Genomic DNA, 55463 nt, shown 5'->3' with positions numbered 1-55463 from the left:
GAAAGCTTCCATCCGGGCAAGGAGGGATTGGGCACACTTTGCGAAGAAACACGCGCGGAAATCCTGGAGCTGTTCCCGGGGATGAGTGCTGAAACGCTGGCTGCCGCAAGGACAACTGCCCGCACGACCTTGAAAAGCTACGAAGCTGCCTTGCTGCGCGCCTCCATCGTGCGCGGTCGCACGTCGCAGGGGGCTGCGTAATGTTGGTAAAAGGAGCACGTATCCGGCGCGATGGCTATGGCCGTAGCACACCCGTTGAGGAGCTTCTGGTCGGTGACCAGATCTTCGACCCTTTGATCGACCGTAACGTCGAGATCGTCGACATCCTGTCGCGCACGATCCGTTTCGCCGAGAAGGGCCATTCTTTGCGCGCCGCCTTTTGGCCGCTGCGTTTCGGGCCCTTTGCCCTGGGGCCGCAAATGCCTCAAGAGGTTGTCCATGTTTCTCCGGGGCAGACGATTTTCTCAGTGGTGAGAGAAAATGGTCTGACAGTTTTGGAACAGTTCAGCGCCTCGGAACTCGCCCGGCAATCGTCGAGTATTCAAACCTGCGTCATGCATGAGGTCGAGTACATCGCGATCTTTACGGAGCTCCCGCAGATCATGAGCGCCAACGGATTGCTGCTGCAGTCCTATTCCTACGCCGCCTTGTACTCGGGTGGCCCGCAGTGTGGCCTGCTCAATCAAGACGACGATCGCTGTTCTTGGGATGCGGTATGACGGAACGAGCAGAGCCCGGTGCGCTGTATCGCTCAAGCGCAATGGTTGGTGAGGTCACTATGTCTGGTGATCTTCCAGGGCCAGAGCACTGGTTCTGGAATGTGCCGATCTTTTTCCCACCCAGAGAGGAGTCAACCGAGGCTGCGGCAAGCCCCGACGCTGCACTCGGTCCCTCCGATCCCGTCAGCCTCGATGAGGCTGAAAGGGGAAATGACAACGTGAAAGGACCAATTCAAGCGGCAGCAATTTACGCCCGACCGCAAGGCGAACGCCAAAGCGGCAAGATCTGATTTCCAAAGTCGGGGCCCATTAGCCCTGCGTCACGAGTGCCCTAGCAGGGCTTCGCCCTGTTTCGAAGCAGCCAGATTGAAAGCCCCAAGTGGGCAGTAACTTGGAGAATATATGCACACCCAACGCCTTATCCCGGCCCTGGGCAAGACTGTTCTTACGTCGGTTTCGCCCATTGCCCTTACTTCCGCCTTTTGCATGATCACCCCCGCAGCCGCCTTTGCGGCCTGCGACGTCACCGTGAATGGTGACACCAGCCAGACTGTTGCCTGTACCCCGGCGAACGATCCGGCAGAAGCCGCGCTCTCGACCACGGCCTTCGGTGACACCGTGACAGTGACCGATGTGATCGCCGGCAAAGTGACGCTCGGCGACGGCGCCGACACGATCACGATCGATGGCACCGGTATCGTCGGCTATGGCACAGCCGTCCACGGCAAAGGCCTTGATACGGGCGACGGCAATGACACGATCTATGTGAACGACGACGGTCAGATTGTCGGCGAGCTTTTCGCAGGCGACGGCAATGACGAGATTTACGTCACGGGCGGCTCGACCGGCCGGATCCGCCTCGATGCGGGCGACGATTACCTTGAGATCTCGGGTGGCACAGTCTTGGCCGTTGGTCATTCCGCCGCCAAGAGCAACACCGGGTCGAATACGATCGTCATGTCCGACGGCGTGGTTACGGGCAGTTTGATGTCCGGCCTTGGTGCAGACACTATCACTCTGACCGGAGGCACGATCGGCTATGTCGGCGGGAATAGCGACGCCGACGTGATCACCCTGGACGGTGCCGATGTGCTTGAATACCTGCGAGGTGGCTGGAACAATGAGGGTGTCCCGGACGGCGACGACACGATCTATCTTTATTCGGGCAGCGTCGGCGCGTCGGTCCTTGGCGATGCGGGGTCTGACCTGATCATCCTTGATGGCGCCGATATCGGCGAAGCGATCATCGGTGGCGGCGACACGGACGCGGCGGACCCGGATGGTGACGACGACATTCGCTGGCTCTCGGGCAACCTCGGCACCAACGTGGCCCATGGTGTGCTGGCCGGTGGCGCCGGTTCCGATAGCTTCCTGATCACCGCCGGCGAATACGACGGATCGCAGGTCGTGACCGGTGGCCTGTACTCTTGGAATGATGACGAGGTCGTGGCGGAGGAATCCGGCGAGGAGTTTTTCGATGTGCTCACCTTCGACGGGATCGTCGGTGTCACCACTCAGGCCGAATACCTCGCCTTTCTGGAAAGCATTACCTTCGAGAACTCCACGATGGTGATCGAAGGGGACGAACTGGAAGTCCTTTCGGACGGTGCGGGCAACGGTGTTCACCTGGTGAACTCGCAGCTGACCTTCGGTGATGGCCTGTCGGTGCTGGGCAATGTCGCCAGCGACGCGGCAAGCGAACTGGCGCTGGCCGGCAGCGCCTCGATCAGCGGCGACTACCTCAACGACGGTGAGACCACGCTGGTCACCGGCACGGCCGGGGATACGCTGGAGGTCGACGGCACCTATTCCGGCTCGGGCAGGCTGTCGTTTGAGATCGACGCCGAGACCGGCGCGGCCGACATGCTGGAGGTTGGCTCGCTCGGCGCCACCTCGAACGCGATCACGCTCGATGTTCTGGGGGCCACCGATGGCGTCACCGAGGACAGCACCTGGACGCTGGTTTCCGTTGCCGACGGTTCGGGCGCGGACGATGCCTTCTATCTGGCTGACGGCCCGCTCGAGATGGGCGCGTTTTACTATGACGTCGAGCATCTGGGCGAAAACTATATGCTGGCTTCGACCGGTGCGTTCACCGAATCCGTCGCCGCCTACGAAGCCTATTCGCAGATCCTGAGTGGCATGTTGCGCATGGATGCGCTGCGCAACCGGACCGGTGGCACGCATGGTATCGGCGAGGGCGCGCTGACACTTGAGACGCCGGTCTACGTCTGGGCGCAGGTCGCCGGGGGCACCACCCATTCGGACGGGCGCGACACCACCTCGGGCGTCGCCTACGACCTTGACCGCTGGGCGTTGCAAGCCGGTGTCGAACGCCTGCTTTTCGACAGCGAAGACATGGCCATCGTGGCCGGTCTGAACGTCGAGGTCGCCAACGGCTCGGCCAAGACCAGCGCCAGCTCGGGTGACGGGTCGATCGACGTCGATGCAAAGATCCTCGCCGGGACTCTGACCTGGTACGGGCTGAGCGGCACCTATGTGGACGCGCAGGCCAAGCTGGCCTTCTATGACGCCACCATCGGCACCGAAGACGGGATCGTATCGAACTCGGGCAAGGGCCACGGCCTGTCGCTGGAAGTCGGCCACCGCTTCGACCTTGGCCAGGGCTATGCCCTGACCCCGCAGGCGCAGCTGCAATACACCAAGGTTGCCTTCGACGACTTCACCGATTCCAACGGGATCGACGTGGCGCTGCGGGATGGCACCCGGTCCGACTTGCGTCTGGGCCTGATGCTGGAACGCAATGCGGTCCGGCAGGCGGACACCGCCCTTGAGAGCTCTACCAATGCCTATGGCATCGTGAACCTCTATCGCGGCTTCGGCGATGGCACCACGGTCACCGCGTCGCAGGCCACGCTGGCCTCGGATACAAACGGCTGGACCGGCGAAATCGGTCTTGGCGGCAAATACCACTGGGCCGGCGGCAAATACGCTGTCTTCGGTGAAGTCACCGCCGCCACTGGCCTCGACAACTTCGGCGACAGCCATGCCATCAATGGCGAGCTCGGATTCCGGATGACCTGGTAAGCCAGCAGAAAAGACAGATGCGAAGGGCCGGGCGAAAGCTCGGCCCTTTTGTTCTGGTGCGTGTGAAGACAGCGCTGGTCGTTGAGAACTGTTGAGCCGCGTGGACTGGGCCGCGAACTCTCTCGCGTTTGCCAGGCCCCTGGTTCATGAGCGGCCCCCTGAAATTCTGACACTGGCATAAGCGACGATCTGCAATCTGCTCATCTTCGCCGAGACGCAGGTCAAAGTTGTCGGCACGCAAACAGCGCGCAGCTGATTTCAAGGCGAAGATGGCGCTGTTGCGCCAGTGCTTCCAACGCTTGTACGGGGCCAAGTGGGGCCCATACTCTTTCGGCGCATCATGCCAGCGCGGACCACGGCGATTGATAAAGATTCTGCTTTGCCGTCACCGCCCCTTGCGCGAATGCCCCGGAAGGGCTGCCATCGAACCTTTGCTGCGCCTGGCAGCAAGGACTGCTGTGTGGGATTTCCTGCCGTTCGAATTAGGAGGCTCAATGTCCGCTTCGAAATCGACGCTGCTTCTGATCGACAGCTAATTGATCGCAGGTGATGCCGTCAGAGACCTGAGTAGGACGGCCTACGCCGGTCCATCCAGGCAGACAATCCCTCGTGGATATCCTGCGTCGCTGCCATCCGTCCGAACTGCTCACTCTCGATTTCAAGCCCTTCCGTGATTGTCGCATTCAAGCCCCGCGTCACTGCCGTGATTATCCGCGCCGCTGCAACCGGCGAATGCCGCAATATGCGTTCTGCAAGGTTGAAGGCAGCAGGCATGAGATCGTCGTGAGGGACAACTTTGTTCACGAGGCCCAGTTCATAGGCGCGTTCCGGACTGAACACATCCCCTGTCAACAGGAGCTCCAAGGCGCGCTTGCGCCCCGCAAGTCGCGGCAAACGCTGGGTGCCGCCGAAGGTCGGTGGGATGCCGATGTTGATCTCGGGCTTCGAAAAGGTCGCCATGTTAGACGCCACGGCGAGATGAACCGCCTCGGTGATTTCACATCCGCCACCAAAGGCAAGGCCATTCACTGCAGCGATGATGGGTTTGGTAAAAGATTCCAATCGCCGCGTCATGCGCTGACCTCTGCGCACGAACTCCTTGACGGCGATGTCTGGACCGGCCTTCACGCTCTGGGCGAACTCATGGATGTCGCCCCCGGCCGAGAACGCACGGTCGCCCGCACCTGTCAGCACGACTGCTCGAAGGCTGTTGTCGTCCTCGATTTCATCCAAGCGTTCCATCAGCCGATCGTTCGTCGCGTAGTTCAGCGCGTTGAGTTTCTCGGGCCGGTTGAGGATGAGAACGGCAATCGGGCCTTCTCTTTTCATCAAAACTGTTTCTGTCATTTTTGCACTCCGCCGCTTTGTTGACAGGAGCCTGCTTGCATAGCATTTTGTTGTACATTGACTAGGTAGTATACATGGCGAAGCAGTCCCCACAATCTACTCGTGACAGGCTTCTCGATGCCGCCAACAGGCTCTTTTATGGCGAAGGCATCCGAGCGGTCAGCGTTGACGCCATTGCCGAGAAAGCAGGGCTTACGAAGCGGACGCTCTACTATCACTTCAAGAGCAAGGATGATCTGATCGAGGCCTACCTTGTCTCACGCGACCAACCGAATCTGGCTGCGTTTCAACGCTGGTTCGAAGAAGCTGAAGGGACCGTCGCGGACAAGACTTTTGCGATCTTCTACCGAGTTGCTGATAGTGCCCGGCATCCTGAATGGAAGGGCTGTGGCTTCCTGCGAACGGTGGCAGAGCTGGCAAATATGCCCGGGCATCCAGCCGTGGCAGTCGGCGCTGCCCACAAGAAGAAATTCGAGAGATGGCTATCAGACCAGTTTGCAGAGGCTGGAATTGGAGAAGCTGGGGCTGTCGCCAGACATACGGCTTTACTTATGGACGGTGCTTTTTCTGCGATGTTGACGCATCGAGATCCAGCCTATGCTGAAGCGGCGGGGGAAGCTGCGCACCAGCTAGTCGCCGAACGTCTCAGAAACCTCGGTTCCGGTCATTAGTCGCGTCGCAGAAGAGTGGTAAGTACGGCTCGAAGCCGACCTTAGCCGCACCTCGCGTTGATTTCGCCATGGGCTGGCTGTGGGCACTCGCCAACGTCACCCGGCGGGTATCTGAAAATCAGGGCAAAATGCTCCTCACCGGTGGGCGAATGGGACCATTCGTGCGCGCCTGATTGGAGAAGAAAGTCCACCCGAAGCGATGAGCTTGGACACTCGACAGCTGATGAGAGCGGGTGCGTCAGCTAACGGCAGGCTGTAGCGCCGACCGCGCTACCTGATAGCGCGGTCGGCAGGTGTTACATGGTGCTGGGCAACCAGAGTACCAGGGCTGGGAAGGCGATCAGCAGCACCAGACGCAACAGGTCGGTGAAGATGAAGGGGATCACGCCCCGGAAGATCGTCGTCAGCTTCACGTCCCGGGCAATCGTATTGATGACAAAGACGTTGATGCCGACGGGGGGCGAGATCATCCCCAGTTCCGCCACCATGACCACGATGATCCCGAACCAGATCGGATCGAAGCCGAGCGAGATCACCACCGGGTAGACGATGGGCACCAGCAGCAGGATCATCGCCATGGTGTCCAGGATGCAGCCTGCCAGGATGAAGGCCAGCAGGATCAGCCCCAGGGTGCCATAGGCCGAGAAATCGAGGCCCACGAGCCAGTCGGTCAGCTTTTGCGGCGCGCGGGTAATGGCCAGGAAATAGCCGAAGAGCACGGCACCGATTAGCACGGTGTAGACCGAGACCGAGGTGCGAAGCGCCTCGATCAGGCTGTCGAGGATGGTGCGGAAGCTGAGACGGCCCCGGACAACGCCGATAGCGAGCGTGACGAAGGCGCCGACGGCAGCGGCCTCGGTCGGCGTGGCGATGCCGGTGTAGATCACACCGATGACGGCGATGAAAAGTAGCGTCACCGCCCAGATCGGGGCCAGGGCGGCCAGCGCCTCGCGCCAGTCGAAGGGGGTGCCGGCGGGCAGGCCGCGGCGGTGCATTGTCAGGATCGTGCCCATGTAGAGCAGGACCGCCAGCAGGCCCGGGATGACGCCCGCGATGAACAGCTGGCCCACGTCATTCTCGGTGATGTAGGCATAAATCACCAGGATCACCGAGGGCGGGATCATAGAGCCGAGCGTGCCGCCGGCGGCGATCACGCCTGTGGCCACGTCCTCGCGGTAGCCATGACGACGCATCTCGGGCAGGGCGACCTTGGTCATTGTCGCCGCCGTGGCGACCGAGCTGCCGCAAATCGCCGAGAAGCCGCCGCAGGCCGCCACGGTCGAAAGCGCCAGGCCGCCCCGGAACTGGCCGAACCAGGCGTTGGCGGCGCGGAACATCTCGCGGCTCATCCCTGAGTTGGTGGCCAGGATCCCCATCAGGATGAAGAAGGGCACCAGGGTCAGGTTGAAGTCGGTCACGGTGCGGACGGGCGCGCTGGCCAGAAGGTTCAGCGCGGGCCCGAGTCCGCGGATCATCGCGAAGCCACCGAGCCCCACAAGGCCCAGGGCAACACCGATGGGCACGCGGACCAGCAGCAGGGCGAAGAGGGCGACAAAGCCGCCGATGGCGGTCAGGTCAGCGAGAGTCATTGGCCACGTCCTCGATCTCCTGCGCGTCGGCAGAGGTCAGGTGATCGCGTCCGCTGACAATCCGCCAGAGCTTGATCGCGATGGTGAAGAGGCTTGCCAACATGCCCAGCCAGATCAGCCCATAGAAGGGCCAGACGGGCAGCCGCAGGTCATAGGTTAGCTGGTTCGACCGCATCGCCGACAAGGTGGACCCGTAGACCTTCCAGACCAGCAGCCCGGCGAAGAGCAGCAGCACGGCCCAGGCGAAGCTGTTGATCATCCGGCGCAGGCGCGGGCCGGTGGCATCGACCAGCAGGTCCACCTGGATGTGGCCGCCGCGAAAGCCGACCACGGCGAAGCCCCAGAAAAGGCAGGCGCCGACCAGCAGGCGGGCGATGTCGAAACTGTCGGGGATGGGCGCCGAGAAGGCATAGCGACTGAGGGTCGAGGCGACGACCAGCAGCATGACCGCCCCCAGCAGGAGGGCCGCCACGACCTCGATCCCGCGAATGAACAGATTGATGGCGCGCAAGGCGACCTCCGGTTCGTCGAGAGGAAGGGGAAGGGCCCCGACCCGCCACAGGGCGAGCCGGGGCAGGGGGTCACTGTCCGAAGGCGCCGCCGACCTCGGTCAGGCCATCCACCAGCTCTTGCAGGGCGGCCTGCGGATCTTCCAGCCCGGCGGCTGTGGCATCCTCGGTCCAGGCGGCCCGGATCGTGCCGGACAGCGCCATCCAGTCGGCCATCTGCGCGTCGTCAGGCGTGTAGAAGGTATGGCCCTCGCGCCCTTCGAAATCGGCCCGGCTGCCTGCCTCGACCTCGGCCCAGCCGGTGGCGATCTTCTGCGACCACTCGGGGGTGCAATGGTCGTCGATCACCGCGCGGTTCTCATCCGACAGCCCCTGGTAGACGCCCTTGTTGATCGCATAGACGAAGGCCACCGAGTAAAGCGGCACGTCAAGGTGATGGGTAACCACGTCGTCCACGCCAAACAGGATCAGCGAGTTCCAGGGCGACGCGGTGATGTCGACGGCACCGGAGGACAGGATTTCACGCATCTCGGGCACCGGGACCTGCACGGTGCTACCGCCGGCGGTCGCGATCATCTTGGCGATGGTGGCCTGGGGTGGGCGCACGTTCTTGCCCTCAAGGTCCGACGGTGCCACCAGCGGGCCGGCGGTGCCGTGCAGCATCCCCGGGTCGTGCAGGTGCACCAGGCAGACCTTCACGTCGGGCATCTCCTGCTCGGCATAGTCCATGTACCATTCGTGCAACGCCTTGCTGGCCGTGGTCGCGTTGGACACCAGGAAGGGCAGTTCCGCCGCCGCGATGACGGGGAAGCGGCCCGCCTGGTAACCGGGGTTGATGAAGGTGATATCGGCGATCCCGTCGCGCGCCATATCGTAGTGGTCGGGCGCGGCGCCCAGCTGTTGCGCGGGGTAGATGTCGATGCCGATCCGGCCTTCCGAGGCCTCGGAAATCGACTCGATCCAGGGCTCGAACCCGGTCGATTGCAGCGAGTGCACCGGCGGCAGCCAGTGCGAGAAGGCCAGCGAGACCTCCTGCGCCGAGGCGCCGAGCGGGGCGGTCAGGGCCGTGGTCGCGACCGCGGCGAGCAAAGTCTTCTTCATGTAGTCCTCCCTAAAGTATGCGCCGCGTCGGGGCGGCACCTGTCATCCGGCCCGCGTCTCCTCCACGCGGATCGGTATCTTTCGTCAGAGCTTGCGCAGGTTCTCCACGATCTGGGCCAGCCCCTCGATCATGATCCGGATCTGCTCGGGGCTGAGCCCTGCGGTCATGTAGCGTTCCATCTGCATCGCAGAGTCGTTAAGCTCGGCGACGACCTGGCCGCCCTTTTCCGTCAGGAAGACGGCCTTGGCGCGGCGGTCCCCCTCGACGTCGCGGCGTTCCACGATCCCCTCGTTTTCCATGCGGTCGAGAATCGGCACCAGGCTGGACCGTTGCAGGCCCACGGCCTCTGCCAGGCGGTGCTGCGGGGCTCCGGGGTTGTTCTTGATGATCGACAGCAGGCCAAGGAACCGCGCGGCGCCCCCGTAGCCCGGCTGTTTCTTCTCGAACTGCCGATAGGACAGGATCTGCGCCATGCGGATCTGGAAGTTGAGAGAATGCTGAAGGTCCTCCCCCAGGGGCAGCAGCCCGTCAGGGCCTTCCGTGGCAGGGCCTGCGGCCCGGGTGTCGAGGTTGTCGCTCATGGTCTGCTTGATTGTTCGATGTCAGATTGATTGATGTCGAACTATTCGATAGCATCCCTTTTGCGACCTGTCCAGCGACCTGACCGCTGGGGGAGGCGGGGCGCGGAGGAGGAGACAGACAATGACGACCGAGATGCAAAGCTACGCCTGGTGGCGCCCCGATGACAGCGGGCCGGAGATTCTGGACGTGACCCTGGGGGACATGCTGGACTGTCAGGCGGCGACCTTTGGCGCACGTCCGGCAGTGACCATCGACGAGGAGGCCGGGGCTGGCGGCGCCACATGGACCTATGCGCAGCTGCGCGAGGCTGTCGACGAGGTGGCGCGCGGCCTGATGGCCCAGGGAATCGCCCGCGGCGATCATGTGGCGGTCATGGCGCAGAACTGTGCCGAGTGGATCTTGCTGGAATATGCCCTGGCCAAGGTGGGGGCGGTGCTGGTCACCGTGAACCCGGCGCTGCTGCGCGATGAACTGGCCTATGTGCTGGGCCAGAGCCGCGCCAGGGCGCTGATCTTTGCGCCCTCCCACCGGTCGAACGATATTGCGGCGTCGCTGCTGGAGCTGATGCCCGACCTTGCGGCGCTTGACGATGGCCATAGGCAGGAGGGCGCGGCGCTGCCCGCACTGGAGCTGCTGATCGGCCTTGGCGCGGCCCCCGGCTTTGCCATGTCCTTTGATCGGATGCGCTCTGGCGGCGGAGCGGTGACGCCCGCCGATCTGTCGGCCCGCCAGGCGGAGGTGCAGAGCCGTGACGTCTGCCAGATCCAGTACACATCCGGCACCACCGGCAAGCCGAAGGGCGCGATGCTGACCCACCGATCCACCGTCAACAATGCCCGGCTGGTCGCCGATCGCGGCGGCTTCGGCCCGGCAGATGTCCTCCTCTCGCCCATGCCGCTGTTCCATACTGCGGGCTGCGTGTGCAACGTGATGACCATGCTGGTCGCGGGTGGCCACCTGGTGACCATGGACAGCTTCGAGGCGGGGCGGATGCTGGAGCTTTGGGATGCCCATGCGCCGACGGTGATAAACGCCGTGCCTACGATGATGACCCGGATGCTGGAACATCCCGACCTCGCCCGTTATCGCATCCGCACCCTGCGCAAGGCCTTCACCGGCGGCACCAATATCCCGCCCAGTCTGATGCGGCGCATGAAAGAGCAGACGGGCGGCGATCCCCTGATCCTGATGGGGATGACCGAATGCAGCCCGGTCATCACCCTGACCAGCCCCGATGACAGTTTCGAGGAACAGCTTGCGACCGCCGGCACGCCCCTGCCGCGCACCGAGATCCGTATCATCCACCCGGAAACCGGCGAGGTCTGCGCCTGGGGCCAAAGCGGGGAACTCTGCATTCGCGGCTACAACACCATGGCGGGGTACTTCGACATGCCCGAGAAGACCGCCGAGACGATTGACGCCGAGGGCTGGCTGCATTCGGGCGATCTTGCCGAGCTGGCGCCCACCGGGCACCTGAAGATCGTCGGTCGCCTGAAGGACATGATCATCCGGGGCGGCGAGAACGTCTATCCGGTCGAAATCGAGGAGTGTCTCTTGGACCATGAAACCGTAAGCCAGGCCCAGGTGGTCGGCGTGCCCGACGCGGATCTGGGCGAGGAAATCTGTGCCTTCGTCATGCCTGCTCCGGGGGCTGAATTGGATGCGCAGGCCTTGCAGGCGTTTTGCCGAAGCCATATGGCGCGCCACAAGATGCCGAAGTACATCCAGGCAATGGATACCCTACCGCTGACCGCCAACGGCAAGGTGCAGAAATTCGCCCTGCGCGAAGAGGCCGCGCGCCTGGTCGCCTCGGGCGCGCTGACCCCGGTGCGCCGATGACACTGCCTTTTCTTTATGAGCGCGACGGCCATGTCGCCACGCTGACCTTCAACCGTCCCGAGCGGCGCAATGCCATCAGCCCCGAGGTCGCCTGCCGCCTGGCCGACGCCATGGGCGAGGTCGCCGAGGATGACGAGATCCGCGTCGTCATCCTGACCGGCGCGGGCGACAAGGCCTTCTGCTCGGGCGGCGACCTGGCGCTGTCGCTGCCGCTGCTGTCGGGGGCGCGGGCGCCCGAGACGGAGTGGGACCGCCGCTTCCTCACCGATGAGACGGTCCATGCGCGGACCGCGCTGCGCGGTTTCGAGATGACGAAGCCGATTGTAGCGGCGGTGAATGGCCCCTGCATGGCGGGGGGCATGGAGATCCTGCTGGCTACGGATATCCGCCTGGCGGTGCCCGCTGCCCGCTTCGCCCTGCCGGAGGCGGCGCGCGGTGTCATCCCCTTTGCCGGGGCGCTGGCCCGGTTGCCACGCCAGATCCCCTATGCGGCGGCGATGGAAATGATGGTCGCCAATGTGCCAATGGATGCGGAAACCGCCCTGCGGCACGGGCTGATCAATCGCATCGTTCCGCCCGAGGCGCTGATGCAGGCCGCGCGCGAGATGGCGGACCGGATCGCGGCCAGCGCGCCGGTCTCTGTGCAGCAGATCAAGAAGACCGTGACCGAGGCCATGGGGCGCCCCCTGGATGAGGGCTATGCGCTGGAGGACCGGGCCAAGGCCATCGTGATGGAGACCGAGGACGCCCGCGAAGGACCGCGCGCCTTCATGGAAAAACGCGCACCGCGCTACAGGGGGTATTGAGATGGTCGGGGATACGGTGGATCTGGCGGGGCAGGTGGCCCTGGTGACCGGGGCGGGTCGCGGCATCGGCCGGGCCATCGCGCTGGACCTGGCCCGGGCCGGCGCCGCGGTGGTGGTCAATGACCTCGACGCCGCTCCGGCGGAGGCGGTCCGGGACGAGATCCTGTCCGGGGGCGGTCAGGCCGTGGCGGTTGCCGCCGAGATCGGGGCCGAGGGCACCGCCGAGACCTGCATCGAGACCGCGCTGGCGGCTTTCGGTCGGTTCGACATTCTTTGCGCCAATGCCGGCGTGCTGCGTGACAGCGTGTTGTGGAAGACCGAGGACGAGGCTTTTGATCTGGTGTTGCGGACCCACCTCCGCGGAAGCTTCCAATGCGGACGCGCCGCGGCCCGGCACTTCCGTCAGACCGGCGGCGGGGGCGCGATCATCGTTGTCGGCTCGCCTGCCGGGCAACTGGGGAACTTCGGCCAGTCCGCCTATTCGGCCGCCAAGGCCGGGATCGTCGGCATGGCGCGCACCTGGGCGGTCGAGTTGCAGCGCGCCCGCGTCGCGGTCAACGCGATCATCCCGACAGCGCTGACCCGAATGACCGAAACCATGCCGTCGCTGGCCGGCTATGTTGAGGCGCTGAACCGTGGAGAGGCCTTGCCGGATCATCTGCGCGCCGAGCAGGGCATCGGGACGCCCGAGGATATCGCCCCGCTGGTAAGCTTCCTGGCGTCGCCGGTTGGGCGCGACATCACCGGGCAGTGCTTGGGGATCGGCGGCGACCGCCTGTCGATTTGGTCCCACCCGCGAGAGCTGAGCGCGGTGACCCGCTCTGGCGGCTGGACGGCGGCGAGCATCGCACAGGTCTGGGCGGAGCTATCCAAGGATCGCTTGCAGTCCTTCGGTGTTGAGGTGCCGGGGTGATCGTGGGGAGCCAGTAAAGCCTCATGCGCCGTCCTCTTGTCCCGACCCTGATGCCCCCTTGCCGCGTAACAGCCATCGTTTCCACGGGATCAGCGACGCCGCCAGCAGGATCACCGCCGCCGAAAGCAGCGCGGCGCTTCCCGGGCGCGTCACGAAGACGGCAGGGTCGCCACGAGACAGCAGCATCGCTCGGCGAAAGAACTCTTCCATCATCGGCCCCAGGACAAAGCCGATCAGCAGCGGTGCCGGTTCGAACCTGAAAAGGCGCAACACGTAGCCGATAAGACCAAAGACCAATGTCGCCCAGACATCCATCAGAGAGTTCGAGATCGAATAGACGCCCACGCATATCAGCACGATGACGGTGGGATAGAGGAAATAATGCGGCACGCGCAGCAGCCGCACCCAGATCCCGATCAACGGGATGTTGAGGATAAGCAGGAAGATATTGCCGAAGACGAAACTGACAACGAGCCCCCAGAACAGCTCGGGGTGTTCCGCGATCAGGCGCGGCCCCGGCGTGATGCCGTGGATCATCAGCGCGCCCAGCATCAGCGCCATGGTTGTCGAGCCCGGAATGCCCAGAGTCAGCGTCGGGATGAAGGCGGTCTGCGCGGCGGCATTGTTGGCCGCCTCCGGGACCACCACACCTTCAATCGCACCTTTGCCGAATTGATCGCGGTTGCGGTTCACCCGCTTTTCCAGCGCGTAGCCGACAAAGCTGGCCACGGTCTGTCCGGTCCCCGGAAGCGTTCCGAAGAAACTGCCGATGGCAGAGCCGCGCAGCGCCGGCATCGCGCTGCGCCGCCATTCGGCCAATGTGGGGAACATGCTGCCAGCCAGTCCTGCGCCCGCGTAGCTTTGCGTCGTGCCGCGCAGCGACACCATGACCTCGGATATGCCGAAAAGCCCCATGGCGACCACGACCAGCGACACCCCGTCACGCAGTTGCGGAATGCCGCCGGTGAATCGTGTCTCACCTGAATTCACATCGACGCCGATGGTGCCCAAAAGAATGCCGAGACAGACCATCATCAACCCACGCACAGCGCCGGATGAGCTGACGATGGAGGCCGCGACCAGCCCCAGCACCATGACCGAGAAATACTCGGCCGGCTGGAAGAGCAACGCGAATTCCGCCAGTCTGGGCGACAGCAGCACCATCACCACGACGCCGAAAAGGGCACCGACCATCGAAGCCATGGCCGTTGCAAACAGGGCCACTCCCGCGCGGCCCTGCTGCGCCATAGGGTAGCCATCGAGGCAGGTCACAGAGGCCGAAGGCGTGCCTGGGATGTTCAGCAGGATCGACGCAATCGACCCGCCATATTCCGCGCCGTAATAGACCCCGGCCAGCATCACCAGCGCGGTCTCTGGAGGCAGGTAGAACGACACCGGAAGCAGCATCGCGACAGCTGCCAGCGGTCCCACCCCGGGCAGCACGCCGATGAAGGTGCCAAGAAAGACGCCGACGAAGCAATACATCAGGTTCTGCACGGTGGCCGCCGTGGCCAGCCCCAGCATCAAGTTGTCTAGCAATTCCATCTCAGAGCCCCCGGATCGCGATGAAGGGAATGCCAAGACCTTCTACGAAGATCAGCCAAACTCCCGCGGAAACGCCGATGGCCAATGCGATCCTCAGCGGCCAACGAAACCCCTTGATGACTGATCCCGTCACCAGCACGGCCGCAGCGGTTGCGGGCAACACGCCGGTCAGCGGCGTGAAAAAGGCAAAGGCCGCGACGCCGCCGAACACGCCCAGCACGGCCATCGGGTCCGCGTGGTCCACCGCCTTTGGCGCACGCAAATTCTGCAAAAGACCAATCAGCGCCAGCAGGCATAGAAGCCCACCCACCAGAAGCGGGAACGCTCCGGGCCCCATGCGCCGGAATGATCCCAGATCCAGTGACGTCACAGACCCGATGGCAAAAAACAGCCCCGCCCCCAGCAGGATCAACGGGCCAAGATGGCTGGTCAGTCGTCGCATAGTGCCGCATCCGGTTGGAATTCGGGGCCGTCATAACTGTCGGGCACCGTGATGCGCCCGGCGCGGATGGCCTCGGCCACCTCGGCGACTGCGGCGACCGCGGCCTCGGGCACATCGCTGCCCATCCGCAACGAAACGGCATCCCCATCCGCCAGACCGAACTCGACGATCTGCTCGGGCAAGCGGCCCGCGACCATATCTGCGACGGCCTGTTCAACCCCGATGTCGATCCGCGCCATGGCAGAGGCGACGAAGACCTCTGGCGCGCGCGCGACCCAGTCCAGGGCATTGCCGATCTGGCGGGCACCTCCGGCGCGGCAGGCCTCGATCGCCCCGCGCCGCGCATCGTTGAGCATGGTGAAGATCACATCCGCCCCCGCCGCGATCTCGGCCTCGGCCCAGGCTCGGGTCACGCTGCTGTCGTCCTGGGTGCCGCAGAAGCCTGTCAGAACGGTGACATCCGGCGCGGCATGGGCCACACCCGCCACAAAAGCCGCGCGCCCCTTCAGTCCCGGCCGGACGCGATGCCCCGACAGGTGGCCAACCGTGCCTGTCCGTGTCAGATGTGCCGCCAACACTCCGGCGAGAAAGGCCGAGTCCTCTTGCCGCACATCATAGCTGGCCAGGTTCGGCCCGGTCTTCTGGCCTTGAACAATGGCGAACCGCTTATCCGGAAAGGCCGCGGCAATTTCCGGTGTGGTGATGTTCCCCTGGCCACCGATGAAGACAAGGCCGTCGACCGTCGGGACAACCTCGTTCAGACGGTAGCGGATCTCATCCTGATCGTAGCGCACGCCAGACACGAGCGTGATCTCCACGCCATCTGCCTGCCCGGCGCGCGTCGCCCCGGCGAGGGCGCTGGCGTTGAAGCCCGCGTCCTCGACCTCGCCGACGAAAAAGACGGCGATCTTCATCGTTGCGCTCATTGCGTCGCAGCCTCGACCAGCGGGGTCCAGCTGGACAGCTGCGCCGCCACGTAATCTGCGAATTCAGCGCTGGATTTCGGTTCGCGGATCAGGCCCCAGTTGTCGAATTGCGCCATGACCTCCGCGCTTTCCATGGCTTCGACCAGGGCCGCGTCGAGCTTCGCCTTGATCTCATCCGGCACGCCTGCCGGTGCGCTGACGCCCAGCCAGTTCTCGGCCACGATGTCATAGCCGGCCTCGGTAAAGGTCGGCACGTCCGGCAGGGATGCGATGCGTTCGCGCGCCGAGACCGCCAACGGAACCGCGGTTCCTTCTTCGACGGCGGGCAGGTTTTGCGGAACCGCGTCAAAGATCATCGGTACAACGCCTCCCCGGAAATCCAGCCGCATCGGGCCGGAGCCCTTGTAGGGGATGTGGAACAGCTCGACCCCGGTTTCCTTCTGGAACTGCTCGGCGATGATATGCCCCCAGGAGCCAACGCCGGAACTGCCGTATTCGTATTTGCCGGGGTCAGCCTTGGCCATCTCGATCAAGCCGGAAAGGTCCTCGGCGCCGACGGTCGGCGCGGCGAAAAGACCCAGATGCACCGTGCCGATATAGGTAATGTGGTCGAAATCCGCGATCGGATCATAGGGCGTGTCCGGAAAACGGATCGGCGCCACGTTGAACGGCGTCAGGTTTGACAGCATCAAGGTATAGCCGTCCGCGTCGGCCTGCTGAAGCGCCGAGGCCGCGACTGTGCCCGCCGCGCCGGGTTTGTTCTCGACGACGAATTGCTGGCCGAGACTGGCGGAGAGCTTTTCGGACAAGAGCCGCGCCACGAGGTCGGACGATCCGCCCGGAGGGAAGGACACGATGATCCGGACCGGGCGTTCGGGCCAGTCGGTCTGCGCGGCTGCAGGCAGCGCGCCGACAGCGAGGGTGGCAAGGGCGGTGGTCAAAAGCGTTCTGCGAAGCATCGGAAGGGTCCTCTCTGTTATGAAAACAGCGTTTCACGCCGCAGGGATTGCGCCAACACAAGAAACCCAAATTTCCTAAGGCGGGGTGCTGGAAACCAGATTTCCGTCTAATTGGCGGGCAAATGATGCCGCCACCGCCTGATATTTGCCCGGCGATGAGTCATATTCTGCGAGTAAGGTAAGAGGAAACAGCGCCACATCGACGTGCCGCCGCCCACTTTGGCTTGCCATCGCGCTCGACATGGATCAGCGTAGCGATATGGAACCACAGTTTCACGAACCGCGCCCTGCTTCCTTCCTCGGGCGAATCCGCGATGCCATGCCGGACCTGCACCGAGCCGAGCGCAAGCTGGGCGCGTTCCTGCTCGACTTCCCGGGCGATCTTGCCTCCTATGACGCGCAGGAGCTGGCACGCCTCAGCGGTGTGTCGAAGGCGACGGTTTCGCGCTTTGTCCGCCGGATCGGGTTCGAGAACTACGAAACCGCCCGCCGCGCCGCGCGCGACGAGCGGCAGACCGGCTCGCGGCACTTCATCGCCCATGCCGAAACTGGCAGCCCGACCAATGCGCTGACCGAAAGCCTGAAAGAAGAGATGGCGAATATTGTCTGGACGCTTGATCGCATTGCCCCCGAGGAGCTGGACACGCTCGCCGATGCGATCTTGACCGCCCGTCGGGTCTGGCTGGTGGGATACCGGATCAGCCGGGTTTTCGCCGACTACCTGTATTGGCAGTTGCTCAAGGTGGTCCCCGCAGCGACAGCGATTCCACAGGCGGGCGAAAGCCTTGGCGAATACACCGCCGAGATCAGCCCGTCCGACCTGGTCATCCTTGTCGCCCTGCGTCGCCGGGCCGCGAACACTGGGCCCCTGATCGCCGAACTCGACAGGATAGGCGTACCGCTTGCCCTGATCACGGATGACGGCAGCGGCCGAGATGATCGCGCCGACTGGCATTTCCGATGCCGCATCGAAACCTCAAGCCCGCAATTCAACCACGCCGCCGTCGTCAATGTCTGCCATCGGATCGTCACGCAAACGACCCTGAAGGCCGGCAGAGACGCCCAACGACGTCTGCGGCTGATCGATGAAGCCAATGAGCGTCTCGGCGAAGTCTGACGTTATGCGCAATCAAGACCTGGGCAAGTCATGGAGGCGGCTTGGCGCCCTGGGAATCCTTTGGCGCAAGTGATTTCACTCGAGGGGCAGGGCAGGGTTTCAGGCCACTCCGCTTAGCCGCGTGTAACCAGCAATCGCTCTCATTTGCGCCATGCTGCCGTTCGTGCTCGGCGCAGCGGACGACCGCTCTCAGCCCTTCCGTAACATTTGTGCGGGCTACAGCATAACGCCAAGTGTCGACTGCTTCCAAGACGTCTTGAAAGACAGAGGGATAACCGAAACGGGCTGGGCAAGCCTATCCGTTGCAGGAGCAACGCGGGTCTTAACGGGAACATATGGCGAAACTCCACGCAAAATGTGTCCTCCGAAGGCAGAGGCCATAGGTTCGAAGCCTGTCGGGTGCGCCAGTTTTCTGATATTTATTCCGTTTTTCAGCACCTTGCAGACTGGTTTCTCCGGACCTCCCAATCCGTTTTCCTGAGTGCTTCTTCTTGGCGCCGCGCCTGTTCTGCACGATCCCTGCCAGGCTCTCTTGACCCTTTCAGGCGCCGATTTCATCCGGGGGCCAGCGGCGTTCGGTGAGGAAGAGCGCGGGCCGCGAGCCGGTCTTCCCAAGATGCCAGCGTCCTGTGCTGCAATGGCTAGAAGCTGTGACAGAGCCTTCATCAAGCGCCCTCTGTCGTGTCGGGACGGGATGAAGAGCAGTTGATCATGCGCGACTTGAGGGAACAGGCGCCGCTCGGAGGCCAGGCTCAGCACGGCTTGCGCCGCGCCGAGGCGCAGCGCGACCACACTGTCCTTCAGGGGATTTGCGGCCAGCGTGCCCTTGGCGACAGCGTGGGGGCGACCCTGCGGGTATTCTTCTGCAAGACCGTCCGGGGGATCCCCAGGCCAGAGCTTCGGCCATCGCGGCGTCCGCGACGACGACGCTTTGCCCCTCCGCCGTGGGCGGAGGGCCTGAGGGGGCGTCCGGTGCCCCGGGGGTTGGTCCCTACACCGCAAGTGGCGGTTCAGTCGACGTCCAGCGTGTCGGGCAGAGTCTCTGCATTGCGCTCGACGTGAAAGTCGACGCGGTGCAGGACACCGGTGAAGTTGCGCTGCACCTCGCGGTCCGGGTCGACCGGGGGCAGGTTGTCCTGGCCCAGCGTCAGCCCCGTCAGCGACGGGCGCAGGAGGGTGCGCGGAATGGCGGCGCGGCCTGCGGGTTGCCCGCCGATGAACAGCTCGGCCTCGCCGGCGAGTGGCCCCGTCCGGGTGAAGACCATGCTCAGCTGGCTGCGTCCGGTGGGCATCGCGATGGTCGAGGTCAGGCGTGTCACCTCCAGCCCGGCATAATTGTAGATATAGATCAGCCGATTGCCGGTGATTTCCAGCATGTAGCCGCCGCCGTAGTTGCCGAAGGCCAGAAGCGTGCCGTCTTCCGTGCCCAGGGGCCGCTCCAGGTCGATGTCGATGCGGTGCGAGGCATCGGCCAGGACGGGGGCGGTCTCGGCGGGGATGGTGGCAATGGGGGGGTAATAGGTCGAGCTGGCCCGCCATCTGGGGGCCCCGGGGCGCGGCGGCGGGGCGAAGAGGGCGTCGCTGTCGTCGAGCGGCAGAACGCCGTAGCGACCGGCCTCGGCCCACCAACGCTGTTTCATCTCGGCCAGCTTCTCGGGCTCGGACCCGGCAAGGTCGTTCAGCTCGGAGAAATCCTCGTCAAGGTGATAAAGCTCCCAGGCCTCGGCGGTGAAGTCATCGCCGGTCTTGTGCTTGGTCACCGCCTTCCAGCCCTGGTGCCAGACCGAACGGTGGCCGTACATCTCGAAATACTGGGTTTCCTTCTGGGTCGGCGCATCGGGCTCGTCGAAGGCATAGGCAAAGCTTTTGCCGTGGATCGGCATCTGGGCCACGCCCTTGATGCTGTCGGGCGCGCTGACGCCGCATAGGTCCAGGATCGTGGGGGTGATGTCGGTCACATGGGTGAACTGGTGGCGCATCCCGCCCGCGTCGGCGATGCCCTTTGGCCAGCTGACGATCATCGGGTCGCGGACGCCGCCGCCATGGGTGAAGGACTTGAACAGTTTCAGCGGCGTGTTCGAGGCCTGGGCCCAGCCCCAGGGATAGTTGGTGGCGCTGCGCGGCCCGCCGATCAGGTCGATGTCGCGGGTTCCGTCCTCGTAGGTTTCGGGGATCTGGTTGAACCAGCGGATCACGTTGGTGGTCCCCGGCGGGTCGCAATCCACCGAGGCGCCGTTGTCGGAGATCAGGACGATGATCGTGTTGTCGCGCTGCCCGGTCCGTTCGAGAAAATCGAGCACGCGGCCAAAGCTGTGATCGGCGTGATCCAGAAGCGCGGCATAGGCCTCTTGCAGGCGCTCGGCCACGGCTTTCTGTTCGGGGCTCAGGCTGTCCCAGGCCTCGACCCCGGGGTTCGAGGGCGGCAGGTCGGCGTTGTCGGGGACAAGGCCCATGGCCTTCTGCCGGGCAAGCCGCTTGATGCGTTCCTCGTCCCAGCCGTCCGAGAACCGGCCCCGGTACTTGTCCAGCCAGGCCTGCGGGGCCTGATGCGGAAAATGCCCCGCGCCGTAGCACAGGTAGAGGAAGAAGGGCTTGTCCGGCCAGATCGAGACCTGATCCGACAACATGCGCACCGCCTTGTCGGCCAGATCGTCCGACAGGTGATAGCCGTCCTCGGGCGCGGCAGGGGGATCGACGCGGTGATTGTCCTCGAAAAGCTCGGGGTAATACTGATCGGTAGAGCCGTTCATGAAGCCATAGAACCGGTCGAACCCGCGCCCCAGGGGCCATTGGTCGAAGGGACCGGCGGCATTGGCGCGCTCGGTCGGCGCAAGGTGCCATTTGCCGACCGCGAAGGTGGCGTAGCCGTCCGATTGCAGCATTTCGGCGAGCGTCCCCGCCCGGTGGTCGATCGCCCCCCGCCCAGACGGCCAGCCCATGTCGGTATTCGAGAGGTAGCGCATCCCGACGGAATGGTGATTGCGCCCGGTCAGCAGGCAGGCGCGTGTCGGGGAACACAGCGTCGTCGTGTGGAAGTTCGAAAACCGCAGCCCGCCCTGGGCGAGGCTGTCGAAATTCGGCGTGTCGATGCCAGAGCCGAAGCATCCGAGATCGGAATAGCCGACGTCGTCGAGCACCACATAGATCACGTTGGGGGCGCCCGGAGCGGCGGTCGGGAACCCGGCGTAGGTCCGCTCGGACTCGTGATGCGTCAGGCCGAGGTGAGGGGAATGGGTCATGGGTTTGGCCTTCGGATCAATAGGCGGTGATGGACCGCAGGTAACGTTTCAGAAGCGTGCGCCCAAGCAGCCGCCACGCCCGGTCGGTGCCGAAGCCCAGAAGGCCCAGCACGACAATGGCGGAGAACATCCAGTCGACCTGGAAATAAAGGCGCGAGGTCCAGATGATGTAGCCAAGCCCGCTGTCAGCGGCGAGCATCTCGGCCGCCACGATCACCAGGAAGGACGAGGCCAGCGCCAGGCGCATACCCACGTATATAGAGGGCAGCGAGGCCGGGATCACGCAGCGCCAGAACACCTGTGTCGCCGAGGCGCCTAGGCATTTCGCGGCATTGATCTTGTCGGTCGAGATCGAGGCCACGCCGCTGGCCGTGTTCACCGTCACGATGAACCCTGTCGCATAGGCGATCAGCAGGATCTTCGACATTTCGCCCACGCCGAACCAGACGATGAACAGGGTGACCAGGGCAATGGCGGGCACGAAGCGGAAGAAGTGGATGAAGGGGTCGACCATGGCGCGGGTCGCCTTGGACGAGCCCACCAGAAGGCCGATGGGAACGGCCACCGCGCTGCCCAGGATCCAGCCGCCAAGGATACGCATCATCGAAATCAGGATCGAGGATATCAGGGTGCCGTTCAACAACAGCTCCCAGGTGGCGGCGAGGGTCGCCAGGGGCGAGGGCAGGAAGGTATCGTCGATGAACCACATCGAGGTGATCTGCCACAGCACCAGGACGATGCAGACGCTAAGCGCCGACAAGAGGAAATCGGATTTCATAGTTCGTCCCATTGGGTAGAGGATTCCCGTTCGATATCGGCTTCGATGGCGCGTACGGCATCTGCAAACCGCACGTCGAGGTCATCGCGGGGATAGGGCAGGTCGATGTCGTAGCTGCGGGTGATGTTGGCGCGGGGGCCCCGGCTCATCACCGCGACGCGCTGGCCCAGGATCACCGCCTCGCGGATGTCGTGGGTGACATAGACCATGGTGCGGCCGGTCTTCTGCCAGATCGAGATCAGTTCCTTTTGCAGAACCCGCCGGGTCAGCGCGTCGAGCGCGGCGAAGGGTTCGTCAAAGAGGACAAGATCGGGCTCGGCGGCAAGGGTGCGGGCGATCTGCACCCGCTGCTTCATGCCACCGGACAATTCGTGCGGGAACTTGTGCTCGTGCCCTTTCAGGCCGACAAGCGCGATGTACTCGGCGGCGATCCGGGCGCATTCGGATTTGGATTTCCGGGCCACGGAGGGGCCGAAGCCCACGTTCTGTTCCACCGTCAGCCATTCGAACAGCGGGTCGTCGATGGATTGAAAGACCATCCCGCGCCGCCGGTTCGGGCCCGAGATCGTTTCGCCATGGGCGGTCACCCGGCCCTCGGTCTGGGTTTCGGTGCCCGCGACGATCTTCAGCAGGGTGGACTTGCCCGACCCGCTGGGACCGACAAGAACGAAGAACTCACCCTCGGAGATGTCCAGCGACAGGTCCGCCAGGATCAGCTCGCTGCCTGCGGCCTGACCGGGATAGGCCATGCCCACCCGGTCAAAGCTGACGGCAGGGGAGGTCGGGGCGGCCAAGGGGCCGCCCGTGTCTTTGGTGTCCGTCACGCACTCATTCCCCAAGCTGGACGGCGTCAGGCGACACCTGCATGAGGTAGTCGGGCACGACGACGGTATCGAAGGAGATATCCGCGTTCATGGTATCGGCGGCAAAGGCCGAGATCGCCTCGAACCCCGTGCGTTCATACTCGGTCAGCGCCAGCTTGAAGGTGTTGTATCCCAAGAGCCTAAGCACCGCGTCTTCCGGCGCGCGGGTGTGCGACGCGATGATCGCGGCGGCCTCTTCCGGGTTCTCGGTGATATAGGCGCTGGCCGCGTCCATCGCTTCGAGCACCGCAACCACCGCCTCGGGGTTCTCTTCGACGAAACTTGTAAGGCCGGTGATATAGGCGCTGGAACTGAGGCCTGCGGCGCTGTCGTCGACCAGCACATAATGCTCGCCATCCTCGATCGACTTGTCGGTGCCGTCTGCCCAGACGAACGACGCGTCGATGCGGCCCGATTTCAGCGAGGCGACCAGCTCGACCAGGCTGGTAAAGCCGACCAGTTCGACATCGTCCTGGCTCAGGCCGTTGGCTTCGAGGTACTTGACGGTCACCAGGTGTTCCAGCGTGCCGGTGGCGATCCCGATCTTCTTGCCCGCAAGGTCGGCGGCGGATTTGATCTCGTCGGCGACCACCAGCTTGTGCCAGCCGGGATTGGCGCGGAAGATGCCCGCCAGAACCGTCAGCCGGCCATTGGTGGCGCGGGTCACGGTCGGGAAGTCCAGGCCCACGGCCAGATCGGCCCGCCCGACGATCATCGAGTCGATCGCCTCGACCCCGGTTGCAAAGGTGGTGATCTGGGCGTCGATCCCCTGGTCTTCGAAAAAGCCCATGTCCTGGGCGACCCAGATCTGCGAGCCGGTGGTGTAGGGGTCGACCCCGAAGCGGACGGTGGTCATGTCATCGGCCAGGGCCGATTGGCCAAGCGAGGCCAGTAGCATGGCGGAGGCCGCCACGCCCGAGAGACGTTCGAATCTCATTTGGGTGTTCCTATTCCTGTTGGAGGGTTGGACGCTCTACGGCGCCTTGACGAAATCGAGGGGTGAAAGCGGGGTGACGCTGCGCGCCACGACCATGGCGGGGGACATCCAGCCGGTTGAACACAGCGCCACCGAGCCATCGCCCGACCGGATCGTGGCGAGGTTCTTGAGGATGGCGGTGCCGCTGTCGACCTGGAGGATCTCCGCGATATCCGGGTGGGCCAGTTCGGCCGAATTCAGGGTTTCGAGGGTGGCCCCTTCGGTCTGGATGTGATCCTGAAGCGGCGGAAGCACGTTGTTGACCTTGTCCGTCGTGAAGGCCTCCATCGGGACGTCGGGCAGGATGTAGTGATCTATCAGCACGCAAGGCTTGCCATTGGCAAGGAAGAGCCAGCGCAAATAGCCAAGCGGCCTGGGCGCGTCCCATTCAAAGCGTTTGATCAGCGTGTCGTCCGGCGTCACGCGGCCACGATCCAACTCGGTCAGGCCGGGGGTCATGCCCGCCGCTTCAATCATCCGCCAGAAGCCGAAGGTGACACCGGGCGAGTTGTAGATCGGCGGTTCCGCGACAAAGGTGCCGACGCCGTGCTTTCGATTGATCACCGACTTGGCGATCAGGTCCGAATAGGCTTCGCGCATCGAATTGCGGCTGAAGCCCAGGATGCGGCTCATCTCCATCTCTGCGGGCAGCTTGTCGCCCGGGGCCAGCCCCTGTTCGGAGATGTAGGATAGGATGTGTTCTGCAACGGTGCTTGCCACGCTCTGCCTCCGGTTTTCTTGCGCCGCACCTTGAGAGGTAGGACGTCCTACCACCTTGTTTCGGAAATATGTCTCTGGCAAGGTAAATTGCCAGCCAGCGAGCAAGGAGCCGCGGAAATGTCCTGTTGCAGTCCAAAATCTTCGCGTTCGCAGGCACCATCGCCACTGGCACAGACCTTTGCCGCGGCGGCGACAGCCGCAAGCGGGGGCGATGGGATGGTGACGATCCCGGGGGGAGGCTACGTGATCGGCTACGAGGGCCCCGAGGCCAATGTCGGCGACGACGAAGGGCCCGTGCGAAGGATCTCTCTGCCCGAGTTCCAGATATCGAAGACGACCGTCACCAATGCGGACTTCGCGCGTTTCGTCGCCGCGACCGGCTATGTCACCGACGCCGAGGCGCTCGGATGGTCTTTCGTCTTTGCACCACAGATGCATCCAGAGGCCAGGGTCTTCGAAGGCGCGGATGCGACCGCGCCGGAATGGTGGCTGCCCGTGGCGGGCGCCTCCTGGCAGCGCCCCGACGGGCCGGGCAGCACCCTGCTGTCGCGCGCCGATCACCCGGTCGTCCATGTCTCGCATCGCGACGCCGAAGCCTTCGCGGCCTATCACGGCAAACGCCTGCCGACCGAAGCAGAGTGGGAAGTGGCGGCGCGTGGCGGGTTGGACCGGGCGATCTATGCCTGGGGCAACGCCCTGCATCCGAATGGCATTCATATGTGCAACATCTGGCAAGGCCGCTTCCCCGACAGCAACACCGGCGAGGACGGCTGGCTTGCGACGGCCCCCGCCGAGAGCTTTCCCGCCAACGGCTATGGTTTGTTCAACATGCTGGGGAACGTCTGGGAATGGACGGCCTCGCCCTGGCGGGACGACCCTGCGATCCGGTCCATGCGCGGTGGCTCGTATCTGTGCCACGCAAGTTATTGCAACCGCTACAGGGTCTCTGCGCGCACGTCGAACCACGTGACGGCCACGTCCAGCCACCTGGGATTCCGTCTCGCAGGCTAGGCTTCGGTGGTCTTCATGCATTGGTGCGCGATAGGCATCGCGCCAAGGGGGTGCCGCATCCGGACCCATCCCCAGGCAATCCGCCGCGAAAGGGGCTCTCCGCCCCTTGGGGCAGGGCTGGTTTCGCTTGTCCTTGCGGAGATGTCGCAGAAGGGGGGCGTGTTCGGGCGCTCTCGTCGCAGGCCTGGACGTTGTCCCGGGGAAACACCTGCGCCCGGGTAGGCGGCTGTTCTGACCGTCGCATGTGAGCCGGAGCGCCTGCGCCCTCGTCGTCCACGCTTGCACCATTCGCTGCTTCGGTCCAGTCTGTTGTGGAAAACGAAAGGGTGGGGCCGGATGAACATCAAGGGGTTGCGTCTTTTCCGGCTGGTCGTCGCCACCGGATCGCTGGCGGAAGCGGCAGAGAAGGTGAACCTGTCCTCCTCCGCTGCCAGCCGCCTGCTGTCGCAGCTGGAGGAACAGTTGTCGCTCACGCTGTTCTCGCGCTCGCGGCGCAATCTGTCGCTGACCGAGGAAGGGGCGCTGTTCTACCAGCAGATTTCCAACACCCTGGACGGGATCGACGAGATCCCGCTGATTGCCCGCGACCTGCGCGACCGCAGCCGCAACTGGCTGTCGGTGGTCACCGCCGCGCCGCTGGCCAACGGGCTGGTGGTGCCCACCATCGCCGAGATCCGCAAGCTGAACCCCGATATCCGCTGTACCCTGCACGTCGAAACCCGCTTCGAGATCGAAAGCAAGGTGGCCGCGCGGGGCTACAACATCGGCCTGATCTCGCTGCCGATGGAGAACCGGATCATCCCGGTGGACGCCATGCCGGTGCTGCGCTCACGGCTGTCCGTGCTGATGCCAGCGGATCACCCGCTCGCAGCCCAGCGGGAGGTCAGTCTGAAAGCCCTGTCGGAGGTGCCGCTGGTCACGCTGGCCGTGGGCCAACGCTGGCGCGACCGGCTGGATGAGGCCATGGGCGAGGCGGGCCTGCGCGCGCGCGTCGCCTTCGAGACCGGCTCGACCCTGGTGACGGTCGAGATGGTGCGCCACGGGCTGGGCCTGACGCTGATCGACCAGCTGACCCTGCCGGCCTCGGCCCGCGACGGCCTTGTGCTGCGCCCGCTGGAGGGGGATCACTGGATCACCTATGCCAGCCTGCACGCCAAGGGCCCCCGGGCCGAGCTGTGCGAGGTCTTCCTCGACGCGCTCAGCGCCCATGTGGAGGCCCGCCGCGCCGAGGATCCCCAGTTCGCCGAGATGGTCTACCTGATCTGAGCGCGCAGCCTTGCGGCGTGATCCCGGGCCAGCTCTGCCGCCTCCAGGGCGATGCGTTGGCTGTCGCCGCAATAGCTCGCCGGGTCCAGCGCTGCGGTGACCTCGTCCGCCGAGAGCAGCGCTGCGATCTCGGCATCTGCCAGTAGGGTTTCGGCCAGCGTTCCCCCGGGGGCGGGGTGGTCCAGCGCATGGTGGATCAGGTCATGGGCGCGGGCGCGCCCGGTGCGGGGGGCCAGCAGCATCATCAGGTTTTCCGTGGCGATGGCCCCGCCGGTCAACGCGGCGTTCTGCGCCATGCGCGGGACGTTGACGGCGATCCGGCCCATCAACCCCTCGAACCGCTCGCACATCTCCCAGGCCAGGGGAATGGCGCGATCCATGATGGAACTCAGCAGCTGGTTGGTGGCGCTGTCGCCCTCGTGGCTGGAGCGCCCGGTTTCCATCGCAGGCGCCGCCAGGCCGCGCAGTTCCGCCGCATCGGCCAGCACCCGGACGACATATTTCGGGTTCACCTTGTGCGGCATGGTCGAAGACCCGACGGTGCCCGCATCCAGTCTTTCGGAAATCTCGCCGATCTCTTCGGTCATCAGCAGGTATAGCTCGGAAGCGATACGTTCCAGCGACATGGCCAGCAGGGACAGCTGCACGATGTAGTCGGCGAAGATGTCGTTGATCGTGCGGCCCGGCACCAGCAGCGGCGCCAGCCCGAAGCGGGCGGCGAGGCGGGTGTTCAGCTCTTTCCCCTCGGGGCCGAAGGCGTGCATGGCACCGACCGCGCCGCCGAAGGGCAGGACGAACTGCCGCCGCCCGCCGCCGTCCAGCCGGTCGAGGGCGCGGGTCAACTCCTCGATCCAGCCCGCCACCTTGAAGCCGAAGGTGATCGGCAGGGCGTGCATTCGGTTGGTGCGCCCAGGCATGAGAGTCTCGGCATGGGTTTCGGCCATCTGGCCCAACTGGCCAAGCGCCCCCGCCAACGCCCGGCGGATCGCCTGGTCGGCCTCGCGGATCAGCAGGATCCGGCCCGTTTGCATCACGTTCTGGGTGGTCGCGCCCCAGTGGACATAGGCGCCGGCCTCGCCTGCGGCCTGGGCCAGCAGGCGGGTCAGCGACAGGATCGGCGCATGGGTGACGGCGATGTCGGCCTCCAGCGCCGCGATGCCGATCCGGTCCAGCCGGGCGGCCGCGCGGATGCCCTGGGCGGCCGTGTCCGGGATGATCCCCATATCCGCCTGGACCTCGGCCAGGGCCGCCTCGACGTCCAGCCAGGATTGCCACAGGGTTTCCCGGGCAAAAAGGGTCCGGGGGGTCAGTTCAGGGGTGTTCAGCTTCATCGGGCCACCTGCCTGTCTTCAGCGGTTTCACCGAACCGCGGCGCCGCGGCCAGAAGCCGGGCGGTGTAATCGTTGGTGGGATTGGACAGGACGGCCTCGGCGGTGCCTTCCTCGACGATCCGGCCCCGGTACATGACCGCGATCCGGTCGGCCACCTCGTGCACCACGGCCATGTCATGGGTCACCAGCAGGCAGGTCAGCCCCATGTCGCGGCGCAACTCGTCCAGCAGATCCAGGATCTGCGCCTGCACCGAGACATCCAGCGCCGAGGTCGGTTCGTCGCAGATCAGCGCCTGGGGCCGTGTGACCAGCGCGCGCGCGATGGCCACCCGCTGGCGCTGGCCGCCGGACAGCTGCGAGGGATAGGCGTGCAGCAGCCGGGCGGGCAGGCGGACGCGTTCCATCGCCTCTTCCACGGCGGCCAGGCGCGAGGCCCGGTCGCCCTCGTCGCGCAGCACCAGCGGGCGGGCGATGATCTCGGCCAGGCGGCGGCGCGGGTTGAGCGAGGTATAGGGATCTTGGAAGACCGGCTGCACGAAGGCGGCGCGGTCCGTGGGCGCCAGCTCGGCCACCGGGCGGTCCAGCATCCGCACCTCGCCCGCGTCGGGCTGGTCGAGGCCCAGCAGGATCCGCGCCAGGGTCGACTTGCCGGAACCGCTTTCGCCGATCAGCGCCAAGGTTTCCCCGCGTTTCACCGACAGGCTGACCCCGTCCAGGGCCAGGGTCTCGCGTTTCGGCCCGAAAAGCCCCTTGCGCGAGGTGAAGCGGCGGGTGACGTCGCGGGCGGCGATAACCTCATCCGTCGCCGGGCGGGCCTCGGCGTGGCGCGGCGGTCCGTCCAGGCGTGGGATCGCGGCCAGCAGGGCCTTGGTGTAGTCGTGCCGGGGCTGGAACAGCACGTCCTGCGCCTGGCCCTGTTCGACCAGCTCGCCCATGTACATGACCGCCACGCGGTCGGTGCGCTGCGCCACCACCGCCAGGTCATGCGAGATCAGGATCAGCCCCATCTGGCGTTCGCGCCGCAGGTCGTCCAGCAGGTCGAGGATCTGCGCCTGAACGGTCACGTCCAGCGCCGTGGTCGGCTCATCCGCGATCAGCAGGTCCGGGTCCAGCATCAGGGTCATGGCGATCATCACCCGCTGGCGTTGCCCGCCAGACAGCTGGTGCGGGTACTGCGCCATGCGGTCCTGCGGATCGGGGATGCCGACGCGGTCCAGCAGGACCACGGCCTTCTGCCGGGCCTCGGGGACCGAAAGCAGGCCACGTGCCACCGCCGCCTCGGTCATCTGGCGGCCGATGGTGTAGACCGGGTTGAGCGAGGTCATCGGTTCCTGAAAGATCATGCCGATCTTGGGGCCGGGGATGGCGGCGGCAAAGGTCGCGTCCTCCAGGCTGGGCAGATCCTGACCGTCAAAGGCCATGCGCGCGGCGGTACAGCTGGCGCTGCGCGGCAGCAGTCGCATCAGCGCCAGCGCCGTCATGGATTTGCCCGAGCCGCTTTCGCCGACGATGCCCAGGGCTTCGCCGCGCGCGAGGGTCAGCGAGACGTCGCGGACCACATGCAGGGGCCCATTGGGCAGCGTCAGGGTGATGTCGAGGTTCTGGATATCGAGAAGCGTCATTCGTTGCGGCCCTCCGGCGAGGTGATGTCGCGTAGCCCGTCGCCCATCAGGTTGGCGCCGATGACCAGCAGGAACAGGCAGATACCGGGCAGGATCACCAGCCAGGGACGATAGAACATGGCCTGTTTGCCCTCGGCGATCATCAGGCCCCAGGACGGCGTCGGAGGCTGGATGCCGACGCCGAGGAAGGACAGAGAGCTTTCGGCGAGGATCGCGATGCCCAGTTCGAAGGTGAAGATCACGATGATCTGGCTCAGCAGATTGGGCAGGATCTCGTGCCAGATGATCTGCCGAGAGGTCGCGCCCGAGGCGGCGGCGGCGGCGACGAAATCCTGGGACCGGATGCGCTGTGTCGCGGCGCGGGTGACCACCAGGTAATAGGTCCAGTGCAGCACCCCGACGATGCCGATCACGACCCAGATCGAGGGGCCGATGATGAAGACCAGCGCCATGGCCAGCAGGAGGCCGGGCAGGGCCAGCTGGGCGGTCAGAAGGAAGCTGATGCCGTGGTCGATCCAGCCGCCGAAATAGCCCGCCAGCACGCCCAGGGTCACGCCGATCAGCATCCCCACGGTGGCGGCGCCAAGGCCGATGGTGATCGACACGCGGGTGCCGTAGATCAAACGCGACAGGTAATCGCGGCCGTTCTGATCGGTGCCCAGGATGTAATCCCAGCTGCCGCCCTCGGACCAGACGGGGGGCCGCATCCGGGCCGACAGGGTTTGCGCGAAGGGATCATGGGGCGCCAGCAGCGGGGCGAAGATGGCGATCAGCACGATCAGCAGGATCAGCCCGGCGCCCAGCAGAAAGCCGCGATGGCCGAACATGCGCTGGCGGAACATCTGGGCGGGGGTCATGGCGCGGTCGGTGGCGACGGGGGCCAGGGGTGTGTCGGTGGTACTCATCCGATCCGGATCCTCGGGTCCAGGGCCGCGTTCAGGATATCGGCCAGAAGGTTCATGGCGACAAAGACGATGGCGAAGACGAAGATCAGCATCTGCACGGTGGGGATATCCGCGCCCAGGATGCTTTCCAGCGCCAGCCGTCCCAGGCCGTTGATGGCAAAGATGCTTTCGGTGATGACGGAGCCGCCGAACTTCTGCCCCAGCTGGACCGCCAGGACCGAGATCACCGGCAGGATGGCGTTGCGCAGGGCATGGCGGCGCAGCAGTTGCCAGCCGCGAAACCCCTTGGAGCGTGCGGTGCGGATATAATCGGCGCCCATCACCTCGATCAGCCCGGTCCGGGTCAGGCGCATGACCGCCGGGACGGAGGAGGCGCCCAGGACGAAGGCCGGCAGGACGAAGTGGCGCCAGCTGTCATCGCCCGAGACCGGGAAGATCGGCATCATCACCGCGAAGAGGATGATCATGATCAGCCCCAGCCAGAAATTCGGCACCGCCTGGGCCGAGACCGCGACCCCAAGGGCCAGGCGGTCGATCCAGGAATTGGGGTTCAGGGCGGCCAGTGCGCCCAGGGGAATGGCAATCAGGATGGTCACGGCCAGGGCCGAGAAGGCCAGGGTGATGGTCTCGTCCGCGCGGTCGGCGACCAGCGAGGCCACAGGCTTGTGCCAGTAATAGCTTTCGCCGAAATCGCCCTGGACCACGCCGCCCAGCCAGTCGGCATAGCGCACGGCCAGCGGCCGGTCGAGGCCGTAGCGGGCGCGGATCGTCTCGACCACCTCGGGGGTGGCGTCCTCTCCGGCGATGGCCTGGGCCGGGTCGGCGGCGACGTTCAGCAGCAGGAAGGCGGCCAGGGAAACGGTGAAGGCCACAAGCAGGGCCAGCAGGCCGCGCAGGGCGATGTATCGCAGCATCAGGATGTCCTCGGGTGAGGGGCGGGGGCCGGGAAGGCCCCCACCGTCAGGTCATTTCCAGCTCGAGTTCTGCAACCGGGGCAGCCCGTCGGGGTCCAGCGGGAAGTCGAGATCGGGCGAGACCAGGTAGTTGGCCGCGTAGGAGAAGAGCGGCGCCCAATAGGCCTGATCGGCGATATGCCCGATGGCCTCGGAGTAGATCTCCTTGCGCTTCTCCTGATCGGCGGTCTGTTCTGCCGACAGGACAAGATCGGCCAGATCCTGGTCGCCGGACATGTTGCGATCCGACTCGGCATCAAAGTGGATCCGGGCGATGGCGGCGGTATCCGCTGTGCCGCCAGAGCCCCAGGTGCCGAAATAGGCCGGGATCTCGCGCGCGGCGCGGGCCTGGTTGAGGCTTTCCAGCTTCACGTAGCGCAGGTCCACGTCGATGCCCACGGCGGTCAGGTCGGAGGCCACGGCCTCTGCCACCGGCTTGTCGCGATAGGCCCACAGCTCCAGCGGGAAACCATCGGCGAAGCCCGCCTCGGCCAGCAGGGCCTTGGCCTTCTCGGGGTCGTAGTCATAGGCCGTGACGGACTGGTCGCAGCCGAACTGCGCCGGGTGGCAGGCGGTGTGGATCGCCTCGGCCGAGCCGCCGATCAGGTATTGCGCCATCTCAGCGGTGTTCAGCGCGTGGTTGATCGCCTGACGCACACGGACATCGGTCAGCGCCCCTTCGGGATCGGTATAGCCGTTGGCATCCAGCACCAGGAAGCCGACGCGCAGGTCGGGACCGGACAGATGGGTGGCCATGGGTGTGGCGCCCAGGCTTTCCGCCAGGTCCAGCGGCACCTTGAACATCCAGTCGATACCACCCGACATCAGCTCTGCCTGTTGGGTGCCGATATCGGGGATGTTGCGCACCACGATGCTCTCGATCGCGGGGGCCGCGCCGAAGAAGCCGTCATAACGTTCCAGCACAAGCTCGGTCCCCGGTTCGAAGCTGGTGACCCTGTAGGGGCCGGTGCCGATCAGGGCGCTGGCCATGGCGTCGCGGTCGATCTCGGCGCCGCTGCCATAGGTGCCGTCCTTGCGGATCATGATCCGGTTGGCCATGTCGCGCAGCACCAGCGGATAGACCGACTTCAGGTGGAAGCGGACCGAGGTGGGGCTGAGGACCTCGGCGGTGTCCAGCCAGCGGTCGACCACGCCGGTTGCGTTGGACTCGCTTTCGGGGTTGGCGATCCAGTTGTAGCTATAGGCCACATCGGCCGCCGTTAGCGGGGTGCCGTCGTGGAAGGTCACGTCATCGCGCAGGGTCACGTCCAGCGTCGCATCGTCGACCCAAGTATAGCCGGTGGCGATGGCGGGTTTGAATTCCTGCGTTTCCGGATCCAGGTCGAACAGCGTCGCATCGGTCAGCTGCGCCAGGATGATGTATTCGCGTTTGGTGGTGTAGTTGTAGTCGAGGTTCAGGATTTCCTCGGCCATGGCGACGCGCAGGGTGTCGTCGTCGGGGCCGGCAAGGGCGGGGGCGCCGGCTGCGCACACGGCCAGCACGCCCGCGGCACGCAGGGCGCGCCAGAGCTTAGTGTTCATGATGTTCCTCCCTATCAATGCCGAAAGCTTAGCAGAGGGGGATACGTCCGGAAATTTCAAAGATAGGGCCAACTGTTGTGTTTTTCGCAACTGATGGGCGGGCCGGGGCCCAGGGCCTTCGGGCGCGGCAAGGGGCGCCGGTGTCGCGTGTTTCCGGGTCCCGTCCACTGTGTCGGCCCTCGGGAGGATGCTGCCGTCGGGGGGAGATCCCTTGGCGCATCGGAATGCCTCCGGGGGCCGCCCCCCTGGACGTGTTTTCCGTCTTCGTCTGCCGCCGAACCGCCAATGTCGGTTGCACCTTTGCCCGTTGCGGCGTTTCATCGGGCGAGGGGGAGGGTCCGGCATGTTCGCACTCATCATCATTTTGGCCCTGTCCACGGCGGGCCTTCTGGCGGCGCTGCTGGTGCCGGGGCTTTCGGATTGGCTGTTGCTGGCCGGGCCCTGCACGCTGGCCAGCCTTTTCCTGCTCCTGCGGCAGCTTCTGCGCGGCGACGGGGCGCCCGGGGCGTGGCGGCGGGGCGGGGTCATCCTGGATGGGTCCAACATCATGCATTGGAAAGGGCAGGGGCCGGACCTCGGCCCCGTGCAAGAGGCGGTGCGGCTGTTGCGGGACCGGGGCCAGGTGCCGCTTGTCGTCTTCGATGCCAATGCCGGATACAAGCTCTGTGGTCGCTACCAGGGCAGCGGCGCCCTGGCCAAGCGTCTCGGGATGCGGCCCGGCCAGGTGCGGGTGGTGCCGAAGGGCACTCCGGCGGATGAGGTCATCCTGCAATTGGCGCGGCAACGGGGCGCCCGGGTGGTCACCAACGACCGGTTCCGTGATTGGGTCGATCGCCACCCCGAGGTCGCCGAAGAGGGGTATCTTCTGCGCGGCGGCTATCGGGCGGGGCGGCTTTGGCTGGATCCGCGCGGACCGGCCGGGGCGGAGGGCGGCCGTCTCAGGGCCTGACCCGTGTGTCCGTCGACGGCGCGGCTACCGCAGATCGGCCGCCAGCAGTTCGACGAAACGTTGCGCCGGGGGCGACAGGCTGCGGCCCCGGCGGCTGATCACCGCCATGGTGCGGGTGATCACCGGATCGACCAGCGGCACCACCACCACCTCGGGATTGCGGATCGCCTGGGCCAGCCGGGCCGGGAAGGCCGCCATGCCCATGCCGCTGGCCACCATCCATTCGGCGGAATAGAGAAAGCCGATCTCGCTGACCACATTGGGGTTGCCCCCGGCGGCGCGGATCGTCGCCTCGACCTGCTCGCGCACCCCGTAGTTGCGCCGCGCCAGGATCAGCGGCTCGCCATCCAGCGCGCGCCAGGCCACCTGGGGCCGCCGCGCCAGCGGATGGGTGCGGTGGCAGACCAGGTGGACCGGATCGTGGTGCAGCACGCGATAGTCGAAATCGGCCCGGTCGCCCGGCGGAATGCCGATGCCGAAATCCACCTTCTCGTCCCGGATCAGGCTGAAGAACTGGTCGGGGGCGCAGTCGTTCATGTCCAGCTGGATCCGGGGGTGGGCCGCGAGGAAGCGTTCGACCGTGCGCGGCAGCAGGGCAATGCCGGTGGCGGGCGTGGCCGCGATGCGCACCACCCCGCGTTCCAGCTCTTTCAGGTCGGTCATCACCGCGTCGATCGAGGCCACGTCGGCAAGAATGCGGTTCACGATGCCGATGATCTGCTCGACCGCCTCGGTCGGAGTCACCCGCCGCGTGGTGCGGTCGAAAAGGCGCGTGCCCAGGGTCGCTTCGGCCTGGCCCAGCAGGACGCTGGCCGCCGACTGGCTGACCGCCAGGGCCTCGGCGGCGGCCGAGATCTGGCCCGCGTCATAGATCGCCCGGATCGCCTGCAACTGGCGAAGGGTCAGGTGGGAAATGGTCATTCATAAGGTTCCTACATGAATATCACGTAAACATTCATCAAAAGGGACAATCTATCAATGCTAACCTGACCTCCCGGCGGAAGAGGAGCTGCCGGCAAGGGAGGATATCATGATCGCACGTTTCATGGCTGCCGCTTGCGCGGTGGCCGCTACCATTGGCGTGGCCGCACCGGCCCAGGCCCAGGGACGCATCACGCTGGGCACCAACCCGCAGGGGACGCTGTATTACACCATCGGCGGGGGCATCGCCGCCGCGCTGCAAGACAGCCTGGAACGCCAGGTGACGGTGCAGCCCTTCACCGGGTCCTCGGTCTATATCCCGCTGATCGACGCGGGCGAGGTGACCCTGGGGCTGAATTCCTCGATCGACGCGGGCGCCTGGTACCGTGGCGAATACGGCAATGATCCCTATACCGACATCCGCGTCCTGGCCCGGCTCTGGCCGCTGCGTCAGGCCCTGGTGGTGCGCGCCGACAGCGGCATGACCGAGGTCGCCGACCTGGCGGGCAAGCGGGTCATCACCGAACTGTCGGCCCAGGCGGCCACGGGGCGGGTGAATACCGCCATCCTTCAGGCCGGGGGGCTGTCGCTGGATCAGGTCGAAGGCGTGACCGTCGCGGGCCTGGGCCAGGGGATGGAGGCGCTGACCGAAGGGGCGGTGGATGCCACCGGCGTGGCCGTGGGGATCCCGTTGACCCAGCAGGCCCATGCCACGATCCCCGGCGGCATCCGTTATCTGTCGATCACCGGCGAGGGCGCCACCAGCGAGGGCATCAACGCCCTGTTCAACGGGGTCTATCTGATGGAGGTCGCCCCCAATCCCCGGATGCCCGAGATCACCGATCCGGTCACCGTCTCGGCCTATGACGTCTACCTGACCACCTCGGCCGATCTGTCGGACGAGGATGCCACGGCGATCCTGTCGGCCCTCTATGACGACCTGCCGGGGCTGAAGGCGGACTACCCGCCGCTGGCCGCCGCCGCGCAGGATCTGATGGCCGCGCCCACCAACACGGTGCCCTACCACCCGGCCGCCGTCGCCTTCTTTACCGAGAAGGGGATCTGGTCCGAGGAAAACGCCGCCCGCGACGCAGCCTTGCAGTAAGCGCGGCGAAGGAGAGCTGTCATGAGCCGTCGGATCGTCACCGCGCTTTTGCCGGTGCTGGGGATCGCCTGGATCCTCGATCTGCCCGGGCGCCTGGGCGCCGTGGTCATCACCGAGCAATACCTGGCCGTGGTGCTGGGGCTGGCGGTGCTGGCGGGCCTGGTGGCCAAGCCCCTTGCGGGGGGCTGGCGCTGGCCCGACCTGGCCTTTGCCCTGGCCGCCATGGGCGGCTGGCTCTGGCTGGCCTGGAACTATGAGGACTGGCTGCTGACGGCCCATCTGCGGGGGCCCGAGAAATGGGTGCCCGCAGCCCTGGCCATCGCCGGGATGCTGGAGGCCACCCGGCGCCATTGCGGCCTGGTCCTGGCGGTGCTGGGCGTGGTCTTCATGGCCTACGGCTTCTGGGGCTGGCTGGCGCCGGGGCTTTTCGAAGGGGCCTATCTGAAGCCCGCCCGCTACCTGCTTTATGTCTACAACGACAGCAACGGCGTGCCCGGGCTGGTGCTGAACGTGGCGGCCAATCAGATCATGGGGTTCATCCTGTTCGGCGTCGTGCTGACCGCCGTCGGCGGGTCTGATGCCATGACCCAACTGGCGCTGTCGTTGATGGGGCACCGCCGAGGCGGCCCGGCCAAGGTGGCCATCCTGGCCTCGTCGCTCTTTGGCACGCTGTCGGGCTCGACCGTGGCCAATGTCATGTCCACCGGGGTGGTCACCATCCCGATGATGAAGAAGGCAGGCTTCCCCGCGCGCTATGCCGCCGCGATCGAGGCCGTGGCCTCGAACGGCGGGCAGATCGCGCCGCCGGTCATGGGGGCGACGGCCTTCGTCATCGCCGAGTTCCTTCAGGTGGGCTATGGCGACGTGGTGATCGCGGCCTTCCTGCCCGCGCTCTTCTACTACTACCTGCTCTATCGCCAGGTGGACCGCTTCGCCGTGGCCCATGGCATCGCCGGCGAGCCGCGCGAGGCCCTGCCGAAACCCGGCGCCGCCCTCTTGGGGGCCTGGCCGCTGCTGGCCCCGCTCGGCGTGCTGATCTGGTTCCTTTTCGTGCTGGGCTACGGGCCGGGCAAGGCCGCGCTTTACTCGGCCCTGGCGGCGCTGGCGCTGAACCTGATCCGCGCCCCGCGCGAGACGCTGTCGCCCCGTTTCCTGGGCCGGATCCTGGCGATCTCGGGGCAGACGCTGGTGCCGGTGATCCTGGTCAGCGCCGTGGCGGGGATCGTCATCGGTACGATCAACGTCACCGGACTGGGCTTCGCCCTGACCCTGGCCCTTGGCAAGATCGCCGCCGCGGGTGGCCTGCTGTCGCTCTTGGCGGCCACCGCCGCCCTTGCGGTGATCCTGGGCGTCGGGATGCCCACCACGGGCGTCTATGTGGTGATCTCGGTCCTGCTGGCGCCCGCGCTGGTGAAGGCCGGGGTCGAGCAGATGAGCGCCCATCTCTTCATCTTCTACTTTGGCCTGCTGTCCATGCTGACCCCGCCGGTGGCCATCGCCAGCTATTCGGCCGCCTCCATCGCCGGATCGGACATGTGGCAGACCGGCGTGACCGGGGTGAAACTGGCGATCACCGCCTACCTGCTGCCCTTCGTCTTCGCCCTGAACCCGGCGCTGGTCTGGCATGGCAGCTGGTCGGAGATCGCCGTCTCTGTCGTGACCATCGCCGTGGCGGGCTTCCTGCTGGCCGAGGTGCTGGCCAACCGCCGCGCCTACGGCGGCGGGGCCCGCCGCCTGGCCGTGGGGGCCCTGGCGCTGGCCATCGGCGGGCTGACCGCCGTGCTGCCCCCCGCAAGCCTGCCCGCGCTGATCGGCACGCTGGCCTCTCTTCCGGCTGCCTGGCTGCTGACCCGCTTCGCGGGCGGCGGGCAGGGGGCCTCTTCCCGGACCCCTGAAGATCGAAAACTCGAAGAAGGACAAACGACATGACCCTGCGCTATCCCGATTTCCCGCCGCGCAATCCCAACCCGCCCTACAAGCGGATCGCCACCGAAGAGGCCTGGCTGCCGCAGGAGATCAAGGATCTCTACATCAAGGGCCTGGATGACGGCTCGATCAGCGATCCGGGGTTCCAGAGCCTGTGGGGCTTCTTCGGCAAGTCGAAGACCGAGAAGGCCCAGGCGCATAACCGGCGCATCACCTCGCTGGGCGAGGAGCGGCTGGCGGACATGGATGCGGCAGGCATCGACATGGCGGTGCTGGCGCTTTCCAGCCCCGGGGTGCAGGTGTTCGAGCCCGCCCAGGGCACGGCGCTTGCGCGCATGGCCAACGACATGCTGGCCGAGGGCGTCGCGGCCCATCCCGACCGTTTCCTGGGGCTGGCGGCCTTCTCGCCGCTCGACATCGGCGAGGCCGAGAAGGAGCTGGAACGCGGGGTGACCAAGCTGGGGCTGCGCGGCGGCATCCTGAACTCGCACACCCTGGGGGTCTATCTGGACGACGAGAAATACTGGGGTCTCTTCGAGGCGGCAGAGGCGCTGGACGTGCCGATCTACCTGCACCCCAACACGCCGCCCGCCGACATGATCGACCCCTTCCTGCCGCGCTGCCTGGATGCCGCCGTCTATGGCTTTGCCTGCGAGACGGGGTTGCACGCGCTGCGGCTGGTGGTCTCGGGCCTGTTCGACCGGTTCCCCAAGCTGAACATCATCCTCGGCCATTGCGGCGAGGCGTTGCCCTACTGGCTTTACCGGATCGACTACATGCACGGGCATATCTCGAAGACCGGGCGCCATCCCAATGTGCAGCCGCTGAAGCGGCGCGCCTGGGACTATCTGATCGACAACTTCTACTACACCTCCTCGGGCGTCGGCTGGGCGCCGCCGGTGAAGTTCGTGCAAGAGGTGATCGGCGTCGACCGGATGATGTATGCCATGGACTACCCCTGGCAATACGTGCCCGAAGAGGTCGGCGTCTTCGACCACATGGATGTGCCCGACAGCGCCAAGAAGGCCTTCTACGAGGACGTGGCGCGCAAGGTCTTCAAGATCTGAACGGATTTCTCCCTGGCCGGAGCGGCAATGCTGTTGCCGCTCCGGTCTCTGGCAGGTTGCCGCCGTCGTGAACGGCGGCAACGGGGCTCAGACAACGCGGATCCGGGTGCCCCAGTCGTCCTCGAAGAGGCCCGCCCGACCGGGTGCGCGGCTTTGCAGCTCGACGAAGTCCAGCCCGGTTTCGCGCGCCGACCGGCGCCCGGCCCCGGCGCTGAGCCATTGGTTCACCGCCACATGGTGGTGGTAGCCGCCGGTCGACAGGAAGACCGCGTCGTCGCGGGTGCTGACCGCGTCGAAGCCCAGGGTCTCGCGCCACCAGCGCCCGGCGCGGGGCGCATCGCCCACCTTCAGGTGCACATGGCCGATGCAGGTCCCCGCAGGGGCGCCGCGCCAGGAGGGTGGCAGCAGGCCGAGCGCGCCCATGATCCCCTCGACGTCCAGGGCATAGGTGCCCATCTGAACCTCGCCGCCGACCCAGTCCCAGCTGTTCTGGGGGCGGTCGGCGTAGATCTCGACGCCGTTGCCCTCGGGGTCGGTCAGGTAGATCGCCTCGCTGACCCGGTGATCGGCGGTGCCGGTCACGGGCAGGCGCTGGTCAATGGCCATGGCGATCCACTGCGCCAGGTCGCGGCGTGTGGGCAGCAGGAAGGCGGTGTGGAAAAGGCCCGCCTCTTGCGGCGCGGCCAGGGTCAGCCCGCTGACTTCGGTCAGGGCCAGCAGGGGCGCGCCCCCGGCGCCCAGCCAGATCGTGGCCCCCTCGCGGCGGATCTCTTGCAGGCCCACGGCGGCGCGGTACCAGGCCGCCAGGGCCTCGGCATCCCGGCTGCGCAGCCCGACGGTGCCCACATGGACCGGCGCCTGAAGCGGCAGGCTGTTGCCCGCCAGGGCCCCGCCCGGCAGGGTGGAGGCCAGCGCCGCAGCGCCAGCCCCCGTCAGCAGCGAACGCCGCCGCATCACAGCTCGCGCCCGATCAGCCGGTCCAGCGAGTAGCGGCCGCCGCCCTTGGCGAGGAAGGTCAGGGTGACCGCCGACCAGATCAGCGACAGCTCGGCGCCGCGATAGCCCTGTTCCAGCACGATCCAGTGGAAATAGACCGTCACCAGCAGGATGACGGTGGTGCCGCCCGCCGCCAGCCGCGTCAGCAGGCCAAGCGCCAGCAGCAGCCCGCCGGTGAACTCGGTCACCGACAGAAGGATCGACCACAGCCAGCCGGGGGCGAAGCCCAGGCCGGTGACCATTTCGGCGGCGCCTGTGGGGTTCTGGATCTTGGGCCAGCCATGGACCATCAGCGCCACGCCGCTGATGACGCGCAGCCACAGCTCGGTCAGGGGTGCGGCCAGGCGGTAGACCGGCGCCAGCACGGGCAGCAGAAGGGTCGGGGTTTCGGGTTTGGTCAGGGTTTCGGTGTTGGTCGTCATCTTTTCATGTCTCCATAATCCGCGCGCGCCCGCAGGCGTCGCGCAAGGGTCGGCCCCCGGGGGGGCGTGTCAGCGGGATGGAGATCAGGCGCGCGGCGGCCTGCGGTCGGGCCGCAAGGCCCGCCCCGGCGTGGCGACGACGTCATAGACGAACCGCAGGGCGGCCAGCCCCGTGGGGCGGGCGGGCAGCGCGGTGGCGCCGGGCAGGGCACAGGTCAGGCAGGGGCTTTTGGCCGGGGCGCGCGGCGCCGAGGTCAGGCCCGGCGCCAGGCAGACGACCTCGTCGGAGATCCCCGGGCTGCTGGCGCAGCCCGAGGTGGCGCGGGCCTGCAAGGGCGCCAGCGCCGTCAGGAGCAGCGCCGCCAGGGTGGCGCAAAGGGTCAGGTAACGCAGCATTCGCCGTCCGCAGCTTGTCTTGCGGCCCGGTTTTGGCGTCCCGCGCCGCACAGGGCAAGCCATGCAACAGGGTGGTCACGCAAACGTCACCGCCCCGGGGCCCCCGGGCGGCGCGATCCGGGGCGGAGGGCGCGGTTCCGATCCGCGCGGGGCCTCGGGCCGGGGCTGTCGCTGTTGCGCAAGACCGGCGCGCCTCCCTTGACCGGGGGAGGGACGGCGGCCCCGCCGCTGGCTATGCCAAAGCGGCATTTGGACAAAGGATTGCATCATGAAACACGCATTTCGGGGCGCGCCGGTACTGGCGCTCGGGCTTGTGATGACCCTGGGCGGTTGCCTGGGGTCGGGATCCGGCGGCGGTGGCGGCGGCAATGGCGGCGGTGGTGGTGGCGGCGGCGGCGGGTCCGCCGCTTTTGAGGACGCCTATGACGAGGTGGTCGCGCGCACCCTGACCTCGGACATGCCGACCGAGATCGAAGCCACCTACCAGGGCCAGTTCAAGGTCGGCGCCTCTGGCAATGCCGACCTGCTGGGCGGCGCCAACGCCTCGGACCTGGAAATCCTGGGCGATCTGACGCTTGAGGTCGACTGGAGCGTCGGCAGCAACGATCCCTTCAGCGGCACGGCCTCGAACATGGTCGCCACCGATGTGGCCTCGGGCAACAGCACCCAGCTGAACGGCACGCTGAACGTCGCCCCCGGGCAGTTGAACCAGATCACCCGGACGACCATTCCGGCGATCCCCGGGCTGAGCCCCGAGGTCCACAGCGGCAGCATGAACGTCACCCTGGGGGGCGATGTCGAGAATGACGGCGACGAGGGCCGCGTCTACGTGGTGCTGAACGGCCAGTTCTATGGTTCGGAAGGCGAGGCGATGGTCGGCGGCGTGTCCGGCGGGATCAACGACATGGACAACCCCGACCAGCAGATCTTCGACGCGCCGATCAACGGCACCTTCTACGCGTCGCAATAAGCCTGGCGGGCGGCCGGCCTGTCCGGTGGCCCGTTCACTGCGCACAGAACGACGACGGCGGGCCGGGGGGCAGTTCCCCGGCCCGTCGCCTTGTCACGGGCGCGCGGCCAGGGCCGCGTGGCGCTCGGGCGCGGGGCCGCGGGCCCGGCAGGGGATCTGCCCGCTGTCCAGCGCCGCGCCATCGGGGGCGCGCAGGAAATCCCAGCTCAGGGCGTCTTCCTGCAAGGTGATCTCCAGCAGGCCCGGCGCGCCAAAGATCGCCCGGGCGGTGGTCGGCGCCAGGGGGGCGGGGCCGCTGGTCTCTCCGCCCACGCCGATGGTGAAGCCGACCAACCCGTCGCGGGCGGGCTGGCCCTCGGGATCCAGGGGCAGGGTGCGTTCGTAGAAATGATTGTGCCCGTTCAGCACCGCCGTGGCCCCGGCCCGGTCCAGACGGGCGAAGAGGGCGCGGGCGGCCTCGCTGTGCACCCGTTCGCGCAGCGACCAGGCGGGTTTGTGGAAATAGGCCAGCACGCAGGCCTCTGGGGCGGCGGCCAGCTGGGCCTCGAGCCAGTCAGCCTGGGCCGAGCCGGGGGCGGCATCGGTTTCGCTGTTCAGCGACAGCAGCAGCCAGTTCTGCCAGCGCACCGCGTAATAGCCCTCCTGGCCGGCCCCGGCCTGCTGGCGCCAGTAGTCATAATAGCCGGTGGCCTGGATGGTGCGGTAATCGTGGTTGCCCGGGGTCGGCAACATGCGCGGCACCAGGGCGCCCCACAGCGGATCGAAACAGGTCTCGTATTCGGTCGTGGTGCCCCGGTGATAGGCCAGATCGCCCAGCCCCAGCACCAGCGCCCCCGGCGTGGCGGCGGCCAGGGTGGCGGTGTCTCGGGCCAGGCTGGCGCTGTCGTCGCTCGCGATCGGCAGGCCCAGATCGCCGGTCAGAGCGGGCCAGAACTGGCCCAGGGCATCGTGGCGGGCGCATTCGGCCACATCCCCGGCGGCCAGCAGCGTCAGCGCTGCCGGGTCGTGGGCCAGCCCGTCCAGCAGGGCCTGCGGCGGCGCCCGGTCCGCGCGGGTCACCGGGGCCGGGGCGAGGGCGGCGCGCAGCCGGTCGGCGCCGTAGCGAAAGATCTGTGCCTCGCCCAGGGTCAGCAAAAGCAGCAGGGCAAAGAGCCCCCCCAGGGTTCTCAGGATCAGGCGTTTCATCATCGGGTCTTTCAAATGGCTTCGGGGCTGACCGGCCCCGGTCAGTCGGGGCGGGTCAGGAGGCGCGCGGGCGCGACTGTCAGGCCGAGGGGGCGGCGGGTTGCAGCAGGTCCTCGACGAACCACGAGGCGAACTGCGCCCGGCCCGAGACACCGGCCTTGGCATAGATCCGGGTCAGCTGGGCGCGCACGGTGCCGGGGGCGGCGCCGCGGATCTCGGCGATCTGGGCCACGTCGAGGCCCTTCAGCGCCAAGAGACCCACGTCGCGTTCCGCGGGCGTCAGGCCCCAGCGGTCGAACTGCGCCTCGATCACCTCGGCCAGCGAGCCGCGCGCCGTGTCCAGCGCCTGTTCCTGGGCCCGCATCCGGGCCAGGGCCTGGCGCAGCTGCCAGATGCCCATCAGAACCCCCAGGATCAGGGCCAGGGCGACCAGGCTCTCGAAGACGCTGTGCGGCGCGCCGGGATCCTCCAGCAGGTCGGCCACCGCATCGCCGACGAAGAAGATCGCGGCGGTGGCCTGCAACAGCAGGATCAGGGCCATGACGGCGGATTGCCGTCTTTCGTCGCGGGCGCCTCCGTCGCGGATCATCGGCGGCGGGACCCGGTCAGCATCGGTCGGACAAGGTTGCGCCCCAGCACGCGGCTTTCAAAGGCGACGCCCGCGACATGCAGGGCGGCCAGCAGCAGCAGCAGGTTGGCAAACACCTCGTGGACCTCTTCGGCGGCTTCGCTCAGGCCCTCATTGTCGTCCTCCGTGCTGGCCTTTGCAAGAACCGACCAGTCGCCTGCGGCGACGGCGGCCTTCTCCTCGGCGATGGTGACGGGGCTGCGGGCATCGGTCATTACCAGCCCGGTCAGCACCACGATCCCCAGTGAGGCCCAAAGGGCATAGACCATCAGCGCCCCGGCCGGGTTATGCGAGGGATGTTCGCGCACCCGGCCGCGCAACAGGTCGCGCAGATGCGCCAGCGCCGCCCGGGGGGCGGGGGGAAAGGCGCTGAACCGGGCCTCGGCGGGGCCGATCAACCCCCAGGCCAGGCGGGTGGCCAGCAGGGCCATCACCATCCAGCCCAGCCAGATATGCACCGTGCCCCCGGGCTTCAGCAAAAGCCCGTTCAGCAGCACCGCCAGCGCCACCAGCCAGTGGGTGATGCGGACCAGCGGATCCCAGGGATCGGGGGGCGTCCCCTTGGCGGCGCGCCCCGTCTCCCGCCTTTGCGCGGGCTCAGTCATCGGCCTTCACCTGGGCCACGGCGCCGCTTTGCGGGTCGATGTAGATTTCCCACCTGGCGCCGGCGGCGTCGTGGCACTTGGCCTCGATCTTGCCGTCCTCGGCTTCGAATTTCGGGCCCATGCAGCCCGCAGCCTCTAGCGCGGTGGTGGCGGTGGCGGGATCGGTGCCGATCTGGTCGCCGACGGCCGGAAGGGCAGAGGCGGCCAGGGGCGCGGCGAGGCAAAGGGCGGTGGTCAGGATCAGTTTCATGGATCGTGTCTCCTCTCGGGGGACCCGGGCACAGCACCCGGGGCTGGGGCGACATTGGCCCCGGCCCGGCGCCTGGGTCGATTGCAGCGCCGCTGACGCAGGGGCGCATAAGCGCGCGCTTACGGCCGGTTTTCGCCGGTTTCTCAGGGGTGAGAGCCAACGGGCCGCCCGGGGGGCGAATGTCCCGCCCCGGGGATTTCCCCTGCGCCATTCTGGCCATTCGCCCCGTTCCATGCGCATCATGGCGTGGCAAACCTCTGCCGCCGGGACAGGCCCCTATGGACAAGCTTTCCGTCATGCACGCCTTCCGCCGCATCGTAGATCGCGGCAGCTTTGCCCGCGCGGCCGAGGATCTGGGGGTCTCGCCCGCGCTGCTCAGCCGCGAGGTCCGCCTGCTGGAAGAAAGCCTGGGCACCAGCCTGCTGTCGCGCACCACCCGGTCGATGGCCCTGACCGAGGCCGGGCAGCAATATTACGACGAGGTTTCGGGAATCCTGGAAGCGGTCGGCGCGGTCGAGGCGCGGATCCGCGAGGGGGCGGGGGCGGTGCGCGGCCACCTGAAGGTCAACGCGCCCAGCTCTTTCGGCCAGGTGGTGATCGCGCCGATGCTGCCGGCTTTCCTGCGGGCCTATCCCGATCTGCGCGTCTCGCTTAGCCTGGATGACCGGGTGCTGGACATGGTCGAGGGCGGCTTTGACGTGTCGATCCGGGTGCGCCCCTCACTGCCCGACACCGCGCTGCGGGTGCGCCGCATCGGCGCCATGCGGCAGGGGATCTTTGCCGCGCCCGCCTATCTGGCCCGTGCGGGTACGCCGCAAACCCCAAAGGACCTGACCGCGCATCGCATCATCGGCTTCCTGCTGGCCGAACATCTGACCACCTGGGCGCTGGAGGGGCCGGGCGCGCCGGTGCGGATCGAGCTGGACCCGCCCGTGCGCGTCGGCAACAGCATGGCGCTGCGCGATCTGCTGATCGCGGGCGAGGGGCTGGGGACCCTGCCGGATTTCCTGTCGGACGGGCCGGTGGCGGCGGGAGATCTGGTGCCGGTCCTGCCCGACTGGACGCTGCCTGTGCCGGGGATCTACGCGCTCAGCGCCTCGCGCCTGGGGATGGAGGCCAAGGTCACCGCCTTCCTCGACCATCTGCGCCGGGCGCTGCGGCCCTGACATTCTTCAACCGGGGTAAAGAGTGAAATGCGTTTGCCCCGCTTTCCCGGCCCGCCCGATCCGGGGCATCTGGGGGCAGATCCCCTGTAACGGCCAGGAGGCCCCCCGATGACCCGCGTTCTTGTTCTTTACTATTCCAGCTACGGCCATGTCCGCGCCCTGGCGCAGGCCGAGGCCGAGGGCGCCCGCAGCGTGGCAGGCACGCAAGTAGACCTGCGCCGCGTCCCCGAGACCCTGCCCGAAGAGATCCGTCGCAAGGCCGGTTTCGCCGCGGATGACACGGCCCTGGCCAGTCCCGCCGACCTCGAGGCCTATGACGGGATCCTGCTCGGCACGCCGACCCTTTTCGGGATGATGGCGGGGCAGATGAAATCCTTCCTCGACCAGGCCGGGGGCCTCTGGGCGCGCAATGCCCTGGTCGGCAAGGTGGCGGGGGTCTTTGCCTCGACCGGCTCGCAACACGGCGGGCACGAGGCGACCTTGCTGTCTTCCCAGATCCCGCTTCAGCATTTCGGAATGCTGATCGCCGGGATGCCCTATACCTTCGCGGGCCAGACCGGCGCCGCAGAGATCCTGGGCGGCGCCCCCTATGGCGCCGGCACGATCGCGGGCGCCGATGGCAGCCGCGCGCCCACCGAGACCGAGCTGAGCGGGGCGCGTTTCCAGGGCGCCCATGTGGCGCGGATCGCCGCCCGGCTGGCCGGGGCCGACCTGGCCCGCGCCGCCGCCTAGGCGCCGCCGCTATCGCAGTAAACCCGGGCGCCGTCGCCGCCCGGTTCAACCTTCGGAAAGACCCCCATGTCCCGCAGCACCGACATCTTCCTGACCGCCCTGGCCCCCGTGGTCTGGGGCAGCACCTATCTGGTCACCACCGAAACCCTGCCCGCGGGCTATCCGGTCACCATGGCGGCGCTGCGCGCCCTGCCGGCGGGGCTGTTGCTGCTGGCGCTGACCGGCGGGCCGCCGCCGCGCGCCTGGCTGGGGCGGGTCATGGTGCTGGGGGCCTTCAACTTTGCCCTCTTCTGGGCGCTGCTCTTCGTTGCCGCCTACCGGCTGCCCGGCGGGGTGGCGGCGACCCTGGGCGCGATGCAGACGATGATGGTCATCGTGATGGCACGCGGCTGGCTGGGCACGCCGATCCGGGGCGCCGCCGTGGCCGCTGCCGCCTCTGGCGTGCTGGGGGTGGCGCTGCTGCTGCTTGGCCCCGAGGCGGCGCTGGATCCCTGGGGCGTGGCGGCGGGGCTGGGGGCGGCGGCCTCGATGGCGGCGGGCACCGTCCTCAGCCGCAAATGGCAACCGCCGGTTTCGGCGCTGCGGTTCACCGCCTGGCAGCTGACGGCGGGCGGGGTGATCCTGCTGCCCTCGGCGCTGCTGCTGGAGCCGCCCTTGCCGGGTCTCAGCGCGCTGAACCTGGCGGGGCTGGCCTGGCTGGGCCTGATCGGTGCCGCGGCCACCTATGCGCTGTGGTTCCGGGGGCTGGCGCGTCTCGAACCCGGGGCCGTGTCGATGCTGGGCATGATGAGCCCGGTCACCGCCGTCCTGCTGGGCTGGGGGGTACTGGGTCAGGCCCTGACGCCGGTGCAGGGGCTGGGGGCGGTGATCGTGCTGGCCTCGGTCTGGGCCGGGCAGCGGGCCAACCGGCCGCGCCCGGCGCCCGGCGCGGCGATCCGCCCCGCCTGATCCCCGAACGCCTTGCAGAAAGGAGACGACAAGATGACGACCCGAGGTTTCACCGTCCGCGCCTTGGGCGAGATTGCCATCCGCTGCATCGACTATCCCGCGATGGTGGCCTTCTATCGCGACGTGATCGGCCTGGCGCCGATGCGCGACCCCGAGGCGGCCCCGATCGCCTTTTTCCGCATCGCCGAGGGGTTCGGGGGCCATACCGCCGTGCTGGCCCTGTTCCGCCACGAGACCCCGGGCGCCGGACAGACCGGGGCCAGCGCCACGCCGCCGGCCACCGGGCCGGGCTCCTCGCTGCATCATATCGCCCTGACGGTGCCCTGGGAAGAACAGGAGGCGGTGATGGCCTGGTATCGCCAGCTTGGGCACGACTTCAGCGTCGAGACCTTCGACTGGGTCGGATGGCGCGGGATCTTTACCTTCGATCCCGACGGCAACACCGTGGAGCTGGTGGCGCGCGATCCCGAGTGGCGCGATCCGGCGGCGGGCGAGGACGTATAGGGGCGGGCACATGCCACCAATGCCAGGCCCGTCCCGCTGATCCCGCGAGGGCAGGGGCGCCGGTCCGGCCCTGTGGCGCCCACCCGTGACGCGGGCCCTAGCTCTGACCCTCGCCCGGGGGCGCAGCCCAGTGGTCGCTCTCCAGCCGCCTGTCGGCCTCCTGCACGATCTCGACCGTCAGGGGCTTGCTGATGAACTCTTTCACCACTTCATAGCTTTCCGCGCGACGCCGGTCCGCCGGGTCAAGCGAGGTCGTCAGCATCGCCACCACCACGCGCGCAAAGCCGCGACCGTGGTCGGCGATGGCCGCTTCGAGGAACTCGAACCCGTTCATGCGCGGCATGTTGATGTCGAGAAAGATCAGGTCGACCGGCCGGTCGGGCTGGCCTTTCAGCACTTCCAGTGCGTCTTCGGCGAAGGTGAAGACCTGCACCTGCCAATCGACCGAGGCACGAGCGATGATGCGTTTGTAAAGCCGCTGGTCGATCTCGTTGTCGTCGATCAGCCAGACCAGTTTGGGCGTGGGTGTCATGGCGGGCCTCCGGGAAAGGTCAGGGTGAATGCGGTGCCGCCGTCGATCCCCGGGCCGATGCGGATATCGCCCCCATGTTTCGACATGACGCGTTTGCAGATCGTCAGGCCCAGGCCCGTCCCCTCGTAGGTGGTCTGGTCATGCAGGCGCTGGAACAGGCCAAAGACCTTGTGGCGGTGCTGTTCGGGAATGCCGATACCGTTGTCGGCCAGGGTGATGCTGACCCCCTCGGGTCCGCTGCGGCTGCGCAGGGTGATGCGCGGGGCGCGGTCGGGGCGGCGGAATTTCACCGCGTTGGAAATCAGGTTCTGGAACAGCATCCGCAGCTGCATCCGGTTGCCCCGGATCACCGGCAACCTGCCGATCTCCAGCCGGGCGCCGGCCGGGTCGATGGCGCTTTTCAGGTCGCCGCAGATCCCCTCGACAAGCGCCGTCAGATCGACCTCTTCGATGGCCATCTCCTCGCCGACGAGGCGCGAATAGGTCAGCACGTCATCGACCAGCTGGCGCATGTGGTTGTTGGTGCGGGCCATGTCCGCCAGCAGGTCCCGGGCCTCGGCGTCCAGGCCGCCTTCTTCGGCCAGCACGTCGATCAGCAGGCCGATGGTATTGGCGGGCGATTTCAGATCGTGCGAGATCGCATAGGTGAATTCCGCCTGTTCGCGGTTGGCCTGTTCCAGCTGCCGCACCAGCGCCGTCAGCTCGCGGGCATGGGCCTGCTCGCGCAGCAGTTCGCGTTCCTGCTGGGCAAAGGCGCGCTGGCGCTGGCGCTGCCGCTCGCGCAGCTGATAGGCCGTCAGCAGGCAGAGCGAGGCCACCGCCCCGGCCAGCGCATAGTAGAGCCGGGCCGCCGTCCAGAAGACCGGGTCGCTGAAATAGTGCTGGCGCAGGGCGGCATAGTCTTCCGACAGCAGATAGCCGGGGATCACCGCATTCAGCCGCTCGCGCGCGGTGCCCAGGCCAGGGCGCAGGCCGACCACATTGTCGACGGTGAACTCGGGCCCGCCGATCGAGCGGAAGCGCTCGGTCAGGCCTTCCCCGGCCAGGGTATGCCCGACCTCCATGATCGCCGCGATCTCGCCCTGGCGCAGGGCCCGGGCCAGGGCCTCGGCGCTGTCATAGGCGCGCATCTCGGCGGCAAAGCCCCTTTCGCGGGCGATGCTGACGGTGTCGGGAAAGCTGCCCACCCGGGCGCCCGCCAGATCCTGCCAGTCGGTCAGCGCCGTGTCCTCCTCTCGCACCAGGATCTCCAGCTGGGCGCTGTCGATCGGCAGGGTCAGATCCAGCCCCGGGCTCAGCTCGGCCGAGGCCAGCACGAAGGGGATCACGTCGAAATGGCTTGCGGGATCGGGGGTGAAATACCCCTCCAGCGGGACGGGCACGAATTCGAAGCGCAGACTGGCCCGCGCCGCCAGGGTGCGGAACAGATCGGCGGCATAGCCCGAAACGCTGCCATCGGCGCCAAGGATGCCATAGGGCGGGGCATCGGCGATCAGCACGCGCAGCACCTCGGGCTCGGGCGGGGGGACCTCGATCGAGAAGCGGCGGCGCAGATCCTCCAGCACGCCGCGGGCCTCCAGCCGGGCGATGGCGGCATTGACGGCGGGCAGCAGATCGGCGCGGCTTTGGTGCAGGGCGACATGGCGGGTCACCTCGCGCACGGTGCGGCCGCCAAAGGCGATGCGCCCGTCGATGCCCGCGTCGCGCGCCATGCGAAAGACCGCCGGGGGCGGCAGCAGAAGCGCGTCCACCTCGCCGGTCAGCAGGCCAAAGAGCGCGGCCTCGACATTGGCGTAGGGCACGGGCGTGTTGCGGGCCAGTTCGGGGTCCGAGGAGCCGGGGGTGGGCGGCACGATGCCGATGCGTTTTGCGGTGACCGGCCCCTGTTCCAGGAGGCCGATATTCTCGACCAGGGCGGCATAGCGCAGCCGGTCGGTGGCCACCACGTCGGAATAGACATGACTGGCGGCCATGGGCGCGATCCGGGTGATCCCGGCCACGATCTGCGTCCGCCCCGAGACCTGGGCGGCGGTCACCGAGGGCGGATCGGGCACGTCGAGAAAGGCCAGCGGCAGGTCGACCTCGCGGGCGACCTCTTCGGCCAGGGCGGTGAAGAAGCCGCTGCGCCCGCCCTCGGCATCCAGGTACATCAGCGGTGGAATGGGGGTGAAGGGGGCGATCAGCGGCGCGGGCGCGGCCTGTTGCGCCTGCACCGCCAGCGGCAGCAGCAGTAGGCAGGGCAGCAGCGCCCGGATGCGACGGAGGCGGGACAGGGGACATCCGCAGAGGATGGTCGCAACTGATCTCATCGACCTTGCCTTTTGATCTGCCCCGGGCCCCGCCCTGATCCCTTAGCGGGCGAGGGTGAAAATCCCCCTAACGTCGCCCCGCCGCAGGGGGCGCGCGCCCGAGCGGGCCAGGCCACAGGGGCGCGAACGGGGCCTTCCGGCAACACAGGCGGCCCGGTCCGGCGCTGTCTCGCAGGTCAATGCAGAAAGTGCTTTGACCTTCCCTGCGCCTCCGCTAGCTGTTTTAGATCGTTAGTGTTTTTGGAACTTCCCGAATGCGATTGGCGCGTCCCTTCGTGTTGGCGGGCGGAATTACCCTTGCCTGTCTCGCCACGGCCTTTGCTGTCCTCTTCTGGGCGCTGTCGCAGCCGACCCTGGGGCTGGACCTTGCGGTGCCCAGCCAGGGGGCGGGGCTGCGGATCGTGGCGGTGGATCGGCCCGAGCTGGCAGAGCTGGCGGGCGCGCGGCTGCTGGCCATCGCCGCGCCGGGTGGCCCGGATCTGGCCCTGGACCGGCAGACGCTGATCGAAGAACCGGACAAGCTGAACGATGACGCGCTGATCCGTGCCTTCCGCGCCGATCAGGACCGGCTGCGCGCCGTGCTGGCGGGCGAAGTGGCAAAGCTGTTGCTGCAACAGGACGGCCAGACGCGGCGTGAAACGGTGCCTGTGCAACCGGGTCGTCCCTTTGGCGACCTGCCGGCGGGCTTCTGGGCGCAGGTGCTGACCGGGGTTGCGGGGGCGCTGATCGGCGGTTGGATCTGGGCGATGAACCCGCGCCGGGCCAGCCATGTCTTCCTGGCGCTGACCGCCCTTGGCCTTTTCGTTTCGGCCCTGTCGGCGGCGCTTTACAGCAGTCGCGAACTGGCCCTGACAGAGCGCGCCTACGAGGTGCTGGCGCCGCTGAACTCGGTCGGAGCGCTGCTGTTCGGGGGCGGACTGATCGCGCTGTTCCTGACCTATCCGCGCCGCCTGCTGTCGCCCCGGCTGAGCCTGCTGCCGCTGGTCCTGCTGCTGGCGCCGCTTTTGGTCAATGTGCTGACCGGGATCGGAAATCCCGTCATTTTCCTGCATCTGCCCATCGTTCTGGCCCTGACCGGCATCCTGGCGCTGCTGGCCACCCAATGGATCTGCGCCCGGCGCGACCCGCTGGCGCGGGCGGCACTGAAACTGGTCGGGCTGGGGATCGTGGTCGGCGCGGGGGGCTTCGTGCTGACGACGACGCTGCCCGCCCTGGTGGGACGGCAAGAGGCGGTGTCGCAGGCCTTTTCCTTCCCGCTCTTCCTGCTGGTCTTCGCAGGGGTGGCGCTGGCGGTGCGGCGCTACCGCTTCTTCGACCTGGAACGCTGGTCCTTCCGGCTGCTTTACTATGTCGTGGGGGGCATGATCCTGGTGCTGCTGGATGCCTTTCTGGTGTTCTCGGTCTCTTCCGATCACCGGCCGCTGCTGGCGGCGGCGCTGGTGGTTTTCCTGCTGGTCTACCTGCCGCTGCGCGACGCCCTGGCGCGGCTGTTCTTCGCCCGGCGCGGCAAGGCCTTTCCCCTGACCGCCCTGGTGCGCGCCGCCGATGCCATCGCCCTGGCCCGCGATCCGGCCCGGCAAGAGGCGCTGTGGAAGGATCTGCTGGTGGCCGAATTCGCGCCGCTGGCGGTTGAGCCTTGCCCGGGGGCGACCGCGCTGGACGTGCGGATCGAGGAGGAGGGCGCGGCGCTGAGCCTGCCCGCCACGCCGCCGCTGCCCGCCTTCCGGCTGCGCTGGAAGGACCAGGGGCGCAGCCTGTTTTCGCCCGAGGACCGGCGCAAGGCCGAGGATATCCTGGCGATCCTCAAGCAACTGGTCGAGGGGCGCCAGGCCTTCGAGGCGGGCATGTACGAGGAACGCGAGCGGATCGCCCGCGACGTGCATGACAATATCGGCATCCGCCTGACCGCCGCCCTGGGCCAGGCCGAGACGGCCCACAAGGACGATCTGATCCGCGAGACCTTCACCGACATTCGCCGCATCCTGACCCAGGGCCAGGGCGGCGCCGTGCCCATGGCCGATGTGGTGGCCGATCTGCGGGCCGAGCTGGGCGACTATCTGGATGCCCACGGGATCCGATGCCGCTGGCCCTTGCCCGAGTGCGGCGAGGTGGCCCTGTCGGCGGGGGTGGCCCATGCCCTGCGGTCCTTCCTGCGCGAAAGCGTGCATAATGCGGCGCGCCATTCCGGCGCCGATCTGGTGGGCGTCGATCTGCGCCTGGGCGATCAGGGCTTCCGCGTGGCGGTCTGGGACAGTGGTGCGGGGGGCGGCGCGGGCGCCGGGCGCGGCCGGGCCGAGCCGCGGGTGCAATCGCTGATAGGCGAGGGTGGCAACGGCTTGCGTAACCTGCGGCTGCGGGTCTCGGACGTGGGGGGGCGGATGCAGGTCACCCAGGCGCCGGGGCAGGGGTTCCGCATCGAGGCCGACATGCCCTTCGTCGCCCGCCGCGCCGAGCAGGCCGAGCAGGACGCGGGCGCCTCGCGCGCGGCCACCGCCTGACGCCAGGTGCCGCCCCGGCGGCTAGAGCAGCCCCAGGCGGGCGGCGTGGGTGGCCGCCTCGGCCCGGTTCGAGATGCCCAGCTTGCGGTACATGTTCTTGATATGGGTGGCCACGGTGCTGTCGGCCACGCCGATCTGGCGCGCCACCTCGGGGATCCTCATGCCGCGCGCGATCAGCGACAGCACCTCGGTCTCGCGCGCGGTCAGCCGTTCGTCGGCCTCGAAGACCGGGGCGGTGCGGCGGAAATGTTCCATCATGCGGCGGGCGATGGCGGGGGACAGCACCGGCACCCCCTGCACGATCTGGCGCAGGTGGAACTGCCACAGGGCGGGGGCGTCGGTCTTCAGCAGATAGCCCGAGGCCCCGGCGGCCAGGGCGTTGACCACCGCCGCGTCGGTGGCCATGACCGTGGTCACCACGCAGAGGGTTTCGGGCCGTTCCTCGGCGCAGAGGCGCAGGATGGAATAGCCCTCGCCATCGGGAAGGTTCAGATCCACCAGCGCCAGATCCACCGGTTTGTTCCACAGATGCGCCCGCGCGGCGTGCAGGGTCGCGGCCTCGCTGATCTGGGCCTGGGGGAAACAGCCCGCCACCAGCGCCACCAGCGAGGCGCGGGTCTCGGCCTGGTCTTCCAGGATCAGGATGTGGCGAATGTCGTGCATCTGCTTGCGCTGTCCCCTCTGGCGGCGGTCCCGCGCCGCGGTCGTTGCCCGACGATAGTCGGTGCCCGCGCGCCGCTCTCTCCCCTGAACGAAGGATAGGCCGCCCCCGGGTCCATCCGCTAGCGCTTGTTTCGCATTTCAACGAGCGCGGTCGGAAGCGGCGGCGCGAATTTCGGGGCAAATTCATGAGAAAGACGACCATTCATCTGCTGACCGCCTTGTGCCTGAGCACCGCGCTGTCGGGCTGCCTGTCCACCGGTGGCGGCAGCGGCACCACCCAGACTCCGGGCGGTGGCACCGGCGGCGGTACGGGCGGTGGAACTGGCGGTGGCACCGGTGGTGGAACTGGTGGAGGCACAGGCGGCGGGACCGGTGGTGGCACGGGCGGCGGTACTGGTGGCGGTACGGGCGCCACGTTCGACGAGGCGGCCTATCAGGCAAACTATGATCGCGTCCTGGCCATGAGCAACACCTGGCCAGCCCCCGCCAGCGTGCAGGCCAATTACAAGGGCCAGTTCTCGATGCGCGCGCTGGATCCCAGAGCGAACACCTCTAGAGTGGTCTTCGTGCAGGGCGACCTCGATTTCGACCTGGATTACAACCCGGCCACGCCGGGCGGCGCCCAGACCGATGTCTGGTCCGGCGGCACCGAAAACCTGACGGCCAAGACCGTGGTCGGTACGACCGAAACCCCGGTGACGATCGAGGGCGACATGACCCTGATGGCCAATGGTCCGCGCAGCAACAATGCCGTCAACAGTGCCTACCCGCTGGTCCGCCTCAGCACCTATCTGGATGCCTCGGACCTGGTCATTGATGGCCAGGATGTCGAGGGCGAACTGTCGATGACCGGCGATTTCAAGGGCGACAACATGGATGCGGCCACGGTGGGGATGGTCGGCAATGTCGACTTCGGCACGGGCAACACCGACTTCACCGGCACCGGCTATCTCGAGCGTCAGTGAGATGAGCTCTGCGACAGGGGGGCGCCCCGGCGCGGCCGGCCTTCGGGCCGGGCTGCGTCTGTGCGCCCTGGTTCTGGGCGCGGCCCTGGCGGTCAGCGCCGGGGCTGCAGCCGCCGCCGACACCCCGCCCGAGCGGGTCCGGGCCCTTGTCTTGCAGGGGGATCTGACGGGCGCGCGTGACGTGCTGCTGTCCTGGACCCCCGACACCGCGGAAGAGGCCGAGCGGCGGCTGTGGCTGCTGGCGGTGGTCTATCGCGAGGCCGGGCAGGGGCCGGAACGCCTTCAGGTGCTGGAGGCGCTGGTGGCGCGCCGCCCCGATGTGGCCCGCTTCCGGCTGGAACTGGCCGATACCCTGGCCGACCTTGGGCAGCGCGACCGGGCGGGCTATCACTATGAGATGGCGCGC

The 55463-nt window shown here is 67.0% G+C and carries 53 protein-coding genes and 1 pseudogene (2 of these 54 running past the window's edge); 23 read left to right on the top strand and 31 right to left on the bottom strand.

The annotated features are described in order from the left end of the window. From ACRARE_RS09070 to ACRARE_RS09055, 4 genes are all read left to right on the top strand, one after another. Nucleotides 1-201, top strand: the 3' portion of a protein-coding gene (locus tag ACRARE_RS09070; RefSeq protein WP_432656247.1) for a Hint domain-containing protein. The gene continues 969 nt to the left of window position 1, outside the view; the window shows 201 of its 1170 coding nt (coding positions 970-1170); the start codon falls outside the window, past its left edge; its stop codon occupies nt 199-201. After that, nucleotides 201-719, top strand: a complete 519-nt coding sequence (locus ACRARE_RS09065; RefSeq protein ID WP_432656108.1) for a Hint domain-containing protein — start codon at nt 201-203, stop codon at nt 717-719. The genes ACRARE_RS09070 and ACRARE_RS09065 overlap by 1 nt, the downstream gene beginning before the upstream one ends. Then, nucleotides 716-1009, top strand: a complete 294-nt coding sequence (locus ACRARE_RS09060) for a hypothetical protein (RefSeq protein ID WP_432656107.1) — start codon at nt 716-718, stop codon at nt 1007-1009. Before ACRARE_RS09065 ends, ACRARE_RS09060 begins: the two co-directional genes overlap by 4 nt. A 112-nt stretch (nt 1010-1121) precedes the next feature. After that, on the top strand, nt 1122-3767 hold the full coding sequence (locus ACRARE_RS09055; protein WP_432656106.1) for an autotransporter family protein: 2646 nt from the start codon (nt 1122-1124) through the stop codon (nt 3765-3767). A gap of 262 nt (nt 3768-4029) precedes the next feature. Here ACRARE_RS09055 and ACRARE_RS09050 read toward each other — a convergent pair. Continuing rightward, a pseudogene (locus ACRARE_RS09050) lies at nt 4030-4140 on the bottom strand (IS5/IS1182 family transposase); the annotation flags it as partial. A 182-nt stretch (nt 4141-4322) separates the two neighbouring features. Next, nucleotides 4323-5114 (bottom strand): crotonase/enoyl-CoA hydratase family protein, encoded by a 792-nt coding sequence (locus tag ACRARE_RS09045; RefSeq protein WP_432656105.1) that lies wholly within the window; start codon nt 5112-5114, stop codon nt 4323-4325. 74 nt (nt 5115-5188) lie between these two features. On the opposite strand from ACRARE_RS09045, the gene ACRARE_RS09040 reads away from it, so the two are divergent. Then, nucleotides 5189-5785: a TetR/AcrR family transcriptional regulator gene (locus tag ACRARE_RS09040; protein WP_432656104.1), complete on the top strand. Its 597-nt coding sequence runs from the start codon at nt 5189-5191 to the stop codon at nt 5783-5785. 296 nt (nt 5786-6081) lie between these two features. Here ACRARE_RS09040 and ACRARE_RS09035 read toward each other — a convergent pair whose 3' ends face one another. The 4 genes from ACRARE_RS09035 to ACRARE_RS09020 form a co-directional block, all read right to left on the bottom strand. Beyond that, complete coding sequence (locus ACRARE_RS09035; RefSeq protein ID WP_432656103.1) at nt 6082-7374, bottom strand: TRAP transporter large permease; 1293 nt, start codon at nt 7372-7374, stop codon at nt 6082-6084. Then, nucleotides 7361-7885, bottom strand: a complete 525-nt coding sequence (locus ACRARE_RS09030) for a TRAP transporter small permease (RefSeq protein WP_432656102.1) — start codon at nt 7883-7885, stop codon at nt 7361-7363. Before ACRARE_RS09030 ends, ACRARE_RS09035 begins: the two co-directional genes overlap by 14 nt. A 70-nt stretch (nt 7886-7955) precedes the next feature. Next, nucleotides 7956-8984, bottom strand: coding sequence for a TRAP transporter substrate-binding protein (locus ACRARE_RS09025; RefSeq protein ID WP_432656101.1), 1029 nt, complete (start codon nt 8982-8984; stop codon nt 7956-7958). An 84-nt stretch (nt 8985-9068) separates the two neighbouring features. After that, the gene (locus tag ACRARE_RS09020) at nt 9069-9566 is read right to left on the bottom strand and encodes a MarR family winged helix-turn-helix transcriptional regulator (protein WP_432656100.1); all 498 of its coding nucleotides are present in this window, start codon (nt 9564-9566) and stop codon (nt 9069-9071) included. 121 nt (nt 9567-9687) lie between these two features. On the opposite strand from ACRARE_RS09020, the gene ACRARE_RS09015 reads away from it, so the two are divergent. Genes ACRARE_RS09015 through ACRARE_RS09005 form a run of 3 tightly spaced genes read left to right on the top strand, consistent with a single transcriptional unit; the run spans nt 9688 to nt 13125 of the window. Further along, nucleotides 9688-11406, top strand: coding sequence for an AMP-binding protein (locus tag ACRARE_RS09015; protein ID WP_432656099.1), 1719 nt, complete (start codon nt 9688-9690; stop codon nt 11404-11406). After that, the gene (locus ACRARE_RS09010; RefSeq protein WP_432656098.1) at nt 11403-12212 is read left to right on the top strand and encodes an enoyl-CoA hydratase/isomerase family protein; all 810 of its coding nucleotides are present in this window, start codon (nt 11403-11405) and stop codon (nt 12210-12212) included. The genes ACRARE_RS09015 and ACRARE_RS09010 overlap by 4 nt, the downstream gene beginning before the upstream one ends. Nucleotide 12213: 1 nt before the next feature. Next, nucleotides 12214-13125, top strand: coding sequence for an SDR family NAD(P)-dependent oxidoreductase (locus ACRARE_RS09005; protein ID WP_432656097.1), 912 nt, complete (start codon nt 12214-12216; stop codon nt 13123-13125). A 21-nt stretch (nt 13126-13146) separates the two neighbouring features. Here ACRARE_RS09005 and ACRARE_RS09000 read toward each other — a convergent pair whose 3' ends face one another. The 4 genes from ACRARE_RS09000 to ACRARE_RS08985 are packed head-to-tail and all read right to left on the bottom strand — an operon-like array spanning nt 13147 to nt 16997. Next, entirely contained in the window at nt 13147-14670 is a 1524-nt protein-coding gene (locus ACRARE_RS09000) for a tripartite tricarboxylate transporter permease (protein ID WP_432656096.1), read from the bottom strand. Between the two features lies 1 nt (nt 14671). Next, entirely contained in the window at nt 14672-15112 is a 441-nt protein-coding gene (locus tag ACRARE_RS08995; RefSeq protein WP_432656095.1) for a tripartite tricarboxylate transporter TctB family protein, read from the bottom strand. Beyond that, nucleotides 15100-16038, bottom strand: a complete 939-nt coding sequence (locus ACRARE_RS08990; protein WP_432656094.1) for a BMP family protein — start codon at nt 16036-16038, stop codon at nt 15100-15102. Before ACRARE_RS08990 ends, ACRARE_RS08995 begins: the two co-directional genes overlap by 13 nt. Continuing rightward, nucleotides 16035-16997 carry a Bug family tripartite tricarboxylate transporter substrate binding protein gene (locus ACRARE_RS08985; RefSeq protein ID WP_432656093.1) on the bottom strand — a complete coding sequence of 321 codons (963 nt, stop codon included), beginning with the start codon at nt 16995-16997 and terminating at the stop codon, nt 16035-16037. The genes ACRARE_RS08990 and ACRARE_RS08985 overlap by 4 nt, the downstream gene beginning before the upstream one ends. Nucleotides 16998-17256: 259 nt before the next feature. On the opposite strand from ACRARE_RS08985, the gene ACRARE_RS08980 reads away from it, so the two are divergent. After that, the gene (locus tag ACRARE_RS08980) at nt 17257-18114 is read left to right on the top strand and encodes a MurR/RpiR family transcriptional regulator (protein ID WP_432656092.1); all 858 of its coding nucleotides are present in this window, start codon (nt 17257-17259) and stop codon (nt 18112-18114) included. Between the two features lie 1010 nt (nt 18115-19124). Here the strand turns inward: ACRARE_RS08980 and ACRARE_RS08975 are convergent. The 5 genes from ACRARE_RS08975 to ACRARE_RS08955 are packed head-to-tail and all read right to left on the bottom strand — an operon-like array spanning nt 19125 to nt 24690. Then, complete coding sequence (locus tag ACRARE_RS08975) at nt 19125-21353, bottom strand: arylsulfatase (RefSeq protein WP_432656091.1); 2229 nt, start codon at nt 21351-21353, stop codon at nt 19125-19127. Between the two features lie 16 nt (nt 21354-21369). Continuing rightward, nucleotides 21370-22131, bottom strand: a complete 762-nt coding sequence (locus tag ACRARE_RS08970) for an ABC transporter permease (protein ID WP_432656090.1) — start codon at nt 22129-22131, stop codon at nt 21370-21372. Then, complete coding sequence (locus tag ACRARE_RS08965) at nt 22128-22955, bottom strand: ABC transporter ATP-binding protein (protein WP_432656089.1); 828 nt, start codon at nt 22953-22955, stop codon at nt 22128-22130. The genes ACRARE_RS08970 and ACRARE_RS08965 overlap by 4 nt, the downstream gene beginning before the upstream one ends. Nucleotides 22956-22959: 4 nt before the next feature. After that, the gene (locus tag ACRARE_RS08960; RefSeq protein WP_432656088.1) at nt 22960-23931 is read right to left on the bottom strand and encodes an ABC transporter substrate-binding protein; all 972 of its coding nucleotides are present in this window, start codon (nt 23929-23931) and stop codon (nt 22960-22962) included. A gap of 36 nt (nt 23932-23967) precedes the next feature. After that, a complete protein-coding gene (locus ACRARE_RS08955; protein ID WP_432656087.1) occupies nt 23968-24690 on the bottom strand; it encodes a GntR family transcriptional regulator in 723 nt (240 codons plus the stop codon). 117 nt (nt 24691-24807) lie between these two features. Between ACRARE_RS08955 and ACRARE_RS08950 the strand changes: the two genes are divergently transcribed. Together ACRARE_RS08950 and ACRARE_RS08945 are read left to right on the top strand one after the other, a co-directional pair. Continuing rightward, nucleotides 24808-25701 carry a formylglycine-generating enzyme family protein gene (locus ACRARE_RS08950; protein ID WP_511261925.1) on the top strand — a complete coding sequence of 298 codons (894 nt, stop codon included), beginning with the start codon at nt 24808-24810 and terminating at the stop codon, nt 25699-25701. A 336-nt stretch (nt 25702-26037) separates the two neighbouring features. Continuing rightward, nucleotides 26038-26967, top strand: a complete 930-nt coding sequence (locus ACRARE_RS08945) for a LysR family transcriptional regulator (protein WP_432656085.1) — start codon at nt 26038-26040, stop codon at nt 26965-26967. Here the strand turns inward: ACRARE_RS08945 and ACRARE_RS08940 are convergent. The 5 genes from ACRARE_RS08940 to ACRARE_RS08920 are packed head-to-tail and all read right to left on the bottom strand — an operon-like array spanning nt 26955 to nt 33320. Beyond that, a complete protein-coding gene (locus ACRARE_RS08940) occupies nt 26955-28298 on the bottom strand; it encodes a lyase family protein (RefSeq protein ID WP_432656084.1) in 1344 nt (447 codons plus the stop codon). The genes ACRARE_RS08945 and ACRARE_RS08940 overlap by 13 nt on opposite strands. Continuing rightward, nucleotides 28295-29920 (bottom strand): dipeptide ABC transporter ATP-binding protein, encoded by a 1626-nt coding sequence (locus tag ACRARE_RS08935; protein ID WP_432656083.1) that lies wholly within the window; start codon nt 29918-29920, stop codon nt 28295-28297. The genes ACRARE_RS08940 and ACRARE_RS08935 overlap by 4 nt, the downstream gene beginning before the upstream one ends. Further along, a complete protein-coding gene (locus ACRARE_RS08930; RefSeq protein ID WP_432656082.1) occupies nt 29917-30825 on the bottom strand; it encodes an ABC transporter permease in 909 nt (302 codons plus the stop codon). Before ACRARE_RS08930 ends, ACRARE_RS08935 begins: the two co-directional genes overlap by 4 nt. Further along, nucleotides 30822-31739 carry an ABC transporter permease gene (locus tag ACRARE_RS08925; protein ID WP_432656081.1) on the bottom strand — a complete coding sequence of 306 codons (918 nt, stop codon included), beginning with the start codon at nt 31737-31739 and terminating at the stop codon, nt 30822-30824. Before ACRARE_RS08925 ends, ACRARE_RS08930 begins: the two co-directional genes overlap by 4 nt. Nucleotides 31740-31790: 51 nt before the next feature. Beyond that, nucleotides 31791-33320, bottom strand: coding sequence for an ABC transporter substrate-binding protein (locus ACRARE_RS08920; protein ID WP_432656080.1), 1530 nt, complete (start codon nt 33318-33320; stop codon nt 31791-31793). Between the two features lie 343 nt (nt 33321-33663). Between ACRARE_RS08920 and ACRARE_RS08915 the strand changes: the two genes are divergently transcribed. Beyond that, entirely contained in the window at nt 33664-34269 is a 606-nt protein-coding gene (locus tag ACRARE_RS08915) for an NYN domain-containing protein (protein WP_432656079.1), read from the top strand. 24 nt (nt 34270-34293) lie between these two features. On the opposite strand, the gene ACRARE_RS08910 is transcribed toward ACRARE_RS08915, so the two are convergent. Beyond that, nucleotides 34294-35190: a LysR family transcriptional regulator gene (locus ACRARE_RS08910; protein ID WP_432656078.1), complete on the bottom strand. Its 897-nt coding sequence runs from the start codon at nt 35188-35190 to the stop codon at nt 34294-34296. A gap of 109 nt (nt 35191-35299) precedes the next feature. Between ACRARE_RS08910 and ACRARE_RS08905 the strand changes: the two genes are divergently transcribed. Genes ACRARE_RS08905 through ACRARE_RS08895 form a run of 3 tightly spaced genes read left to right on the top strand, consistent with a single transcriptional unit; the run spans nt 35300 to nt 39288 of the window. Continuing rightward, the gene (locus ACRARE_RS08905; RefSeq protein ID WP_432656077.1) at nt 35300-36295 is read left to right on the top strand and encodes a TAXI family TRAP transporter solute-binding subunit; all 996 of its coding nucleotides are present in this window, start codon (nt 35300-35302) and stop codon (nt 36293-36295) included. Nucleotides 36296-36316: 21 nt separating this feature from the next. Next, entirely contained in the window at nt 36317-38224 is a 1908-nt protein-coding gene (locus ACRARE_RS08900; protein ID WP_432656076.1) for a TRAP transporter permease, read from the top strand. Beyond that, nucleotides 38221-39288, top strand: a complete 1068-nt coding sequence (locus tag ACRARE_RS08895) for an amidohydrolase family protein (protein ID WP_432656075.1) — start codon at nt 38221-38223, stop codon at nt 39286-39288. Before ACRARE_RS08900 ends, ACRARE_RS08895 begins: the two co-directional genes overlap by 4 nt. A gap of 87 nt (nt 39289-39375) precedes the next feature. On the opposite strand, the gene ACRARE_RS08890 is transcribed toward ACRARE_RS08895, so the two are convergent. The 3 genes from ACRARE_RS08890 to ACRARE_RS08880 form a co-directional block, all read right to left on the bottom strand. Beyond that, nucleotides 39376-40242, bottom strand: a complete 867-nt coding sequence (locus ACRARE_RS08890; RefSeq protein WP_432656074.1) for a VOC family protein — start codon at nt 40240-40242, stop codon at nt 39376-39378. Further along, nucleotides 40242-40706 carry a DoxX family protein gene (locus tag ACRARE_RS08885; protein ID WP_432656073.1) on the bottom strand — a complete coding sequence of 155 codons (465 nt, stop codon included), beginning with the start codon at nt 40704-40706 and terminating at the stop codon, nt 40242-40244. The genes ACRARE_RS08890 and ACRARE_RS08885 overlap by 1 nt, the downstream gene beginning before the upstream one ends. A gap of 84 nt (nt 40707-40790) precedes the next feature. Next, entirely contained in the window at nt 40791-41102 is a 312-nt protein-coding gene (locus tag ACRARE_RS08880; protein ID WP_432656072.1) for a hypothetical protein, read from the bottom strand. A gap of 268 nt (nt 41103-41370) precedes the next feature. Between ACRARE_RS08880 and ACRARE_RS08875 the strand changes: the two genes are divergently transcribed. Continuing rightward, nucleotides 41371-42072, top strand: a complete 702-nt coding sequence (locus ACRARE_RS08875; RefSeq protein WP_432656071.1) for a hypothetical protein — start codon at nt 41371-41373, stop codon at nt 42070-42072. A 93-nt stretch (nt 42073-42165) separates the two neighbouring features. On the opposite strand, the gene ACRARE_RS08870 is transcribed toward ACRARE_RS08875, so the two are convergent. From ACRARE_RS08870 to ACRARE_RS08855, 4 genes are all read right to left on the bottom strand, one after another. Continuing rightward, nucleotides 42166-43257, bottom strand: a complete 1092-nt coding sequence (locus tag ACRARE_RS08870) for a metallophosphoesterase family protein (RefSeq protein WP_432656070.1) — start codon at nt 43255-43257, stop codon at nt 42166-42168. A 79-nt stretch (nt 43258-43336) separates the two neighbouring features. Beyond that, the gene (locus ACRARE_RS08865) at nt 43337-43846 is read right to left on the bottom strand and encodes a helix-turn-helix transcriptional regulator (protein WP_432656069.1); all 510 of its coding nucleotides are present in this window, start codon (nt 43844-43846) and stop codon (nt 43337-43339) included. Then, a complete protein-coding gene (locus ACRARE_RS08860; protein WP_432656068.1) occupies nt 43843-44490 on the bottom strand; it encodes a cytochrome b/b6 domain-containing protein in 648 nt (215 codons plus the stop codon). The genes ACRARE_RS08865 and ACRARE_RS08860 overlap by 4 nt, the downstream gene beginning before the upstream one ends. Beyond that, on the bottom strand, nt 44483-44740 hold the full coding sequence (locus ACRARE_RS08855; protein WP_432656067.1) for a PepSY domain-containing protein: 258 nt from the start codon (nt 44738-44740) through the stop codon (nt 44483-44485). Before ACRARE_RS08855 ends, ACRARE_RS08860 begins: the two co-directional genes overlap by 8 nt. Before the next feature lie 278 nt (nt 44741-45018). Between ACRARE_RS08855 and ACRARE_RS08850 the strand changes: the two genes are divergently transcribed. The 4 genes from ACRARE_RS08850 to ACRARE_RS08835 all read left to right on the top strand — a co-directional run bounded on the left by ACRARE_RS08850 (nt 45019) and on the right by ACRARE_RS08835 (nt 48090). Further along, on the top strand, nt 45019-45906 hold the full coding sequence (locus ACRARE_RS08850) for a LysR family transcriptional regulator (protein ID WP_432656066.1): 888 nt from the start codon (nt 45019-45021) through the stop codon (nt 45904-45906). Nucleotides 45907-46014: 108 nt separating this feature from the next. Beyond that, entirely contained in the window at nt 46015-46638 is a 624-nt protein-coding gene (gene wrbA, locus ACRARE_RS08845; RefSeq protein WP_432656065.1) for an NAD(P)H:quinone oxidoreductase, read from the top strand. A gap of 66 nt (nt 46639-46704) precedes the next feature. After that, nucleotides 46705-47586 carry an EamA family transporter gene (locus ACRARE_RS08840; RefSeq protein ID WP_432656064.1) on the top strand — a complete coding sequence of 294 codons (882 nt, stop codon included), beginning with the start codon at nt 46705-46707 and terminating at the stop codon, nt 47584-47586. Between the two features lie 33 nt (nt 47587-47619). After that, nucleotides 47620-48090, top strand: a complete 471-nt coding sequence (locus tag ACRARE_RS08835) for a VOC family protein (RefSeq protein ID WP_432656063.1) — start codon at nt 47620-47622, stop codon at nt 48088-48090. A 97-nt stretch (nt 48091-48187) separates the two neighbouring features. On the opposite strand, the gene ACRARE_RS08830 is transcribed toward ACRARE_RS08835, so the two are convergent. Then, nucleotides 48188-48622, bottom strand: a complete 435-nt coding sequence (locus ACRARE_RS08830; protein ID WP_432656062.1) for a response regulator — start codon at nt 48620-48622, stop codon at nt 48188-48190. Beyond that, nucleotides 48619-50931, bottom strand: a complete 2313-nt coding sequence (locus tag ACRARE_RS08825; protein WP_432656061.1) for an ATP-binding protein — start codon at nt 50929-50931, stop codon at nt 48619-48621. The genes ACRARE_RS08830 and ACRARE_RS08825 overlap by 4 nt, the downstream gene beginning before the upstream one ends. Nucleotides 50932-51185: 254 nt before the next feature. On the opposite strand from ACRARE_RS08825, the gene ACRARE_RS08820 reads away from it, so the two are divergent. After that, nucleotides 51186-53429, top strand: coding sequence for a sensor histidine kinase (locus ACRARE_RS08820; RefSeq protein ID WP_432656060.1), 2244 nt, complete (start codon nt 51186-51188; stop codon nt 53427-53429). Between the two features lie 21 nt (nt 53430-53450). On the opposite strand, the gene ACRARE_RS08815 is transcribed toward ACRARE_RS08820, so the two are convergent. After that, on the bottom strand, nt 53451-54092 hold the full coding sequence (locus tag ACRARE_RS08815) for a LuxR C-terminal-related transcriptional regulator (protein ID WP_432656059.1): 642 nt from the start codon (nt 54090-54092) through the stop codon (nt 53451-53453). 185 nt (nt 54093-54277) lie between these two features. Between ACRARE_RS08815 and ACRARE_RS08810 the strand changes: the two genes are divergently transcribed. Then, nucleotides 54278-55057: a hypothetical protein gene (locus ACRARE_RS08810; protein WP_432656058.1), complete on the top strand. Its 780-nt coding sequence runs from the start codon at nt 54278-54280 to the stop codon at nt 55055-55057. 1 nt (nt 55058) lies between these two features. Further along, nucleotides 55059-55463 carry the start of a surface lipoprotein assembly modifier gene (locus ACRARE_RS08805; protein WP_432656057.1) on the top strand. It continues 936 nt past the right edge of the window, so only the first 405 of its 1341 coding nucleotides appear in the window; it begins with the start codon at nt 55059-55061; its stop codon lies off the right edge, out of view.

The sequence above is a fragment of the Pseudooceanicola aquaeponti genome (assembly GCF_050897975.1).
Lineage (GTDB): Bacteria > Pseudomonadota > Alphaproteobacteria > Rhodobacterales > Rhodobacteraceae > Pseudooceanicola.
Note: the sequence above shows the minus strand (reverse complement) of the source record. Positions and strands in the feature narration are given on the sequence as shown.

Excerpts from the sequence above, each read along its gene's own strand:
- ACRARE_RS09065 (WP_432656108.1), top strand. The coding sequence starts at position 201 with ATGTTGGTAAAAGGAGCACGTATCCGGCGCGATGGCTATGGCCGTAGC.
- ACRARE_RS09060 (WP_432656107.1), top strand. The coding sequence starts at position 716 with ATGACGGAACGAGCAGAGCCCGGTGCGCTGTATCGCTCAAGCGCAATG.
- ACRARE_RS09055 (WP_432656106.1), top strand. The coding sequence starts at position 1,122 with ATGCACACCCAACGCCTTATCCCGGCCCTGGGCAAGACTGTTCTTACG.
- ACRARE_RS09045 (WP_432656105.1), bottom strand. The coding sequence starts at position 5,114 with ATGACAGAAACAGTTTTGATGAAAAGAGAAGGCCCGATTGCCGTTCTC.
- ACRARE_RS09040 (WP_432656104.1), top strand. The coding sequence starts at position 5,189 with ATGGCGAAGCAGTCCCCACAATCTACTCGTGACAGGCTTCTCGATGCC.
- ACRARE_RS09035 (WP_432656103.1), bottom strand. The coding sequence starts at position 7,374 with ATGACTCTCGCTGACCTGACCGCCATCGGCGGCTTTGTCGCCCTCTTC.
- ACRARE_RS09025 (WP_432656101.1), bottom strand. The coding sequence starts at position 8,984 with ATGAAGAAGACTTTGCTCGCCGCGGTCGCGACCACGGCCCTGACCGCC.
- ACRARE_RS09020 (WP_432656100.1), bottom strand. The coding sequence starts at position 9,566 with ATGAGCGACAACCTCGACACCCGGGCCGCAGGCCCTGCCACGGAAGGC.
- ACRARE_RS09015 (WP_432656099.1), top strand. The coding sequence starts at position 9,688 with ATGACGACCGAGATGCAAAGCTACGCCTGGTGGCGCCCCGATGACAGC.
- ACRARE_RS09010 (WP_432656098.1), top strand. The coding sequence starts at position 11,403 with ATGACACTGCCTTTTCTTTATGAGCGCGACGGCCATGTCGCCACGCTG.
- ACRARE_RS09005 (WP_432656097.1), top strand. The coding sequence starts at position 12,214 with ATGGTCGGGGATACGGTGGATCTGGCGGGGCAGGTGGCCCTGGTGACC.
- ACRARE_RS09000 (WP_432656096.1), bottom strand. The coding sequence starts at position 14,670 with ATGGAATTGCTAGACAACTTGATGCTGGGGCTGGCCACGGCGGCCACC.
- ACRARE_RS08995 (WP_432656095.1), bottom strand. The coding sequence starts at position 15,112 with ATGCGACGACTGACCAGCCATCTTGGCCCGTTGATCCTGCTGGGGGCG.
- ACRARE_RS08990 (WP_432656094.1), bottom strand. The coding sequence starts at position 16,038 with ATGAGCGCAACGATGAAGATCGCCGTCTTTTTCGTCGGCGAGGTCGAG.
- ACRARE_RS08985 (WP_432656093.1), bottom strand. The coding sequence starts at position 16,997 with ATGCTTCGCAGAACGCTTTTGACCACCGCCCTTGCCACCCTCGCTGTC.
- ACRARE_RS08980 (WP_432656092.1), top strand. The coding sequence starts at position 17,257 with ATGGAACCACAGTTTCACGAACCGCGCCCTGCTTCCTTCCTCGGGCGA.
- ACRARE_RS08975 (WP_432656091.1), bottom strand. The coding sequence starts at position 21,353 with ATGACCCATTCCCCTCACCTCGGCCTGACGCATCACGAGTCCGAGCGG.
- ACRARE_RS08970 (WP_432656090.1), bottom strand. The coding sequence starts at position 22,131 with ATGAAATCCGATTTCCTCTTGTCGGCGCTTAGCGTCTGCATCGTCCTG.
- ACRARE_RS08960 (WP_432656088.1), bottom strand. The coding sequence starts at position 23,931 with ATGAGATTCGAACGTCTCTCGGGCGTGGCGGCCTCCGCCATGCTACTG.
- ACRARE_RS08950 (WP_511261925.1), top strand. The coding sequence starts at position 24,808 with ATGTCCTGTTGCAGTCCAAAATCTTCGCGTTCGCAGGCACCATCGCCA.
- ACRARE_RS08945 (WP_432656085.1), top strand. The coding sequence starts at position 26,038 with ATGAACATCAAGGGGTTGCGTCTTTTCCGGCTGGTCGTCGCCACCGGA.
- ACRARE_RS08940 (WP_432656084.1), bottom strand. The coding sequence starts at position 28,298 with ATGAAGCTGAACACCCCTGAACTGACCCCCCGGACCCTTTTTGCCCGG.
- ACRARE_RS08935 (WP_432656083.1), bottom strand. The coding sequence starts at position 29,920 with ATGACGCTTCTCGATATCCAGAACCTCGACATCACCCTGACGCTGCCC.
- ACRARE_RS08930 (WP_432656082.1), bottom strand. The coding sequence starts at position 30,825 with ATGAGTACCACCGACACACCCCTGGCCCCCGTCGCCACCGACCGCGCC.
- ACRARE_RS08925 (WP_432656081.1), bottom strand. The coding sequence starts at position 31,739 with ATGCTGCGATACATCGCCCTGCGCGGCCTGCTGGCCCTGCTTGTGGCC.
- ACRARE_RS08920 (WP_432656080.1), bottom strand. The coding sequence starts at position 33,320 with ATGAACACTAAGCTCTGGCGCGCCCTGCGTGCCGCGGGCGTGCTGGCC.
- ACRARE_RS08915 (WP_432656079.1), top strand. The coding sequence starts at position 33,664 with ATGTTCGCACTCATCATCATTTTGGCCCTGTCCACGGCGGGCCTTCTG.
- ACRARE_RS08910 (WP_432656078.1), bottom strand. The coding sequence starts at position 35,190 with ATGACCATTTCCCACCTGACCCTTCGCCAGTTGCAGGCGATCCGGGCG.
- ACRARE_RS08905 (WP_432656077.1), top strand. The coding sequence starts at position 35,300 with ATGATCGCACGTTTCATGGCTGCCGCTTGCGCGGTGGCCGCTACCATT.
- ACRARE_RS08900 (WP_432656076.1), top strand. The coding sequence starts at position 36,317 with ATGAGCCGTCGGATCGTCACCGCGCTTTTGCCGGTGCTGGGGATCGCC.
- ACRARE_RS08895 (WP_432656075.1), top strand. The coding sequence starts at position 38,221 with ATGACCCTGCGCTATCCCGATTTCCCGCCGCGCAATCCCAACCCGCCC.
- ACRARE_RS08890 (WP_432656074.1), bottom strand. The coding sequence starts at position 40,242 with ATGCGGCGGCGTTCGCTGCTGACGGGGGCTGGCGCTGCGGCGCTGGCC.
- ACRARE_RS08885 (WP_432656073.1), bottom strand. The coding sequence starts at position 40,706 with ATGACGACCAACACCGAAACCCTGACCAAACCCGAAACCCCGACCCTT.
- ACRARE_RS08880 (WP_432656072.1), bottom strand. The coding sequence starts at position 41,102 with ATGCTGCGTTACCTGACCCTTTGCGCCACCCTGGCGGCGCTGCTCCTG.
- ACRARE_RS08875 (WP_432656071.1), top strand. The coding sequence starts at position 41,371 with ATGAAACACGCATTTCGGGGCGCGCCGGTACTGGCGCTCGGGCTTGTG.
- ACRARE_RS08870 (WP_432656070.1), bottom strand. The coding sequence starts at position 43,257 with ATGAAACGCCTGATCCTGAGAACCCTGGGGGGGCTCTTTGCCCTGCTG.
- ACRARE_RS08865 (WP_432656069.1), bottom strand. The coding sequence starts at position 43,846 with ATGATCCGCGACGGAGGCGCCCGCGACGAAAGACGGCAATCCGCCGTC.
- ACRARE_RS08860 (WP_432656068.1), bottom strand. The coding sequence starts at position 44,490 with ATGACTGAGCCCGCGCAAAGGCGGGAGACGGGGCGCGCCGCCAAGGGG.
- ACRARE_RS08855 (WP_432656067.1), bottom strand. The coding sequence starts at position 44,740 with ATGAAACTGATCCTGACCACCGCCCTTTGCCTCGCCGCGCCCCTGGCC.
- ACRARE_RS08850 (WP_432656066.1), top strand. The coding sequence starts at position 45,019 with ATGGACAAGCTTTCCGTCATGCACGCCTTCCGCCGCATCGTAGATCGC.
- wrbA (WP_432656065.1), top strand. The coding sequence starts at position 46,015 with ATGACCCGCGTTCTTGTTCTTTACTATTCCAGCTACGGCCATGTCCGC.
- ACRARE_RS08840 (WP_432656064.1), top strand. The coding sequence starts at position 46,705 with ATGTCCCGCAGCACCGACATCTTCCTGACCGCCCTGGCCCCCGTGGTC.
- ACRARE_RS08835 (WP_432656063.1), top strand. The coding sequence starts at position 47,620 with ATGACGACCCGAGGTTTCACCGTCCGCGCCTTGGGCGAGATTGCCATC.
- ACRARE_RS08830 (WP_432656062.1), bottom strand. The coding sequence starts at position 48,622 with ATGACACCCACGCCCAAACTGGTCTGGCTGATCGACGACAACGAGATC.
- ACRARE_RS08825 (WP_432656061.1), bottom strand. The coding sequence starts at position 50,931 with ATGAGATCAGTTGCGACCATCCTCTGCGGATGTCCCCTGTCCCGCCTC.
- ACRARE_RS08820 (WP_432656060.1), top strand. The coding sequence starts at position 51,186 with ATGCGATTGGCGCGTCCCTTCGTGTTGGCGGGCGGAATTACCCTTGCC.
- ACRARE_RS08815 (WP_432656059.1), bottom strand. The coding sequence starts at position 54,092 with ATGCACGACATTCGCCACATCCTGATCCTGGAAGACCAGGCCGAGACC.
- ACRARE_RS08810 (WP_432656058.1), top strand. The coding sequence starts at position 54,278 with ATGAGAAAGACGACCATTCATCTGCTGACCGCCTTGTGCCTGAGCACC.